47 protein-coding genes (1 of these 47 running past the window's edge) are annotated in these 57,671 nt (G+C 49.3%); 14 read left to right on the top strand and 33 right to left on the bottom strand.

Annotated features, from left to right (window positions below; translation table 11 throughout):
• The 20 genes from B147_RS30590 to B147_RS0120420 all read right to left on the bottom strand — a co-directional run.
• Nucleotides 1-1,659: the start of a contractile injection system tape measure protein gene (locus B147_RS30590; protein ID WP_020589084.1), read on the bottom strand. 2,259 nt of this gene lie to the left of the window's left edge; 1,659 of the gene's 3,918 nt are visible here — the first part of the coding sequence; the start codon lies at nucleotides 1,657-1,659; the stop codon falls past the left edge of the window.
• Nucleotides 1,656-3,617 carry a hypothetical protein gene (locus tag B147_RS0120515; protein WP_020589083.1) on the bottom strand — a complete coding sequence of 654 codons (1,962 nt, stop codon included), beginning with the start codon at nucleotides 3,615-3,617 and terminating at the stop codon, nucleotides 1,656-1,658. Before B147_RS0120515 ends, B147_RS30590 begins: the two co-directional genes overlap by 4 nt.
• Nucleotides 3,618-3,658: 41 nt before the next feature.
• A complete protein-coding gene (locus tag B147_RS0120510) occupies nucleotides 3,659-4,486 on the bottom strand; it encodes a hypothetical protein (protein ID WP_020589082.1) in 828 nt (275 codons plus the stop codon).
• Between the two features lie 44 nt (nucleotides 4,487-4,530).
• Nucleotides 4,531-8,244, bottom strand: a complete 3,714-nt coding sequence (locus B147_RS0120505; RefSeq protein ID WP_020589081.1) for a baseplate J/gp47 family protein — start codon at nucleotides 8,242-8,244, stop codon at nucleotides 4,531-4,533.
• Nucleotides 8,237-8,647 (bottom strand): GPW/gp25 family protein, encoded by a 411-nt coding sequence (locus B147_RS0120500; protein WP_020589080.1) that lies wholly within the window; start codon nucleotides 8,645-8,647, stop codon nucleotides 8,237-8,239. The genes B147_RS0120505 and B147_RS0120500 overlap by 8 nt, the downstream gene beginning before the upstream one ends.
• A 376-nt stretch (nucleotides 8,648-9,023) precedes the next feature.
• Nucleotides 9,024-10,292: a hypothetical protein gene (locus B147_RS0120495; protein WP_020589079.1), complete on the bottom strand. Its 1,269-nt coding sequence runs from the start codon at nucleotides 10,290-10,292 to the stop codon at nucleotides 9,024-9,026.
• A 430-nt stretch (nucleotides 10,293-10,722) separates the two neighbouring features.
• The gene (locus tag B147_RS29795) at nucleotides 10,723-11,694 is read right to left on the bottom strand and encodes a ligand-gated ion channel (protein ID WP_020589078.1); all 972 of its coding nucleotides are present in this window, start codon (nucleotides 11,692-11,694) and stop codon (nucleotides 10,723-10,725) included.
• A 456-nt stretch (nucleotides 11,695-12,150) separates the two neighbouring features.
• Complete coding sequence (locus B147_RS0120485) at nucleotides 12,151-13,317, bottom strand: hypothetical protein (protein WP_020589077.1); 1,167 nt, start codon at nucleotides 13,315-13,317, stop codon at nucleotides 12,151-12,153.
• A gap of 52 nt (nucleotides 13,318-13,369) precedes the next feature.
• Nucleotides 13,370-13,672 (bottom strand): PAAR domain-containing protein, encoded by a 303-nt coding sequence (locus B147_RS0120480; protein ID WP_020589076.1) that lies wholly within the window; start codon nucleotides 13,670-13,672, stop codon nucleotides 13,370-13,372.
• 16 nt (nucleotides 13,673-13,688) lie between these two features.
• On the bottom strand, nucleotides 13,689-15,482 hold the full coding sequence (vgrG, locus tag B147_RS0120475; protein ID WP_020589075.1) for a type VI secretion system tip protein VgrG: 1,794 nt from the start codon (nucleotides 15,480-15,482) through the stop codon (nucleotides 13,689-13,691).
• Nucleotides 15,479-16,207, bottom strand: coding sequence for a CIS tube protein (locus tag B147_RS29065; protein WP_020589074.1), 729 nt, complete (start codon nucleotides 16,205-16,207; stop codon nucleotides 15,479-15,481). Before B147_RS29065 ends, vgrG begins: the two co-directional genes overlap by 4 nt.
• Before the next feature lie 29 nt (nucleotides 16,208-16,236).
• Nucleotides 16,237-16,407 carry a DUF5908 family protein gene (locus B147_RS31880; protein ID WP_020589073.1) on the bottom strand — a complete coding sequence of 57 codons (171 nt, stop codon included), beginning with the start codon at nucleotides 16,405-16,407 and terminating at the stop codon, nucleotides 16,237-16,239.
• Nucleotides 16,408-16,605: 198 nt separating this feature from the next.
• Complete coding sequence (locus tag B147_RS0120460) at nucleotides 16,606-17,070, bottom strand: phage tail protein (protein WP_020589072.1); 465 nt, start codon at nucleotides 17,068-17,070, stop codon at nucleotides 16,606-16,608.
• Complete coding sequence (locus B147_RS0120455; protein ID WP_020589071.1) at nucleotides 17,063-17,515, bottom strand: phage tail protein; 453 nt, start codon at nucleotides 17,513-17,515, stop codon at nucleotides 17,063-17,065. Before B147_RS0120455 ends, B147_RS0120460 begins: the two co-directional genes overlap by 8 nt.
• A 77-nt stretch (nucleotides 17,516-17,592) precedes the next feature.
• Nucleotides 17,593-19,281: a phage tail sheath family protein gene (locus tag B147_RS0120450; protein WP_020589070.1), complete on the bottom strand. Its 1,689-nt coding sequence runs from the start codon at nucleotides 19,279-19,281 to the stop codon at nucleotides 17,593-17,595.
• A gap of 19 nt (nucleotides 19,282-19,300) precedes the next feature.
• Nucleotides 19,301-20,029: a hypothetical protein gene (locus B147_RS0120445; protein WP_157237973.1), complete on the bottom strand. Its 729-nt coding sequence runs from the start codon at nucleotides 20,027-20,029 to the stop codon at nucleotides 19,301-19,303.
• Nucleotides 20,030-20,268: 239 nt separating this feature from the next.
• Nucleotides 20,269-20,850 carry a Pvc16 family protein gene (locus B147_RS29060; protein WP_020589068.1) on the bottom strand — a complete coding sequence of 194 codons (582 nt, stop codon included), beginning with the start codon at nucleotides 20,848-20,850 and terminating at the stop codon, nucleotides 20,269-20,271.
• Nucleotides 20,851-21,108: 258 nt separating this feature from the next.
• Nucleotides 21,109-22,164, bottom strand: a complete 1,056-nt coding sequence (locus B147_RS0120430; RefSeq protein ID WP_020589066.1) for a response regulator — start codon at nucleotides 22,162-22,164, stop codon at nucleotides 21,109-21,111.
• A gap of 203 nt (nucleotides 22,165-22,367) precedes the next feature.
• Nucleotides 22,368-22,745, bottom strand: a complete 378-nt coding sequence (locus B147_RS0120425; protein WP_020589065.1) for a LytR/AlgR family response regulator transcription factor — start codon at nucleotides 22,743-22,745, stop codon at nucleotides 22,368-22,370.
• 146 nt (nucleotides 22,746-22,891) lie between these two features.
• Nucleotides 22,892-23,620: a LytR/AlgR family response regulator transcription factor gene (locus tag B147_RS0120420; RefSeq protein WP_020589064.1), complete on the bottom strand. Its 729-nt coding sequence runs from the start codon at nucleotides 23,618-23,620 to the stop codon at nucleotides 22,892-22,894.
• A 446-nt stretch (nucleotides 23,621-24,066) separates the two neighbouring features.
• Here B147_RS0120420 and B147_RS0120415 point away from each other — a divergent pair, with 446 nt between their 5' ends.
• Nucleotides 24,067-25,266 carry a Bcr/CflA family efflux MFS transporter gene (locus B147_RS0120415; protein ID WP_020589063.1) on the top strand — a complete coding sequence of 400 codons (1,200 nt, stop codon included), beginning with the start codon at nucleotides 24,067-24,069 and terminating at the stop codon, nucleotides 25,264-25,266.
• Between the two features lie 23 nt (nucleotides 25,267-25,289).
• On the opposite strand, the gene B147_RS0120410 is transcribed toward B147_RS0120415, so the two are convergent.
• Nucleotides 25,290-25,760: an HAD family hydrolase gene (locus B147_RS0120410; RefSeq protein WP_020589062.1), complete on the bottom strand. Its 471-nt coding sequence runs from the start codon at nucleotides 25,758-25,760 to the stop codon at nucleotides 25,290-25,292.
• Nucleotides 25,761-25,894: 134 nt separating this feature from the next.
• A complete protein-coding gene (locus B147_RS0120405; protein WP_245569071.1) occupies nucleotides 25,895-26,575 on the bottom strand; it encodes a nitroreductase in 681 nt (226 codons plus the stop codon).
• Between the two features lie 177 nt (nucleotides 26,576-26,752).
• On the opposite strand from B147_RS0120405, the gene B147_RS0120400 reads away from it, so the two are divergent.
• The 4 genes from B147_RS0120400 (at nucleotide 26,753) to B147_RS0120385 (ending at nucleotide 31,182) form a co-directional block, all read left to right on the top strand.
• Nucleotides 26,753-27,187 carry a YbgC/FadM family acyl-CoA thioesterase gene (locus B147_RS0120400; RefSeq protein WP_020589060.1) on the top strand — a complete coding sequence of 145 codons (435 nt, stop codon included), beginning with the start codon at nucleotides 26,753-26,755 and terminating at the stop codon, nucleotides 27,185-27,187.
• Nucleotides 27,188-27,425: 238 nt separating this feature from the next.
• On the top strand, nucleotides 27,426-28,787 hold the full coding sequence (locus B147_RS0120395; RefSeq protein ID WP_020589059.1) for a vWA domain-containing protein: 1,362 nt from the start codon (nucleotides 27,426-27,428) through the stop codon (nucleotides 28,785-28,787).
• Nucleotides 28,788-28,793: 6 nt separating this feature from the next.
• Nucleotides 28,794-30,479, top strand: a complete 1,686-nt coding sequence (locus B147_RS0120390) for a sensor histidine kinase (RefSeq protein ID WP_020589058.1) — start codon at nucleotides 28,794-28,796, stop codon at nucleotides 30,477-30,479.
• A complete protein-coding gene (locus B147_RS0120385; protein WP_020589057.1) occupies nucleotides 30,472-31,182 on the top strand; it encodes a response regulator transcription factor in 711 nt (236 codons plus the stop codon). Before B147_RS0120390 ends, B147_RS0120385 begins: the two co-directional genes overlap by 8 nt.
• Here B147_RS0120385 and B147_RS0120380 read toward each other — a convergent pair whose 3' ends face one another.
• A complete protein-coding gene (locus B147_RS0120380) occupies nucleotides 31,183-31,533 on the bottom strand; it encodes a hypothetical protein (protein ID WP_020589056.1) in 351 nt (116 codons plus the stop codon). It abuts the gene before it with no gap.
• Between the two features lie 332 nt (nucleotides 31,534-31,865).
• Between B147_RS0120380 and hysB the strand changes: the two genes are divergently transcribed.
• From hysB to B147_RS0120360, 4 genes are all read left to right on the top strand, one after another.
• Entirely contained in the window at nucleotides 31,866-32,822 is a 957-nt protein-coding gene (gene hysB / locus B147_RS0120375; RefSeq protein WP_020589055.1) for a NiFeSe hydrogenase small subunit, read from the top strand.
• 81 nt (nucleotides 32,823-32,903) lie between these two features.
• A complete protein-coding gene (gene hysA / locus B147_RS0120370; RefSeq protein ID WP_020589054.1) occupies nucleotides 32,904-34,346 on the top strand; it encodes a NiFeSe hydrogenase large subunit HysA in 1,443 nt (480 codons plus the stop codon).
• A 193-nt stretch (nucleotides 34,347-34,539) separates the two neighbouring features.
• Nucleotides 34,540-35,022 (top strand): NiFeSe hydrogenase maturation protease, encoded by a 483-nt coding sequence (hysD, locus tag B147_RS0120365; protein ID WP_020589053.1) that lies wholly within the window; start codon nucleotides 34,540-34,542, stop codon nucleotides 35,020-35,022.
• A 133-nt stretch (nucleotides 35,023-35,155) separates the two neighbouring features.
• The gene (locus tag B147_RS0120360) at nucleotides 35,156-37,144 is read left to right on the top strand and encodes an HDOD domain-containing protein (protein ID WP_020589052.1); all 1,989 of its coding nucleotides are present in this window, start codon (nucleotides 35,156-35,158) and stop codon (nucleotides 37,142-37,144) included.
• A 6-nt stretch (nucleotides 37,145-37,150) separates the two neighbouring features.
• Here B147_RS0120360 and B147_RS0120355 read toward each other — a convergent pair whose 3' ends face one another.
• Nucleotides 37,151-38,926, bottom strand: coding sequence for a patatin-like phospholipase family protein (locus B147_RS0120355; RefSeq protein ID WP_020589051.1), 1,776 nt, complete (start codon nucleotides 38,924-38,926; stop codon nucleotides 37,151-37,153).
• A gap of 424 nt (nucleotides 38,927-39,350) precedes the next feature.
• Between B147_RS0120355 and B147_RS0120350 the strand changes: the two genes are divergently transcribed.
• Genes B147_RS0120350 through B147_RS0120340 form a run of 3 tightly spaced genes read left to right on the top strand, consistent with a single transcriptional unit; the run spans nucleotide 39,351 to nucleotide 45,506 of the window.
• Nucleotides 39,351-40,406, top strand: a complete 1,056-nt coding sequence (locus B147_RS0120350) for a lysylphosphatidylglycerol synthase transmembrane domain-containing protein (RefSeq protein WP_020589050.1) — start codon at nucleotides 39,351-39,353, stop codon at nucleotides 40,404-40,406.
• On the top strand, nucleotides 40,384-44,268 hold the full coding sequence (locus B147_RS0120345; RefSeq protein ID WP_020589049.1) for a non-ribosomal peptide synthetase: 3,885 nt from the start codon (nucleotides 40,384-40,386) through the stop codon (nucleotides 44,266-44,268). The genes B147_RS0120350 and B147_RS0120345 overlap by 23 nt, the downstream gene beginning before the upstream one ends.
• Nucleotides 44,265-45,506 carry a glycosyltransferase gene (locus B147_RS0120340; protein ID WP_020589048.1) on the top strand — a complete coding sequence of 414 codons (1,242 nt, stop codon included), beginning with the start codon at nucleotides 44,265-44,267 and terminating at the stop codon, nucleotides 45,504-45,506. Before B147_RS0120345 ends, B147_RS0120340 begins: the two co-directional genes overlap by 4 nt.
• Here the strand turns inward: B147_RS0120340 and bioB are convergent.
• From bioB to bioD, 4 genes are read right to left on the bottom strand one after another with little or no spacing between them, the layout of a single operon-like run.
• The gene (bioB, locus tag B147_RS0120335) at nucleotides 45,495-46,478 is read right to left on the bottom strand and encodes a biotin synthase BioB (protein WP_020589047.1); all 984 of its coding nucleotides are present in this window, start codon (nucleotides 46,476-46,478) and stop codon (nucleotides 45,495-45,497) included. The genes B147_RS0120340 and bioB overlap by 12 nt on opposite strands.
• A 7-nt stretch (nucleotides 46,479-46,485) precedes the next feature.
• A complete protein-coding gene (locus B147_RS0120330) occupies nucleotides 46,486-47,829 on the bottom strand; it encodes a sodium:solute symporter family protein (protein ID WP_020589046.1) in 1,344 nt (447 codons plus the stop codon).
• Nucleotides 47,830-47,835: 6 nt separating this feature from the next.
• Nucleotides 47,836-49,128: an adenosylmethionine--8-amino-7-oxononanoate transaminase gene (gene bioA, locus B147_RS0120325; RefSeq protein ID WP_020589045.1), complete on the bottom strand. Its 1,293-nt coding sequence runs from the start codon at nucleotides 49,126-49,128 to the stop codon at nucleotides 47,836-47,838.
• Nucleotides 49,125-49,862 carry a dethiobiotin synthase gene (gene bioD / locus B147_RS0120320; protein ID WP_020589044.1) on the bottom strand — a complete coding sequence of 246 codons (738 nt, stop codon included), beginning with the start codon at nucleotides 49,860-49,862 and terminating at the stop codon, nucleotides 49,125-49,127. The genes bioA and bioD overlap by 4 nt, the downstream gene beginning before the upstream one ends.
• A gap of 406 nt (nucleotides 49,863-50,268) precedes the next feature.
• Here bioD and B147_RS0120315 point away from each other — a divergent pair, with 406 nt between their 5' ends.
• Both B147_RS0120315 and B147_RS29055 read left to right on the top strand, forming a co-directional pair.
• The gene (locus B147_RS0120315) at nucleotides 50,269-51,660 is read left to right on the top strand and encodes a phospholipase D-like domain-containing protein (RefSeq protein ID WP_026259753.1); all 1,392 of its coding nucleotides are present in this window, start codon (nucleotides 50,269-50,271) and stop codon (nucleotides 51,658-51,660) included.
• Nucleotides 51,661-51,703: 43 nt separating this feature from the next.
• Nucleotides 51,704-52,594, top strand: a complete 891-nt coding sequence (locus B147_RS29055) for a zinc dependent phospholipase C family protein (RefSeq protein WP_020589042.1) — start codon at nucleotides 51,704-51,706, stop codon at nucleotides 52,592-52,594.
• 169 nt (nucleotides 52,595-52,763) lie between these two features.
• Here the strand turns inward: B147_RS29055 and lipA are convergent, their stop codons facing one another.
• The 5 genes from lipA to B147_RS29045 form a co-directional block, all read right to left on the bottom strand.
• Complete coding sequence (gene lipA, locus B147_RS0120305) at nucleotides 52,764-53,684, bottom strand: lipoyl synthase (protein WP_020589041.1); 921 nt, start codon at nucleotides 53,682-53,684, stop codon at nucleotides 52,764-52,766.
• Nucleotides 53,681-54,382 (bottom strand): lipoyl(octanoyl) transferase LipB, encoded by a 702-nt coding sequence (gene lipB / locus B147_RS0120300; protein WP_020589040.1) that lies wholly within the window; start codon nucleotides 54,380-54,382, stop codon nucleotides 53,681-53,683. The genes lipA and lipB overlap by 4 nt, the downstream gene beginning before the upstream one ends.
• Nucleotides 54,383-54,704: 322 nt before the next feature.
• Entirely contained in the window at nucleotides 54,705-55,157 is a 453-nt protein-coding gene (locus tag B147_RS30585) for a hypothetical protein (RefSeq protein ID WP_157237972.1), read from the bottom strand.
• Between the two features lie 109 nt (nucleotides 55,158-55,266).
• Nucleotides 55,267-56,028, bottom strand: a complete 762-nt coding sequence (locus tag B147_RS0120285) for a DUF4198 domain-containing protein (RefSeq protein WP_083927951.1) — start codon at nucleotides 56,026-56,028, stop codon at nucleotides 55,267-55,269.
• Nucleotides 56,029-56,057: 29 nt separating this feature from the next.
• Nucleotides 56,058-57,404 (bottom strand): TonB-dependent receptor, encoded by a 1,347-nt coding sequence (locus tag B147_RS29045; protein ID WP_281167906.1) that lies wholly within the window; start codon nucleotides 57,402-57,404, stop codon nucleotides 56,058-56,060.
• Nucleotides 57,405-57,671 lie beyond the last annotated feature (267 nt).

The raw sequence follows: 57,671 nt of genomic DNA, 5'->3' as shown, positions 1-57,671 counted from the left end.
CGGGTAGGGTTTCAAGGCCATTTCCAGTTTGACCTGAATATCATCTGCCAAGGAGTCAAAGCCGCGCAGGATGTCCTCCCGCCCGATCCGGGGGAAACCCAGATCGGCCACACGGCCTGATTTTCTCCCGGATTTTTGGAGAGCAGCTTGAATTGTCTCGGACCAAAAGGAATGACGGCCAGCACCTGATTGGAACAACTCCGGTCTCTCTGTGGCATCATCTTTCTGAACCGTGGTGCTGGGAACGGCCTCGTCCAGAAGGTATGAATCCAGATTTTCTCCCCGGGAATCAACATGACTCGGTCTGACAATATTTTCCATTGACGAACCGACTACTCCAGTATCTACCCTATCCTTGGTGATTTCATTTCTTGAGATGGTGTTCCCAACCTTGGCCCAGGCTCTATCATCCGACTCGTCTGCACCATTTGCCACTTCTTTCCTTGAGGATTCCTTAACGGGTTTGCCTTTGGCAGGCGAGACCATTTGGCCTTCAGATATATGCTTACCCGGGCCGCCATTGCTCAAAGAACGATTCGTAATGACTTGATGGAGTTCCCGTTCCCTCCCGATTTTCTCCCGCTGAACAGACATAGGAACCGGGGAGGGTCTCAGAGCCGTTTCCAACTTGTCTTGGGTGTCGTCTACCAGGGATCCAAAGCCGCGCAGGATGTCCTCTCGCCTGATACGGGGGAAATCCGGATCCGCCACACGGTCTGATTTTCTCCCGGATTTTTGGAAAGCATTTTGAATCTTCTCGGCCCAAAAGGAAGGGGAAATGGGCGAAGTATCCGGATGGAGAGGGTCCACCCCTGCCAAAGCCACGGCACTGGATCCAGGCAAGTGCCGGAGAATCCTGAAAATTTTTTGCCGGGCTTCCGGAGAGGCATGTTGCGGTAATACCAGCTTCAGGAGTTTCGGAAATATACCAGCCCCCCCCAGGGTAATGAGCAACATATGTTCCCAGACGTGATTCTTTATGTTCTGAACAATGTCGAGCCTCTTGCTGGAATCTTTTCCGGCCTGTCCACCGGTCCCGACCGCATAGAACGCATCCAACCGCCGGATGACCTCCCGGGTCAACCTTCCCCTGCCCGGAACGGCCCTTTCCAGGATTTTTTCAATGATGGCTTCAGGGAACTGACGGGTCAGACGCTTCACCATATTTTTCATATCCGGAGCATCTTTAAGGCAGTTGATGAAAGAAACCGCCCCGGTCTCCAGTCGCGTCTCAAGGGAAGCGACCATATCCCCTACATTAGAAAATGATCCGTGCCAGGGAAGTCTCCCGTTTTCAAGAAAATAAAGAATCGTCTCTTCTTCGGCCAACCCGGAAGCCAGCTGCCGCGAAGATCCCGCAGACAAGACAGGTTCCGGAAGCACCGGATGATTATCAAGAAAATCTTCAAGCTTCTGACGTAATCGCTCCTCAATACCGTCCGGGAATTCATCCCCGGGAATCACGCATAGGTCAAGCTCAACCCTGCCAAACCTGCGGATAAGACCTGGCCTTGAATGGGCGTTAAACACCTCTTCCATAATCCGTGGCAAGCGGTCCCCTGCAAAAACGGTAAGCGCTTTCTGGCGCTCCATTGCCACGGTTTCCGAATCAAAACGGGTATGAACGCCAAGGGTTCTGATTTTATGATTACCGTTCAACGGGCCGAACTTTCCACAGACACCAAAAATTTTATCAGATCGGCACTAAGGGAGTCCCTGTCCCTGGCGTCTTTGTCTATGATGGCTTTGGCCCATGCGTTATGACGTTGTTCAAATTCCACCATAAGGTCTGCCCCCAACCTGTAAAATCCACATAGGATATGGGCCGGGCAGTTCAGGTCAAAAGCCTGCTTGAGCTGCGCCATTCCCTGGGCATCGTCAACGTCCGCGTTGCTGAACACAACGCTGACACGATTGGAAAAAAAATCAGGGGGCAGATCCTGGGGCAAATCGGCCTTCGCCTTACGATCCCGTGGGAGCAGCAGAATATGCTCCACCAGATACAGCTTCACCCCGGGAGCCAGGTTAGCCAGAATCCGGGCCTTATGTTCCAGGCCGCTGATATTGTTTCCGCCCAAAGGGGCCAGGATATCGGCTGCCCCGCCGCGGTCCCGGCTGATCTTTGGGATCTGCTTTAAAAACCCGGCCTTGTTTTTGATCCGCTGCTGTTCATCCGTCACATTGGGCTGGGTCAGGGATTCCCCGTACAGGGCCAGGAGAATGTCAAACACCCTGTTTTTCATATCATCAAAATCCACCTGGGATCTCACTGCCGCCCCAAAGGCCTCATCAATGCCCGGGTCATCGGAATAGAGCCTGTGGCCGTTGGGAATGACATCCTCCCGCAAAGGCTTGTACCAGGCACCCGGATCCATACCGGTATCAAGACTAAGAAGATCGGGAAGGTGGTGAAGGGTGTTTAAAAAATCAGCCATCACCTGTTCAAACAGAAGAAGATAGGCCTTTAAATTGCGGGCATCACTTTTCCGTTCAGCACTCTCCGAGGACGGGACCCCAAATGAATTGATCCCATATACATTAGGAAAATGGTTCTGGATTGAATAATACCGTATGATATCCCGGTATCTGCCCTGGGGGGGCGGCAGGTTTGATGCAATGCGTTTGCACCGTGTTCTAACCTGTGTATGGGTGCCGAACAGCCGTTCCAGTTCGTAGGTAAACTCAAAGAATGAGACGGAAAATTCCGTCTTATCCCTGCGCAGGGTCACCTGAATGTCCCGGGAGCTTTCCGGCAGGCCCAGGACATGGCGGTAGTCAAAACGGGAAAAGCTGGACCTATCCGGTGCTGAAAATGTAAGGTCTCTTATCTGCTTTACCCCGTCAACGGATAAGAGTACTGCGCCGAGTTCCTCTTTCATTACGGTTCTGTCCCTGTCTTTGAAGTCCCTTTCATCTAAAAAACCGTGGGTAAGCAACGGCCCTTCAAGCATTTGCGCCAGGGGAACGCCCGCTTGTTCAAGTACCTTGAATGTTTTGAACTCAGGCCAGGGGGAAATCTGCCTGCAGGCTTCAAAATAAATCCGGGCCAGGACAGCTTCAGGGGAGACGTCTGCACGGATATCCACCGTTGCCGACATGGTGACTTTTTGGGTGTCCACTACCGATATGGCGCTTAAATTTTCGCAAAGATTGCGGTGCTCATGATACACCCGGGTGACCGTCTCAACCACTTTCTTATTAAAGTTCTGATCCCCATTGGCAAAGACACCGGGTTTGATTCGGATGCGGTATTGTTCCGTACCGTCCGTTTCAGGCTCAATCCAGACGGCATCAATGCCTGGGTCTGCATCAAGGATCAGTTTCCGGTAGTCATTGATGGTTACAGGCCGGCAGGGATAAATCTGCTCGGGCAGACAGAGCCCGAGGTTCTCAAAGTCAATAGAGCCGTTTTCCCGGGTCAGGATGTCAGCCACATCATGATCGACCCTGTACGCAAGATCGGTCAGGGCATAGCAAAGCTGCTCCAGAATGGTCACCCCCGGATCGTGGAGATTAAAATCAGTCCAGATCTTCCCGGAAAGCTTTTGGATCTCTTCAATGCCCATCTCCCGCAACCGGTCAAAGGAGAGAGGAATATCTTGTGTATTGTCAATCATGTTTTTTTAGCTTTCAGCGGTCAGCTTTCAGGTATTAGCTATTAGCTGACTGCTACTCCATCGTCCCACAGCCGGGTAATGTGATAGCGGATTTTCGTGTCATCGCCGTAACAGCAGTTGGTTTTAATTTGAAGGGAATAGAGATGGGGTTGGTCAGGATCCGGTGTGACCCAGCGCAGTCTGAGCTTGTCGCATTTCTGGTTGTAATAGGCATGCGTCGTGCGAATTTTTTTCTTGGACCGAAAAAAATCGATAAAGAGATTGGAGCGTTTAAAATATCGATTGAATATGCTTTCCGGATTTTCCGCATTCATGGCAATGGCATGGACGAGGGCATATTTATCTTTCCCGGAATTTTTGGCACCGGCCATCACCTCGAAGCACTGGCAGCCGCTGATCTCTTTGATCAAATCGTGCCATTTCCCGTCTGCTTTCGGCGGCGCAATACCCTTGGTCTGGAAATTTCCCCTGCGCCCGGTGGATGTGGACCAGCCGGTCACATTAAAGTCGTTGGTCTTTTGGGTCTCACCTTCCAGGCCGGCAGAGAGCACCAGTGCATCCCCATTGATCCGGATTTCACCGTTTGGGGAGAGCTGGACCACAGGGGGAGCGCCCGTGATCCCAATACCGATGGTATTGGCCTCATCCAGGCTCACCGACCAGCTTTGGGCGGCCGCATCTTTTTTATCCAGGGTCAGCAGTTTGCCTGACCCCAGCTGGGAGAGGATCAGGCCCCTTTGGGGCGTTTTGCGAATTCCCTCATCGATCATATTGAGACTGGAATCGATTAAATCCTCAAACGCTGCCTGGGAGGGTTTTCTGCCGATCTTAAAATAATTTTTCAGGGTGCTTCTGGTCTGTTCGGACATGGTGGTTTCCCAATGGATTTCTTGCGGCCCGCGGCCGGTCCGCCCTAACGGTCAATGATAAATGTGGTGCCGATTTCAAGAGTGTTGATACCTACCGGTTCGCCCTTTTCCGGAACGGCAACATCCACCGTCTCTATGGTGTGGCGGGTGTCCGGCACGGCAAGGCTCCAGGGATAAAAGGGCTGGATCAGTTCAGGCGCCTCTATGGTGTGGAGCGGATCACTGGTGTCGAAAAGTCCGTACCAGCCACGGGTCTTATCCGTCATTTTCAGCATGGAAAATCGCGTCAAACCCTTCACATAGGGCTGGCCGCTGATATGGGCCATGACATCTTCGGACCGGATTTGCCAGCCGAACCTTCCCCCGTACCCTTCCGGATGCCACGGAGAGAGGTACTCCCACAAAGTCCGGTTCAACCGGCGGATATCCCGGCCCGGATTCTCCCGGTCGGCGAATGCCACCCGGCACCGGACCCGGATACGCTCATATACCGGATTTTCAACACTGATTTTGGCAAAGGGGGAGGCATGACGGGACAAAAATTTCCGGATTCTTTCGAGGATCACCCGGCTCAACCGGGGAAGTTTGCCTTCCGGCATGGCCTCATTTGTGTGACCTGCAACCGGAACAACCAACACATTCCCCGGCTTTTGGGCCAGGGTAAGGTTCCGGTTAAAATCATGGGTAAACAGTTCTTTGTCAAGGGAGGATAGGTTGGTAAAACACTTGACCTTGAAAACTTCCGGGAATTCAGCCAGCACCAGCCGCTCGTAATCCCAGGGGGTGACGGCCCGCATCTTATGCCGCAACCGCTCCCGGATCCGATTTTTTGTCATGGGATCTGTTTCCCTTTGCCTGCCCCCGAAAAAGGCTGTGACCTGGGAAATCCGGGAGATTCCCGGCAGGGCTGTCTTTGCCCGTTCTATGATGGTCCCGTTTTTTTCTCCGTCCGCCTCTTTGGCCGCGTCGCCCAGGTCAGACCGGGTCACATAGGCCCCGTGGGTATGAACACCGGCCAGGCTGCACAAGGTGTCCAGGTTACCATGGGCCGAAACGCGCAACCAGTACAAGTCTGGATCCATGACGTTGTTTCCCTTGGTAACATCGCCGGGGATATCCAGGGTGACAATCCCGGGGGTCAAAAAGCCCTGGGTGGTATCGGAGAGGATACGCCGGGAAGACAAGGCCTTCCAGTCATTTCCTTGTAAATAATGCCAAAAGATATGGGACTGCCTCTCGGTGATCCTGGTCCGGCCCTCCTGGTTCAGGTCGAAAAAGAGGGTGAGTACCCCTGGAGCCCTGGTGCTGCGCAGGCCGATAAAAAGGCTCCCGTATGAGGGATCGTAAAATTCTTTGGCATCATCAGGGGGCGGCATAAAAAACCAGGGCAAAAAACAGACCGGCCCCCGGTCGGTGTGCGTGGCCAAAGAATCAATGCCAAAGGGCTGGATGTGGAAAAGGCGGTTACCTACCCGTCCGTCGCTCTTAGGGTTTAGGTCCTGGGGCGTGAAATGGGACACCGCCCTATAATCCATCCGGATCCTGCGGATCATGGGGGTCCAGGGCTGGTTTGGCACTGCCACGGTTAGGCCGGCCTTTTTCTTCAGGGCGTTCCGGGTCAGGATATCGGCCAAAAGCCCCGGGTATTCCCTGTGGCCGAAGCCCCAGTCAGGGGCTGCCAGGGTCAGCCGGACAAAGCCGTACCGGGTACCGGTGTCCAAGGCAAAGGCCTCTTTGGAAACCGGATTTGCTTTCTGCCTGAAAAGGCGAAATTGATCCCCATCCAGGCTGAAACGTGTAAACGGGCACAAGGTGCTGTCCATCACTGCGTCATTTCCATCGGTATCAGTAAAAAGGCTGGCCCGGACCTGCTGATCCGGGTCTTCAGGATGGAACGTTCCGTCCGTCAGGGTGGAAATCTTGGCTTCAAACCGGGTATCCGCAGGTTTATCATACCCCTGGTAGTAAGATGCCGGACACCGTGTCTGCCCGGGCAGTTCCCACTCTACGCAGATGTCGAGGCGGGTGATATTTTTATTGGCGGTTTCGTGGCTGCCCACGGTGAAGGATGCACCGGGTTCTGGAACGGAGCCGAACGGGGCAAAAGCGGTGTCAGGGGAAAGCCGCCCCCCATTGTTATAGAGAACAAGGTCTCTGTAACCTTTGACCTCTGCCGTGATCCGCACCCGGTTGAGCCTCAGGGTGGAAAAAAAAGAAAAGAGGAAGGCATGGGCATCCGGGTTCAGCATGAGCCTGAGAACCGGCTCGCCTGGGGCGTAATCTCCGCCGTGGATCTCTGCGCTCCAGGGGACGACAGGGGCCATATCCGGGCCCAGATGAAAGACCAGAGAGAGCCGGGCTGGTGCCGTTTCAGGGGCGACAAGGGCATGAATGGGCCGGTAATCCCCGATGGGAATCCATCCGTTAGGCCCTGTAAGGGACAGGGTAAACGCCTTATCAAAGACCTTGAAAAAGAGATCTCTTAGGTCCAGGTCATCTTCGTCAAGGCCTGGGGTTTTGATGGCCAGCCGTTTTTCCAACATACGGGTCACCCCAAGGTCTGTTTGGTAATCAATGTCCACCTGGACCCGGCGCTCCCCCTGACTCATCCGCAGCACCGGGCTGGACAGGGCCAGTCCCATCCGGGCCGGCGCCCAGGCACCGGCCGCACCGTTTTTCAAGGGCACCCGGGTGCCGAACAGGGGAATCCCGTCCGTCTGCCCGCCGGTATCCGGTTCCAGGTCAAGGGTGTTCAGATAGACCCCGGTGACGAATCCCATCTCCTTTTCCGGCGATATATAGGGATTCATGTCAAAGTAGAGGGAGGACAGGGCTGCGACCTTCGCATCAGTGATACCAAGATCATGGTCTGCCCGGTACACCTGCTCCTGGATGGTGCTCCCGTCGCCCCGGATAAACGGACATCCCTTTTCAACCCAGGCATCCTGCCCCTGGCCGGAGGCCTGAAATAAAAGAATGGCCCGGTCCGGGCGGCCCGGATCCGGCACTGCTCTGAGCACGTTGTAGAGGTAAAAATCCAGGTAACGTTCCATGAACCGGTCGGCCCTGTGGCGAACCTGATCCATGAGGTTAAGAAAAGTAATGAACAGCCCGGCCGAAGGATCGTGGTGCCCCCCTTCCATGGAGGGAGCGAACAGCGTTTCGGCCGTTGTCCTGATTTGGGTCAGCCCGTTGACCAGACCGTAAAAGGCATGGTCAAGGCTTTTTTGCACCGTAACATTCACCTGCGCCTTGATCTGCCAGGCCGGATCAAGGATATCCGGATCAAACCCCTCCCCCGCCGGCTGTGGCAACAGGGCCAGGGCCAGGGAGGCCCGGTCCCGGATGACCGTCCGGATCCGGGCAGTCATCCGTTGAGCAGAATGCGTATCCATGGCTGAAAACAGGATCAGCCAGTCATTCATGATTCTTACCAGGTCCCGGCAAAGCTGGTACCGGGTATCTTCTTCCTTCAGGAAACGGTCCTTGATCCCGTTAATGTCCAGGCCGGCAATCCGTCCCAGGACCAGGGTCTCATCTTCCGAAAAAAAAGGTTCCCAGCTGCCGGCCATCCGGTTGTCCCGGTCATACCAGGCCAGCATATTTGCCTGCACCGCCCCAAGCGTTATCCGCTCCCTGATGCCGGAGCGAAATAGGCTGACACTGCCCTTTCCCAAAAGAGGGGACTGCCGGGTCGTACGGTCCGTACCGCCCTTAGTAAAGAGCCTGCGCCGAATATCCTTGGGTTCCCTATCCATCTGTTGCCTCTAAAAAATAAAAGGGGAAGACCATATTGTGGCGGCTGTTGGTTGTTTTAACCCTGTATTCAAGGAGAATATCCAGCCACCCATCGTATTGCCGGCGGGTATCCACATCCACCCGCTCCATCACCACCCTTGGCTCAAAAAAGAGCACAGCCCGCTGAATGAGATCCTGAATCGTCGTAATGGTTGCCGTATCCATGGTATCAAAAACCATGGACCGTATCCTGCATCCGAATTCAGGATGCATCACACGCTCACCAGGGGCAGTGAGCAACAAAAGTTTAAGGCTCTGCTTGATATCCTCGTCCTCGGCCACCATGGCAACGGCCGACCCGCCCCGGTTGAACCGCGGGGGAAAACCCCAGCCCCGGCCTAGAAAATTGCGGTCTTCAGGCACTGTTAGAGATCTCCTTTTATTGATGTTTAGCTATCAGCGGTCAGTAGACAGCTAACGCTTTTGGTTTAATGGTCTTGGGAGGGTTTCTTTGGGGTTTCGTAACAGCTCTTTTCGATGTTGATATCCCTGAAACGATAAGAAAGAAGATTAGTGCAGCCACTATCGTTGCCGGGATAAATCAGACCCGCCACAGGATAGGTGAGCCTTGAAAATCATCAGACCTTGCCTTTTCCCTGATTCGATTTGACGATTTTAAATGATTTTTAGATTTTGTTATGGGCTTTTTCGTATAGCCCAGTCCGATTTATACTGTAATAATATAACTGCTTATTCCTTTTATGAATCAGGAGAACTCTCATTTTTTATATAGACAATACTATTGCATACCAAGATTTATCTTCTGTCTCACTTTAACTTCTTTCAGCAGCAACTCATTAATACTATTAGTTATATCTTTCATTTTTATTTTTTGAGCCTGCTGAAAATTCAGAACTTCTCCAGATTGAGCCCCCTGTAGTTTCACTTTATATCCTTTGTTTCTTATCGTCGTTCTTGACGCATTGATACCGTTTATATTTGGAACTGTCAACGAACCCTTGTATATGTAATTGTATACCTCATGACTTTCATCTAAGGTAGGTTTATCATTGACTTGCTTAACTGCCCAGTCGTCAACTCTCTCTCTTACGAATACAACTGGCAAGGCTTTATGAGCAACTTGGGTATCAATATAATCTTTTCGGTCACCAGGCTTTAGAATTTCCAGTAACGCTTGTTTCTGATTGTCATTTGATGGCTTATACCATTTACTACGATCGTGTTTCGGCCCAACTCCTTCGTCCCTATTTGCAGCACCGATTTCTAACAACTTAGCTTTGATTTGGTCAGTATCATCTCCGGCATCTTCCAATTCTTCAGATAGCCTCTTTAAACGAGCTACATGATCAGCGTTCCGAAAATATTTGGCATCCTCATCAAACGCGTCTAAATCAGCTCCACCTGGCTCAGCCCTACTTTGAGCACCATAAAAAAGATTTCCACCAGACCATTCAAAGTAGGAATTTTGTAGGGCGTTCCAAAAATCCTTTTCCCCAACATCTGGATCCTGACCGCCCTTTACTTTATTATACGAGGCAATCCAATTAGTGAGGGTGGTGTTATTAAAACCTATCCCAGCAAATGTAATTGTAACTTCATCACCATTTAAACTTGTGATAGATTGCTCAGTCCAAGGCATCTCACTAAAATGTTCGTTGTTTCGATCAAGCACTCTATTTTCTATAGCTACTTTATTGTTGTTTGTTGTGAACACGAGTCTATCGTTTAGATTATAGATCTGTCTTATAGTTAGTTTATTGTCAGTAGGCATAAAACCTCTTTTGACCTCTGCTTTATCATCATCGCCTAATTTTCCAAGCCCTCCAATCAATTTTGAATGAGAAATTATATGGTGTACTTGTGGACTATCAACAACACCTCTTTCATATGGATCTTTAGCACGAAGTTGAATAGTATTTTGAGCCACAGCTCGTTGTCTATTATCCACGAACCCTACACTTTGCTTCACTCTATTTTTATTCTGCACAACAGAATTAGCAACTGCCTTGCTCCTGTTTTCCTTTGGTTTTTCTACTTGTTCGAACATATCTCAAACCTTTTTAATTTTGTCTTTAGCCATTGTTATAGCCTGTCTTTAATTGCCTATAACAATCAGGCTATAATGCATCTAAGCATTGTGAGCTTGCAATCTATGGACTTTAGAAAAAAAGTGTCTTTATCCGACCGAATATAGGGGATAAAAACCCTCTTTTTAAACATCAAGATTATCCAGAGGAGAAGTAATGTTATTAAATCCCTTCGTGATGATGTAGGTATAAATCTGGGTGGTTCAGAGTGAGCAGCTGTTAGCGCTTAGCTGTCAGCCTTCAGGTTTCAGCTTTAAACTAATGGCTGAAAGCTGAAACCTGAGCGCTGACTGCTAATACATGACCAGCAGGGTAATAGCAATCAAACAGCTGAGTACGAACGGCCAATAGGCAACTTTGGGTATGATGTTATCGTTATACGAAATGACATTACGCCAAGATGACATTACGCCAAATGGTTGAGCGAATCGAGAATAGATAAGTATTGGCCGTCGCGGCGGCAAGCAGTGCGTACATCAGGATATAAAAATATTCGATATAGACAATACTTGCACACGCAAATTGTTCTCTGAGCTGGATATGCGCCAACAGGACAACAAAGAACAGGGCAGAGCTGGCACCAATGAACCCTGAGGTATTGAAACCAAATCGGTTCGACAGCTCATCGTTTTCACTGACGGTTAACAACGCAGCAACCAGAAACAGAGGCAACAAATAGACGATAAATGCGTTTTCAAATTTTCGTTTAACTACGAAATTGTAGTGAAGTTCCGGGAAGCCCTTTTGACCAATGTAGTCCGTAATCCCAAAATTTGTATCATAACTGGATAGCCTGTAATCGAAATAGGTGTCCTTACGTTCCCAGGTACCGAGCACAATATTTTCCTCTATGCCGAAGACATCGGATAAACCGGTTGCCTCATACGCATCAAAATCAGGAACCAGAACGATATTCTGCGAAAAATCCTTTGGCCACATGCGGATCCATACGGTTTTATGGTCAAAAGGATATTTTGAATAATCGAAGGGTTGGCGCAGGTTCGCCTCAAAATACCAACCAATAACCTCCTCATTGCCACTACGGATTCGGTAAGCTTCACGCGGCTCTATATCACTGCCCGAATTGACCTGATCAGGTAAGATGAATCCAACCTCTGAGGGGCCGGGTTTGATGGCATCATGCAGACCAACTCTGTAACGCTGCCAGATGTAGCCCGACAGATTGACTTCAGTGGAATTGAAAAACTTCAGGGACTGAATAAATATTCCGGTTTTTATCCTAATGGTCGGTCCGGCATGAGAAACAGAACTACCCGATCGATTTTCCCAGTGCTCTTTAAGATAGTCATTGGTGGCCTGCTCATTGACCAGTTGAGTGGGTTCTATATCATGTCGATTCATCTGAACCCACAAACCAATCAACACAACGGTCAATAATACAGATACTGCATGCGGATATCCACCACAGAGTTGCTTGTTTCATTGGAAAAATTTCCTATATGACTCTAATTTTGATGAACCTGTAAAAAGTCCGGCGTTTTTTGAGCCGTAACACACTGGAATCATTGATAGCAAATTTGCCATTTGGGATTTTTTACGAGTCCACCAATTTTGGAAGTGTTCATAATTCTGTGTCATTGTTTAAACGTTCGTAATTTCCCCGCAGCCTAGCGGAAGTGGAAGCCACCCCCTGAGAATGAGAACCCAAAAAACTGCTCGTCGGAAGGAGGTTGGCCTTTAGAACTCCGCCAATTTCGCCAACGCAAGACAGGAAGTCTGGCGGAATTCTTTTAGGGTTTGTTATGGGCTTGAGGGTGCAAGTTCAAATTTATTGACTATTTGCAAAAGATGAATCCGTCACTTATTTAATATGACATTTACTCCACATTCAATTAACCTGCCCCTCAGCTCTGGCGTCATACTTAACACATGTATTATTAGAGTCTTTAATTTTGGCATACCTCCGTTTTCAACAGCGGAGACTATTATTCCCGTTTGATTCGTTATTAAATTACCAAGGTCAAGGGTTACAATTTTATCCAATGCAAAATGGGTGGCTAATTTTGTTTCATCCACTGGTAATTGAATCGGAACGTGACTGGTACTAGAAAGCTGATCCAAAATTTTTGTTTCATTCCACTTTTTAGCCGCTCGGTGAAAAGTCTTCGATGCACTTCCAAAATCAACTCTTTCAATATCTGCGGGTGTCAATTCTGGAGTGCCGGTATTCATCTCCCATCCCCACCTTATTGAACCAAGATATTGTCCTGTATCATTATGGAGTGCCGCTACTTCAAATTTCATTCCTCCTGTTAATGTATGTTCAACTCTACGAATTCTCGTATTAAGACCTGGTTCGTCATTTAATTGGGCTTTGGTCCATTTTCCACTCACTTTTTTCCCCGATTTTACACTATAGGGATGAGACGTTTTTCCTTGTATGTTTAGCTCTTCATTTTCATCCATCCTTGTTTCCGAATAACGCGGATCTAAGTTATTTACTCCACCTTGATCGTTTAGAACCTCCTGATCTATACCTGTTCCAATATCTTGACTTACTGCATATTCATCATCTTCAGTGAGAACTCGATTACCTAATTCCGATGTCGTGGGAGTTGGAGTTATATCTTCATTCGTAGTGGAGTGTGTCAATTTTGTGGTATCATTAACTGTTTGTACTAAACTGACTGTATCATCATCATCACCCAATTCATCATTTCCTTGAAAAAAAAGTGCAATTTCCGCCCCTTTTTTGAATCCATTAATTGCTTCATATGTATAAGTATCAAATTTTCCACCTGATACTTCAATTTCTTTTCTTTGAATTAAAGTAGATAGACTCCGTAAACTATTTTCTTGTTGTTTGGTTGACTCGAAGCCTTTCTGCAATTTTCTTTGCTTAATATATTCAGGTCGACTATCTACAAACCCAAAACCTTGCTTAACATTACTTTTCTCCCGGTCAACAGAATTAGCAACCACCCTACTTTTATTTCCTTTCGATTTATTCCCTTGTGCATACATATCTCAAACCTTTAATTTTTCAGGGGTTGTTATAGGCTACCTTTAACGCCTCTCAGCCCCCAATCATCACAGTAGGGCACCCCACAGTAATGCTGCCGCCATGGGCCGTAGTATCCCCCATTCTGGCAGCGGGCCTGCCCCCGATCATCACGGTGGCGGAACCCTTGACAATGGCGTCGGGCGGACCTGTGCAGGTGCAGGTATCCCCAACCACAGCGGCGGGCATACTGCCGATGAGAACGGTAGGCACACCCGGGCCGATGACAGGGCCGCCCACATGGGGGATGGGCGAGGGAAAGGCCGGGGTCTGCATGGGGCAGGTGTGCATATCGGTTAATCTGGCTGCGGGAGGCATTTTTAGCTGTCAGCTTTCAATTAATCATCACCATCGCACCCTTAACCGTAGTCTGTCCGGAAGCAGACAATTCCGCGGTGGCATTGCCCTTGACCGTTGCCCCGACCTGGGCCTCGGCTGTGACATTGAGCCCCTTGATCGTGGCGTCGGTTGAGGCGGAAATATCCACGGCCTGCGTGGCCTCCAGCGTGATGCCGGATTTGGCGGAGATGGAAATGTTCTTGCCTGAGATAGAGATGTCCTTATCGCTGTCCAGGCTGATGCCCGAAGAGGAGAGTTTAATAGTATTGCCGTTCTGGTCTTTGATCGTGACGGCTTCATCTGAATCGGACAGACTGAGCTGGTTGTCCCCAGGGGTTTTTAAAAGAATCGCCTTGTTTTCATCGTCAAATTCAAGTTCCATGCCTTCCCTGGTAAGGATTTTTTTGATGTTGTTCTCCTTGTCTATGGGAACAGGAGGCTCCCGCTTTCCGGAGTAAAGGCTGCCCAGTATGACGGGATTGCCGGGATCATTGTCCAGGAAAGAAAGGATGACCTCGTCCCCGATTTCCGGAATAAAAAACGCACCGAATCCCTGGGAGGCATGAAAGTTTGCCGGCCGGGCCCAGACATGGGTGGACTGCTCCCCCAGGGTGGGGATCTCCACCTGAATCCGGTTTTCCTGGTCCGGGTCTTCGTCCAGCTGGGTCACAACACCAATGTGAAGGCCTCTGATCGGGGGGGCCAAGCCGCCGGCCGGGGGGGAGGAGAGGTTAGGGATCTGGGCAAAGGACTTGTCCGGCCTGCCGAACTGAACATCTGTGATCCAGGTGCCGTTTGAAATCGTGTGGGTCACCCCGGTAACATAGACATTACCGTTGAACCGGTCCCCCACCTTTTCAAGTTTAATGCAGGCGCCCGGTACGGCCCTGCTGTCTCCGGCAAAGGTCATGCTGCCCTGGATCCGGCCCATCTGGGCCCTTACCAGCCTGGCATTAGCCCAGGACTTTAAATCCGCCTGACTCATGGGCGTGGGAAGCCAGAGTTCCAGGGTTTCGGTGTCAAGGACTTTGGAAAGCGTTTGGGAATCCAGGTTTCCCTGGTCGCTGATATTCAAATCGTCGCTCTGGGCCTTGATCATCTTCTGCTCGGAAGGATCCCAGGCGTGGGTGATCACGCTCTTGAGCTGGGCTGTGGCATCCAGCTTGGCGGAGAAACTGTAGAGATTGTAGCCATACGTCACTGTCATGGCCGGTGAGTCTTGCGTTTCCACGGGTGCCAGTTGAACCTTACCGTCCGTAACCATGACCTGAAGCCCGTTGGCTTCGGCCCGGATAAGCAGGTAATCCCAGTCTGTGGCATCATACTGGATGGGGTTGCAGGCATCCCCGGTACTTGACACATCAGACGCCAGTCCATTGTCCTGTATCAGTTTTGAAAGTATGATGTCGTCCGTATCCCCTTGGTGATGAACCCGTTTGCGGCACTTGGTCATTTTTACGGCCTTGTCTTTGCACTCCACCACCAGGTTGACGCTGTTTGACCGGCTGATGGTCAGGCTTTGGCGGATGACCACGCCCTTGAAAATGACGGTTTCATCCGCCTCGTACCCGGCCAGAATTTCAATTTCTGTCCCCGGAATAAAATCATTCGAATTTGCTGCTTTGAACTCCCCTGTGGGCATATCCCCGTCAATCAGGGTAAGGCTGGCCGTGGGGATCTTGCCGATCTGTCTTGCGACCGACACCGAGACGACACTGTACTCGTCCTTGATCTGCTTGCCTTCGGATTTGACAGTGACCCTGAGTATGCCGGATCGTGGAGGGGTCATGGGTCTCTCCTTTGGGGTATATCCAACGCCTGGATGGGGGGGAAGCTAAGCCGGGTGCCCGAAGGTATATTCCGGAAATCGGTCAGGTTGTTCTCCCTGGCAATATAGGGGTACAGGGAGCTGTCCCTGTAAATTTCATGGCAGAGCAGGGGCAAAGTATCCCCTGCGTTTACCACCCTTGTGTGGCTCAGGTCCGGAGAAGACCGTCCAGCCTTTTTAGATTCTTCCTCAGGGCTGACATATTCGGAAAAGGCAAGGCTGACCTTGGCCCTCAGGGGCGTGCCGTCCGGCTTGAACAGCGTGTAATTCACACTCATGCTTGTCAGACGCCCAAAAAAGGACATGGGGCCCCAGCTTAGCTTGACCGGTTTAGGCTGGTGCATGCTTCCGTCATAGGTGTAGGCGATGTCCTTTAAATCTTTGATCTGATCTTTCACCTTTCTTGGACTTCGGATCATATTGACGGCGTCGGCTACGCCTGTACCGTCGATCACGAAATCAAAGGAAATTTTTTCTTCGTTGTGATTGCTGAATTTAAGCTCCGGCGCAAGCTTACCCTCGGCCGTGTCCCTGTTGTAATTGATACCGTATTCCTGTTTATAGGATTCAGGGTTAATCACGGTTTCAAATTTGGAGCCGTCCGCCGTGGGCGAACCATTGCTATCCAGGGAACAGGCCTGGATGGTCAGTTTTGTTCCCGAGCTTTTTCCTGAGGCCAATGCCATATCAGGGTTCCTTAATTATGTTGAACGATTTACCGGCCTTCAAGTTCTTCCAGCACATCCTTTACAATCGCCCGGCAGTCCGCCAGGAAATCAGACCGTATCCGGTCGGCCACCTCATCTGCCATGGAACCGGACAGGTTATCGCTCTGGCCTTCCGTCACCACGGTTTTAATGATCAGTTCTTTGATCTCAATAGTCATTTCTACCTCCATAAATTATCGCCCTAGGGCAAACTGATACCTGACAGCTATTTAGTGTCTGAACGAAAACCTGGAAATTTTGTCGAGTACAAGGCGGGCGCAAATTTTAACCGGAGGAATACATGAAGTATTTCGAGGATTAAAATTTACGACCAACGAAGTAATCGGCAAAATTTACGGTTTTCGGTCGGGCACTATTTAAGGATCTTCCCGGGTACTGTGGGTATAGGCCAGTTCCAGGGTTTCTATGGCAACCTCGTTTTTGGTGGACTGAAAGGCGCCGATTTCCCAGGAAACGGGATAGGCATTATGGACATGCCAGTGCATCAAGACCTGCCCTCCATGGTTCAGCAGCATCACATGGACATCCATGGGTTTAATGGGGTTGGAAAAATCCGATTCAAGGGTCTTTTTGCACCATTTGACAAGGGGAGAATCCTGGGTTTGCACCGCAGCTTTAAGAACAAGATTGTCCGATTTTATTTGCTTGGGCAACTTGTAAACAAACCGGTTCTCCCCCCCTTCCGGGACCTCTTCCACATCCATACGGGTTTTGATCCCCGAAATTTCCTGAAAGGGAACCTCCCAGATACTGGAGCCATCCATAAATTCCACCATAAAGTAAAAAGCAACGGGCAGGTCGTATCCAAAGGTCTTATTCAAGCGTCAGCCCTTCATGGGCGATCTCAATGGTTTCAATGGCCACTTCATTGCCGTCGGACTTGAAGTCCGTGCCCGTAATTTTGGTGGGCCAGGCATTGGCCAGCTTCCAGGTCATGGCCGGGCTGCCTTCCTCGTCCAGGAGGCTGATGGTCACGGGAATGCGCTTGATGGTATTCATCTTGATTTCCTTGAGCCAGTCCCAGAAGGCGTTGTCTCCTTTATACACCCCTTTTTTCATGGTGACATTCCCGTATTTCTTAATGCCGGGCATTTTGATGGTGGTAAATTCCTTTGAGTTCCCGGCCCGGTATTCGATGACCTGGGCTTCGCTGTCCAGGCCGGATACTTCCTGAAAGGCCAGTTCCTTATCATCCCATTTGACCTGGAAATAAAATTTAGGCATGGGCCATACTGCACTGCTTTGGGCGGATCCGTCATCTGCCATGATATATTCTCCATATTTTTTTGGTTTTAGCGGTCAGCAATCAGCTGATTGCTGATACCTGACAGCTGATAGCTAATCTACGATTTCTGCATCTGCTGCTGGAAGGTAATTTCAATGAACTCTGCCGGCCGTGAGACTGCCACCAGGACCGTGATCCTCAAGATCCCTTCCAGAATGTCTTCAGAGGTCATGGTTTCGCCTAAGCCGACATGGACGCTGAAGGCATCTTCGGGGACGGCGCCGGCCAGGCCCCCGCGCTTCCAAATGCCGTTGAGGAAATTTTTAATCATGGACTTCATGGTGACCCAGGTGTTGGCATCATTGGGCTCGAACACATAGGCCTTGGCCGCATTCTTAATGGATTCCTCCAGCATGATCATGGTACGCCGGACATTAACGTAGCGCCAGTCCAGGCTGTTGCCGTCCAGGGTTCTGGCGCCCCAGACCAGGACGCCCTCACCGATAAAGGTCCTAATGGCGTTGATGGACTTGCCGTGGATGGTCACGTTAAGGTCTTCCTGGTCGTCGTGGGAAATATTCACGGCCGGGGAAACCACGGAGTTGAGGCTGACATTAGCAGGGGCTTTCCACACCCCGCGGGAATTGTCCACCATGGTGTAGATGCCGGCCATGGCTGCGGCCGGGGGCAGCAGGTTGAACTTGCTGGTCATTTCCTTTACCAGCAGTGCCCAATTTTTACTCTTTTTGGCCAGAGCCTTATCCAGAACGCCGGCCATTTCAGGATTGCCGGCATTGTTCATCAGGTCGTCAATAAAATCAGACTGCTGTTTTATCATGGCTTCCAGGGCCGTAATCTGTTCTTGGGTATCCGGATCAAGATCTTCCTGGGCAGGGGCACTCTTCTTCTTTGCCGGGGCATCCTTTTTCTTGTCAGAGGTATCCTCCCCTTCGGCAGCGGCATCTTCCTTTTCGGGAGGTTCAGCTTTGCCGCCCTTGGGTTTCAGCCTCTCCAGCTCGGCTTCAACCGGGGCGATAAATTCATTTGTCAGTATCTGCTTGAGCTGTTTCAGCCCGTTCTCCTCCAAATGGAAATAGCTCAGGTCCTTTTCCTGGAGCACCGTGGTGTTCAGCCATGGGTAGTAGGCCGCAGCAAAGTCGAGATTGTTGATGCCAAGTGCGCCCCTGAACGCCTCAATAGGGTCTCCATCCGGGTCATGGCGGTCTTTGTCCCCATTGTAGACATCCAGAATGGAGACCCGGTTTTTCATTTTATCCCCGCAGTGCATGAGGGATGCCTGCTGGACAGCGATGCAGTCCTTTGCCTCTTTCAGCTTGACTGCCTCGGGGATTACCACCATGGTGGGTTCGGTCTCTTTGATCAGGGTTTTGATTCCGGCCTTCATCTGATCCGCATCAAAGTCTTGTCCATCGTAATTCCCGATGGATACGATGTAGCAGGGGCCGCCCCCGTTTTCGAAAAACATCCGGATGCAATAAAAGAAAATATATTCCGGCCCGGTCCGGGTCAGGTTGTATTTGCCGGTGCCGGAAAAGCTGAGATCCGGGTCTGATCCGTTGGTGACCGGTGCAATGGTAAAGGCCGGTGTGGGATCAGCCCCGAAATATTCCTGGTACTCCACCATGGAAGATATCCGCCAGGGTTTATTTTTAAGGCTTTTGCCCTTGTTATCCGCTTTTTCCGTATGCCCGATAAAGGCAGGCACTGCTGTGGCGACCTCCACAACTGAGTTTGGAAAAGCGCTTTTTTCCACGATGTACACACCCGGGGTTTTCATGGTTCCCATTGGTTTTCCTCTCTTATCTTTAAATGTTAACAAAAATTTCCGAGATATATCCGGCGGCGCCGGGGCCTTTGGATTTAAACAGAATATCCGGGGATGCAGGGGGCAGACGCTTCAAGATAAGGGCACCGGACATCTCGTCCTTTAAGGCAAAATTGGTAGGGCAACTCTGTGTCAGGGGAATGGATTGATCTGAAATAAATGCCTGGACCGGACTGCTGATGGGCAGATCCGGCGGCTCTGTCTTTTCGAACTGGATTTTGCCGTCCCGGTCAACGACCTGCACTGGATCAGGCTTACCCGAAATGAGATATTTCCAGCGGGTTTTCCGGGTGGAAAAAGTGGCATGAAAGGTCTGTCCCAGGACCTGGCCTTCTTTTGAAAAAAAAATGCCGTCGTCCGGCTCCGGGAACAAGCCGATGACAAACAGGGGGCGTTTTTGTTTTATGCTGCCGGTCATGGCGGCGGCAAGCGCCGGGTCTGCCGATGCTTGATGGTCCCCCATGGAAACCCGGGGCTTTTGAGTAAGACAGCACGGGTCCGGATTACCGGACCGGGTGCTCAGGAATAACGCTGTTTCCGGCGGACCCTCTGCATTTTCCGTATAGTTAAAAAAAACGGGGTCTGATGTTTGCCCTGTGAAATAAAAGCAGAGCGGATCAAAGGGGTCACCCATGTACATCTTCATTGCATCAAGACGGCTTTTCTCATAAAGAACAACGATCCTGCCGGCCTCTGGTTTCAGGATCATCCCGGTTTTGCCCGCAAGCTTTCGGGTCTCATTTGCCGGACTCAATCTTAAAGGACGGCATAACCGATTTTCAAAATAGGTGTGCCGCAGTTCCACGGTGAAAAATATGTTGAATTGAGAAATGGCGTTTTCCCTAAAATATGGGGGTTTATCAGAACGTCTGTGTAAGCTACTCAGATCTTTCAAACTTTGTTGTGGGCTATACCTGGCAGTTGATATGTCAGGTCAGCCCATGGCTGTTATATAATCTTAGACTGGACCTTCTCGCCCTCAATGACCAGTGTTCTCTGCACAACGGCCTCCGTATCAATGGCAACCACCTGAATTTTGTAGAGGACGGAAGGAAGATACTTGTTGCTGATGACACTCCACAGACTGGAAAGATCCCTGATGCTCATATTTTCGATGGAAAAAATCAGCTTGCCGATTTTAGGATCCATATCCGGGATGTTGTGCCGGGTGAACACCGGATGCTTCTGGAAAAATCCAATGGCCTGGGAGAGAATTTTCAAGCCCTCATTATAATTGCCGGCACTGAAATTCGCAGCGACCATGATGTAGAGATTCAGGCGGATGCCGGGACGGGCTTTGGCCGATGCCCCGCCCTCCCCTTTTGTATTAACCACCGGGGAGGTGTTCGCACAAGTATCCCGTTCAATACCCACCAGGGAAATAACCAGTTTATTATCCGTTGCAGAAACCATGGTTCCATCCGGTTCCACCAGGCTCGACAGCACCACCATATGTTCGCTGAACTCAAAACGAATCTTCAAATACCTGTTCAGGGAAGTCGTTACCAGTTCAAGGACATTATTGATCATCGGGCCGCCCCACGATTGGACTGAAAATCCGGACGCTCTTCAAGGAGATAGGATTTACCCTTGCCTGCATTTTCCTTTGAATTCTTTTTTTGCATTGCTCCGCCCTGTCGGTTATATCCGATTCCTTGCTTGATTCACGCAAAACAGCCATGGGGTATTGCTCTTTTTTTTCAACCATACTGAATAATTTCTATAAAGGCAGGAGTGACAAGTGGCAGGATATTAGTGATGAACGGCAGACAATGGGTTTTATGGTAATCATGCAGGCAGAATGATCTCTATCCGGACCTCCCCGTTGTCTTCATGCTTTTCAAAGGTGTGGGTGTCCGGATAAAAGGCCTTCAGGCGAGCGGTCACGTTCTGAATACCGATACCGGTTCCGGCAGTACTATCCGATGGGGCCATCCATTTCCCGGTATTGGCAATGATAATGCGGACGTGGGTTTTCCGGTACAAGGTGGCACTGATCCGGATACCCAGATGAGCGGGGCTGGTTTTATTTCCGTATTTTACGGCATTTTCAACCAGAGGCTGCAGGACAAGGGAGGGAATCTTTATGTTTTCTACGTACGGGTCCACTGCGATATCAACAGAAAGATAGTTACCGTGGCGTATCTTCTCAATTTCCAAATAATGCTCTATCATTGACATTTCCCCGGCAATGGTTTGCATCTCTATCGCCCCCCGGGAGAGGGAAAGACGATAGAACTCAGCCAGATGAGTGATCATATCGTAAGCCGCATCCTGGTTGGAAAACACGGCTCCCCGGATGGAAGCCAAGGCATTGAATAAAAAATGGGGATTGATCTGGTATCTTAGTTTTTCCCTTTTGCTTTCCATGGCGGCCCTGCAGGCTTGTGCTTCCTTTTGTTTCTGCTTCTTCAACTCCATCTCCAGTCTCAAATTTTTCTGGAGGGTCAGATGGGCCTTTTGCAGCGCCAGCTGGCATTGCACTCGTGCAATAAGTTCTTCCGAGGAAAAGGGTTTGGTAATATAATCGTTTGCACCAACATTATATGCCTTGATCAAAGCGTCGGGATTGCGACTGCCGGTGAACATGATAATGGGCAGTTCATGGGCTGAAAATGTTTCTCTTAGGGTCTCACAGACCGTGTAACCTGAGAGCCCGGGCATCATGATATCCACAAGGACCAACTTGGGAATGTTGCCGGCATTTATGAATGAAAGTGCGGCATCTCCATTCAAGAAGGTTTGGCAGCTGATTCCTGCACCCATGAACATTCTGTCGACAGCCTCGAGTACTTTAGGATGATCATCTGCCACAACCACCTGGGGTGTGTCATCGGATGCCATTTTGTATTCCTTTATTGATCGATACGGCAGTTTAAAAAACACACGCCGTTCGGATTGACTTCCGGAGCTACTATTTGTTTTGAGGATTGTTCACGTTACCGTGTTTTGATATTGAAATCAAGAAAAGAAGGCACCGCCTTTGCCTTACGGAGCTGTCCGGTATTTAATTTGGATATTATTCTTTGCATTACATGGTAAAACGACTATGGCATCCGGTTGAGGATATCGGTCAGATGCTGCCGGGACACCGGCTTTAAAAGAAAGTCCAGGGCATGGGTCATCCCGGCCTCTTTTAGGTATTTTTCATGTGCCGAGATAATGACAAAATCTATTTTTTTCTTCTCAATCAGGGGGACCAGATTAAAACCGCAACCGCCCCGGATTCGGATGTCAAGAAAAACCAGATCGACATTAATCTCTTTTAAGATCTGCGTCGCCTCGTCGTAGGTTTCAGCTTCCCAGAGTATGTCAATGCGGTCAAAAAATGACAACAGGTGGCGAAGGTCTGCCCGGACAAAGGGTTCATCTTCAATCAGTCCGACCCTGATTTTTTTATTGGTGGTGTTTTCGGTCCTGCCCATTGCCATATTTTCCCGGGAATAATTCGGCTATTTTCTAAAAGCAACGCCATGTCACCCTTTTTGGTATACCGGGGACTTTAAATCATTTTTAACACACGAAAAAATACTTTGTGATAAATGGTGCCAAAGTGTGATGAATGGTTTTTTCATGTTAACGCTTTGATGTTTATGAGAGCTGTTTTCAGATGGCTGGCCATCCGCCGGCTGACCCTGAAGGGGTGAGGGTGTTGCCCCAGGAAGACCTCGGGGATTCCGTTTGTTTGGCCAGTCACTCCGGTTACACGCGCCAGGTTAATAATGGTTGATTTGTGGGTCCGGCAAAAAAACTCAGCAGATAAGGCAGCCTCCCAAAACTTCAGTGTACTCCTGAGAATCAGCTTTTCACCCTGGTGTAAATACAGTTCTACATAATTGCCCCCGATGGAGTTAATGGCCAATATATCGTCCGGGGCGACATACCGGCTCCCGCTATCGCATTTTATCAAAACCCGTTTCTTTTCGGCCTGCCCTGCCGGATTTTCAGCCTCCGGAAGGATACGTGCCAGGGTTTTAGCAAGGCGATCTTTTGCCACGGGTTTAAGGAGATAATCCAACGCATTGAGTTCAAATGCCTTTAACGCATGATGATCATGCCCCGTGACAAAGACAATCTTTGATTGCGGATCGATAAAGGGAATCAAGTCAAACCCAGATCCCCCGGGAAGACCGACATCCAGAAAAACAAGATCAAAAAATTTCTGCTGCAGCAGTTCTTTTGCTTCGTAAAGGGTACCAGTCTCTCCTGCGATACGCACCCGTCCATGGCGCTCAAGCAGGGCGGAAAGATCCTGTCGTACAAATGGTTCGTCTTCAATTATGAGCGCATTTAAGACCATAGTATCAAGCCCGTTGTTTTTTAAGTCCCTGTATGTTTATATCACTACGGCGAAAATCAATGTTTCACATTGATAACAATTTAGACAATGAGTCAATTTTATAAAAGAGACTCAAAGGTTTCATACGAAAATGGCAAAGTTTGGAGTTATCATAGATTAAATTATCTTAAAAAGTCAATCAGGATACAGGAAAAACGAACACTGCCTTCTTCAGCAGAGTCTTTTAAAAGGTAAAATAATTGAACGCCTTGCCGGTTGTAGCTGGAGCAATCATCAAACGTTTGCTAATGTATAACCTTTTATATGAAAGTACCAATAAGTTGCTAAGTTACTTTCATATTTTGTTGTGGGTTGAGCCTGGGTGTTTATAGACCAGGTCGGCCCATGGCCGTTATTTAGATCAGGCAAAAATTTATCGACAACAAATTTGGAAAGCTGCTCAACTCATGATGCATAAAAAACAAAGATTTTTCGGCGACCGTTCAATCATCGCCATGTTGGCGCTGCTCAGCGCCTTTCCACCCTTGTCAACGGATCTGTACTTGCCGGCCCTTCCCCATGTGATGGAAGAGTTCAACGCCGGTCAAACCCTTGTAAACCTGAGTTTGAGTCTGTTTTTAATCTCTTTTTCCCTGGGCATTCTGATCTGGGGGCCGATCAGTGAAAAATATGGCAGAAAACCCATTCTGCTGACAGGACTTGTTCTGTACACGTTAAGCAGTGCCGTATGCGCCATGTCCACCAATGTAACGACACTCATTGTGGCCAGGATATTCCAGGGTTTTGGCGGTGGCGCAGGCAGTGCTGTCGCAACAGCGATGGTCAAAGATATGTATACGGGCAGGAAACGGGAATCGGTACTGGCCGTTGTTATGGCCATGGTTATTGTGGCACCGGTAGTGGCACCGGTGGCAGGGGCACAGATCTTAAAATTCGTGTCATGGCATGCCATATACTGGATACTGGCCGGGGTCGGCCTGTTTTCATTCTGCCTGTCCCTGATTTTGGATGAACCCCTTGAGACCCGTTACCCGGGATCTGTTTTCCACGCCCTGGGGCGTCTGGGCGTGGTCATGAAAAATCCGGGATTTTCCATTTTGCTCATGCTGTTTTCCATGGTATCCCTGCCGATTATGACCTTCATCGGTGCCTCTGCATTTATATATATCCAGGGATTCGGCATGGATGAACAGACCTACAGCTATTTTTTTGGTCTTAATGCATTGGGCGCCCTGGCAGGCCCCTTGACGTATATCCAGATATCACGGTGGTTTTCACCGGGCAATATCATCAGCGGCAGTTTTGCCTGTATGGCCTTAAGCGGAAGCTTCATTTTTATGCAAGGCAGCGCCTCCCCGTTTCTGTTCGCTCCGGGCATGCTTGCAACGACCCTGGCATGCAGCTTGATGCGCCCCCCTTCTGCCAACCTGCTCTTATCCCAGCAGGATGAAGACACGGGATCGGCTGCAGCCCTAATCAATTTCATGGCCATGTTCATGGGCAGCTTAGGTATGTTCCTCATCTCCCTTAAGGCTGTTGAAGATCTGATTCCAAGTCTTGGACTGATACAGATTACAATCGGCGTAGTCTGCAGCGGATTGTGGCTGATAATTCGAAAGCGTTCTTTTATCCGCCAGGCCGGCTGATCCTTGCAAACGTTAATTAAAAATCAATTTCTCAGGGTGGCAATCAATCGTTTAGGATTTTCAAAAAAAGCAAATACATCCAGAATATGCCGGATCATCACATCGGCTGACATCAGTGCCGGTAACGCCATCCCCTCCTCCCCAAGCACGGCGACACCCAACACGGCTTGTTTAAGCATCAAGGCGTCGTTAACCCCGTTGCCCACAGCCAGGGTGGTGTCCGGGCCGATGTGATTGAGCACGTCCAATTTTTTTTGATCCTGGTTCTGGTTTGAAATCAGTACGACTTGGGCCTTCACGCCCTCAAGCTGTGCCTGGACCGACCCAAAGGTGTCAGCCGTCACCACATGAAAATCAAGGCGGTGGGCAAGCCGGTTCATGGCCGCCCCCACGCCGTCAAGAAGGCGGCCATCCGCTGCAATGGTGCCGTTGTAGTCAAACATCACATTTTGAATATTAACCGGACCGGTGCCGGGAATTTCAACGCGGATCATGCCGCCTCCTAACGACGTCTTATAACCAGCCGCGGGCTGACCTGGTTTTTCACCGTGGTTCAGCCCACAACAGAAGTTGAAAAATCTGTGTTAGTGACACAGACCGTCTTATAAAAAAATATTTTTCCTGAACCTTATATCCCGCACCAGGTAACAACATCTTCCACTTTCTCTCTATGACTGATGACCTTATTTGCAGGGAAATCATCGTCCGGGTATCCAATGGCAATGGCAGCAAGCAGGCGTTTATCATCGGGAATTTGAACAATGTCTCTAAGTACGTCGGAATAGGTGATGCCCTGGTTTTCGATACAGGTGCCAAGCCCGAAATCAACTGCAGCCAGGCAGATATTTTGAATAACTAATCCGGCATCCAGGTAGGCACCTTCAACGGGAAGTGATTTATCGCCGACAAGGATGATCGCCGCAGGCGCATCAAAATACCGGAATCCGCGTTTCACCCACTCAAGCCGCTTATCTTTATCTTCCCTGCCGATTTCCATGAGTTTAAACAGCCGTATGCCAATGTCCACCTGGCGGTCACGGTAAACCGTTCCTTTTTCCGGTTCAATCAGGATATGCGCCATTTCCCCGGGAGGGGCTTCAGGACTGATGAGCCGGTTCACATTTGCCTTCTTAAGCTGTTCCAAAGGTTCATCGGCAACCACATAAAAGTGCCACGGTTGTGCATTTTTCGTAGACGGCGCCCTGACGGAAATTTCCAGAATTTCATTTAAAACCTCTTTGGGGACCGGCTTGTCTAAAAACCCGCGAATACTTTTCCTTTCCTTAATGGCAGCTTGTAATTCCATCATATCTTCCTTGGCTAACTATTAATTGCATCTATTAAACCCGCTAAATTGATGCCAGGCAGTGTACTGTCAACCGTAATAAATATTCAATACTTTTTATTTTCACCTACTCCGGGGTTAAGCTTGCCCCAAAACAACCCTTTATCCCGGAGGAAATCCAATGTATAAACTTTTACTATTATGAATAATACAAAACAAATCATCAATATGCATGCAGCGGGTGAGGACCCGGCCGTTCATCACCTTAAGGCCAGGGTATATTATGAAGATACGGACCACTCAGGGGTTGTTTATCACGCCAATTATCTGAAATATTTTGAACGGGCCCGGGAAGATATATTCGGTGTTGAGACCCTGGTGCAGCTGTGGCACGATAAAAGCATCGGCTTTGCCGTGTACAAAGCGGAGATCGGATACCACGACGGAGCTCAGTTCGGAGATCTTCTGGACATTCGTACCACCTGGGAAAAACAGGGGCCATACCGGGTGGTGTTTTTTCACAGCGCCTGGCGCCCGGAGCAGAACAAGCCGGCAGTCACCTGCACCCTGGAACTGGTGTGCCTGGGGCCGGGCAAAAAGCTTTTGCCCATTCCGGAATTTGATTTTTTGGATTAAACTCCCTGATTTGTGCTTGAACGGAAACCCGTGTTTGGACGAAAACTTGCCCAGATGCAAGGCGCCGGTGGGTGACTTTTCGTTCAAACACCAATTTTACAACTTTTTTACAACCATTTTACCCCGGTTTGACACATGACTTTTTTCAATGGGTTATCCTTTGCGTGTAAGTAAAAGCTTTTCAGACATACTTGCACCTTAGAGAGAAAACCCAATACTTCATAAAAAGGAGAAAGGCATGAGCACCAGGATTACCAAAACAACAAAAGTTGCCGCGCATTTTATTTTTTCCATTTTAATGGTCACCCAGGCCTTAGGCGTATCCCCGGCCACGGCAGCCCGGGACCGTGTCACCTGCCGGGTGGAAACGGACAGATCCATACTGCCGGCAGATGATCCCCAAAACGTCATTTTAAAAATCACCCTGGATGCCCCGACGGTACCTGAAAACACCGCCCGCCCCCGGGTGAATATTGCCCTGGTAATGGACCGTTCCGGCTCCATGGGCGGCACAAAAATTCAAATGGCCAAGGCTGCAGCCGTGGAGGCGCTGTCCCGGCTTGGCAAGGATGACGTATTTTCTCTTGTCACCTACGACACGGAGGTCACCACCCTGGTTCTGGCCCAAAAAGTTAGGGAAACCGGTTCTATCATCCACGCCATCAAAGGCATTGAAGCCGGCGGCAACACCGCCCTTTTCGGCGGGGTAAGCCAGGGCGCCGCGGAAATCAGAAAAAACGTTGAAGACGATTATGTTCATCGGGTGGTGCTTCTGTCCGACGGTCTGGCCAATGTCGGCCCGAGCAACCCTTCCGATTTAGGGCGTCTTGGGGCAGGACTGTTCAAGGAAAACATCTCGGTGACCACCGTGGGCGTGGGCACGGACTACAATGAAGACCTCATGGCACAACTGGCCCAGAAAAGCGACGGCAATACCTATTTTGCCGAATCCGGAAGGGATCTGCCCCGGATCTTTGCAGCGGAACTGGGAAACGTGCTCAATGTAGTGGCCAAACAGGTGGTTGTAACCATCACCTTGCCTGCGGGCATCGAACCTGTGGAGATCATCGGCAGGGAAGGCCGGATCCGGGGAAACCGCATTGAACTGTCCATGAATCAATTGTACGGGGGGCAGGAAAAATTCGCCCTGGTGGAAGTGCACATGAAAGGCCAAAAAGACGGAAGTTCTGTTCAAATTGCCAAAGCCGATGTCTCCTATCAGGATCCTTTCTCCATGAAAAATTTAAAAGCCCAGGCAAAGGCCACAGCCAGCTTCAGCCGGAACAAGGCCAAGGTAGCGGCATCCACCAACCCCCAGGTGGTCAAGGATTACCAGCTCAACCTCAATGCCCTGGCCCAGGAAAAAGCCATTGAACTGTCTGACCAGGGTAAAACCAAAGAGGCGGCCCGGGAATTAAGACAATCTGCAGCGGCATTGAAAGGCTATGCCGGCAAATACAATGATAAAGAGGCACTTGAAGAGGCCCGGGAAGCCGAAGCCCAGGCAGATGTGCTGGAAACCCAAGGTATGAGCAAAAAAAGCAGAAAAGCGCTTCGGACCAAATCGTACCAGATGAAGAATCAACAAATTCAAAAATAGGCCATTATGACCAGCCGGCGCTCAATCATTATATTCTGGACCCTGCTTTTAGTACCAGCCATGGTGCTGGCAGGGTTTGCTTTTCGCCAGCTCTCTTTTGAACAGGAACGGATACGAAGGGCTGGAATTACGGCACTTGAAGACCAGGCCCGGCTGGTGGTCCAAAATCTTGACCAGACCATGGCCACCCTCCAGGCCAACCTGACCCGGTCCCTGCTGGATATAAATGCACAGGACGTAAGCGCCCAGACCCTTGGAGAAGGCCTGTTAGCCTGGGAAAAAATCAATCCCCTGATACGCAATGTATTCATTTTCCATCCCCGCCAAGGCCTGCTGTACCCCCGGCGTTCCCGGGCAGCCACAGGAGAGGAAAGGCAGTTTATCAACCGGTTTAACCCGCTTATGACCGGTGACATCTCCTTTGAATTTAACCGCCCGGCTGACAGGGAGGATAAAACGACTTTCGCAAAAACAGTCCGGCCCGGCAGCCTCTATGCTCTGTCCAGACAGTCTGTCCCCGCAATATTAGAAGAAGACACAACCGCCGCCCCCCAGACCGTTGCAACCTTGGGCAAATCCGGCTGGATCCCCTGGTTCAGCGATAACCAGCTTTATGTACTGGGATGGGTACAACCTGAACCGAAAGGTATGATCTACGGCATTGAACTGGAGATGATGGTCCTTTTATCCCGGCTGATGACGGATATTCCCGAAAACAGCCGGCAGGGCACGGCACTTGTGGTCATGGACGGCAATGGCAGCACCATTCACCACACAGGTCCCCTTCAATTTAACCATGATCCTGAAACAAAGGATGCAGTGGCCAGAATGGATATATCCGGACGTCTGCCCCACTGGTCTGTGTGCGTGTTCACCGATGACTCAGCCTTGTCGGAATCAGACAACTTCCTGGTCATTGCCCTGGTCCTTGTGGGCATACTGGTTACAGCCATTGTATCCGCAGGTGTCCTGATCACCCGGCTGACCCTGGCACAAAGCAGGGATGCCCGTCAGAAAACCTCCTTTGTAGCGGCGGTTTCACATGAACTGAAGACCCCGTTAACCAGCATCCGGATGTATGCCGAACTGCTGTTGTCAAGGCGGGTATCAAATCCTGAAAAACAGCAGGCCTATCTTGAAGTGATGGTGGCAGAAAGCGAGCGGCTTACCCGCCTGATCAACAATATCCTGGATTTTGGAAAGCTTGAGCAGGGCAGGAAAAAATACCGGATCAGTGAATTTGATATGGGACAATTTTTGGACGAGTGCATCCGCACCAACCGGATCAGGTTGAAAAAGGCGGGATTTGAACTTATCACACAAATTCCGGATCAGGCGTTTCCCGTCAAAACGGATCGGGATGCCATGGCCCAGGTATTTCTTAACCTGATGGATAATGCCATCAAATATGCTGGATCGGGAAAGTTCCTAAAAATCATTTTAGACAGGACATCCCATGATGTGCAGATAAAAATCCAGGATGACGGCCCGGGCATTGACCCTGGCCTTAGGGAAAAAATCTTTGATAAATTTTTCAGGGCCGACAATTCACTCACCACATCCAAGCCGGGATCAGGCCTGGGACTGAGTATCAGCCGGCACATGCTTCGGGATTTAGGCGGCGATATCGTCATGGACACCACACTTGCCCGGGGCACAGGCTTTATAATAAGGACACCCATCCATGAATAATACAACCATACTTGTGGCAGAGGACGACATCCACATCCGGATCGGTTTAACAGACACCCTGGAAAGTGAAGGGTATCAGGTCATTGAGGCGGGCGATGGTAATGAGGCCCTGAACGCCTTTGAACGCCACCCCCCGGATCTTGTACTTTTGGATGTGATGATGCCGGGCAAAAGTGGTTATGATGTGTGCCGGGCCATCCGGACAAAGGATGCCATGGTTCCGGTGATTATACTCACGGCCAAAGGAGAAGAGATCGACAAGGTGGTGGGCCTGAGACTTGGGGCGGACGACTACATCACCAAACCATTTGGAATTCATGAACTTCTGGCAAGAATTGATGCGGTGCTGCGCCGGGCCAAAAGATTCAAGAGCCCCGCTGCAAAAGATAAAAGCAAAGCCCCTTTTGCCTTTGCCGGCTTCATGGTTGACCCCAAACGATTTAAAATCACAGGTGCCAATAAAAGCTTTGATCTATCAAGAAGGGAAATTGAGCTGCTCAAATTCTTTGCCGCACATCCCGGAGAAGTGCTGGACCGGGACACTATTTTAGCTCGTGTCTGGGGTGTGGATTATGGAGGAACGACCCGGACCCTTGACCAGCATATCGCAATGTTAAGAAAAAAAATTGAAAAAAAACCTGCAACCCCAATAATCATTACAACCGTTCACGGTGTGGGATACAGGTTTGAATCAGACGAATAGCTACGCTGATTCCTTTTCCAAAATACTCAACCCAACAACTTTGTGCCCGGGATGCCGCCCTTGCTCAGGATCTGAAATATGGCGGATTTCCACCCGGTACATCTCTAAAGAAAGGCCGTTTCCCCCTCTGCGAAGGGTAACAGAAAATATCTGGCCCTCCCGGATATGATCCAATACCTTGGAGTCCTGTCTTGCCAGGATGCCTAGGCCTGTGTAGCTCCAGTCCCTTAGGGGAAACTGGTACGCAAGCATGGAGCCTGGGAAGGTAAATTCAACACTGGCACCGTCGGCAGCTGCTGTTCTCATTTGTGTGCGAAGCTCTTCGTTTTCTGAATGATTTTCTTTTTCCATAATCGGCCCGATAGTTAAATTAAATAAGAATTAACATATATATTAAGCCATATTACCTAATCAAATCAAGAAATTATTACTCCGTACGGCAAATGTATAATTAACATATTTAATTTTTTATGAAAACTTGTAAAATATTGTAAAATATTCAATTTTTCTATGAATTTTTGCTTATACATTCAATTTTTCCATAGAAATATTGACATAAACACAACTCGATCTATATATTGCATCAATAAAAATCCGTAAAGGAAACATCGTAAAGAATACGTAAAAGCCTGCGGAATTTATTTATGTACCAGTAGTATTTTAACAGCATCAAGGAGGTGCCCGTGAAAGACGAGCATATGTTGCCTGAAACGCAACAAAAAAAATCAGGAGTTACCCGGCGGTACTTCTTGAAAACCGTTGCCGGTGCCGCAGCCGGCATTGGTGTGTCCCAGGTGGTGAATCCTGCGCTGGTTAAAGCCCTTGAAAAAGGCCTTAAACGGCATCCGGTTGTCTGGATTCAGGGACAGGGATGCACAGGCTGCTCGGTCAGTCTGCTCAACAGCGTTGATCCCAGCATTGCAGATGTGCTTTTAAAAGTTATCAGCCTGCAATACCATCCCACAGTGATGGCCGGCGAAGGCGAAACCGCCCTGGAAAACCTGTTTGCTGTTGCCAAGGAATATAAGGGAAGATTTTCCCTTGTTGTGGAGGGCGCCATTCCTACGGCAGCAGAAGGCAAGTACTGTGTAGTGGGCGAATACGAGCATAAAGAGTACACCATGGTTGACCTGGTCAAAGAAGTGGCTCCCATGGCCGGCTCCTGTCTTGCTGTGGGCACCTGTGCCGCGTTCGGCGGTATTCCGGCAGCCGAAGGCAATGTCACCGGAGCCACAAGCTGCAGGGACTTTTTTGCAGATAACGGCATTGGGACCCCGATTGTCAATATTTCGGGCTGTCCGCCCCATCCGGACTGGATTGTCCTGTCTGTCGTACATCTGCTGGAAAAAGGCATTCCGGAATTGGATGACGAAGGACGCCCCATGCTCTTCTTTGGAGAAAATATCCATGAGAACTGTCCCAGACTGGACATGTATGACGAAGACATACTGGCCCAAACCCTGTCAGCCCCCAAAGGCTGCCGTATGGATCTGGGCTGCAAGGGTCCTTCCACTTACGCGGACTGCTTTAAGAGAAAATGGAACAGCGGCCTGAACTGGTGTGTGGATAACGCCGTCTGTATCGGTTGTGTTGAACCCGGTTTCCCGGATGCATCATCACCTTTTTATGAACCCGAATAACCAAGGAACGCGGGAAATATGCAGCATTTATTTTTTCCCCAGGGCCTAACCGAAACAGATTCACACTAAGGAGAAATATTTATGTCAGGCAGCAAACCAGCTACCGCACCGATCGGCAGCACTAAAAAAATTAAAATAAGCATTGATCCGGTCACAAGAATCGAAGGGCATCTAAAAGCCGAGGTGGAAGTTAGAAACGGCGTTGTTGTGGATGCCCGCATGTCAGGTGGTATGTACCGCGGATTTGAGCAAATCCTTGTGGGCCGCGACCCCAGGGATGCCGTCCAGATCACCCAGAGAATCTGCGGAGTATGTCCCACCGCCCATGCCACAGCAGCATCCCTTGCCCTGGATGATGCATTCGGCGTAACGCTTACGGACAACGGACGCATCGCCAGAAATCTGATCCTGGGCGCCAATTTTATCCAGTCCCATATCCTGCATTTCTACCACCTGGCAGCACTGGACTATGTGAACGGCCCGGACACGGCGCCTTTCATTCCCAGATATAAAAACAATGACATACGGGTCCCCAAGGAGATCAATGATGTTGGCGTTGCCCAGTACCTTGAAGCCCTTGAAATGCGTAAAATCTGCCATGAAATGGTGGCGCTGCTGGGCGGCAAAATGCCACATGTCCAAGGCATTGTGGTGGGCGGAACAACGGAAATCCCCACCAGGGAAGCCCTGAATGCCTACGCAGAACGGTTCAAAAAAGTCAAAAAATTCGTCATGGAAAAATATATTCCGTTAATTTACACCCTGGCAGGGCCTTACGGTGATCTGCTTAAAACGGGTGCGGGGCATAAAAATCTGGTCTCCTGGGGTGTATTCCCCATGGACAACAAAGGCAATACCTTGTTGAAACCAGGCGTTTACACAGACGGCAAAGACTACAAAGTGGACCCGGCCCTGATCAAGGAATATGTAAAATACTCCTGGTTTGAGGACGACACCACCGGTCTGAATCCCACCAAAGGCAAGACCCGGCCTGAACCGGGCAAAGCCGGTGCCTACTCATTTATCAAAGCCCCCAGATACAATGACAAACCCCATGAAGGTGGTCCTTTGGCCAGAATGTGGGCCACCAATCCGGAGCTGTCCAAAACCGGCCAAAACGCACTGGGCGTAAAAAAACTGCGTGATATCGGTGATGCCTGTTTCTCAATTTTGGGCCGCCATGTGGCAAGGGCTGAAGAGACTGCCCTGGTTGCCGGGGCAGTTGAACAATGGCTTGCCCAAGCCACCCCGGGCAAAGAGACCTTTGTTCCGGCGGATATTCCCGAGAATGCTGAAGGGATTGGCTTGACAGAAGCCCCCAGGGGCGCGCTCCTACATTATGTGGACATCAAGGATTTCGTGATATCCAATTACCAGATCACCTCTGCCACCATCTGGAACGCCAACCCCATGGATGACATGGGCCAAAGAGGCCCCATGGAAGAGGCCCTGATCGGCGTTCCCGTACCTGATGTGGACAATCCGGTGAATGTCGGGCGCCTGATACGCGCCTACGACCCCTGACTGGGCTGCGCCGTCCACGTGCTGGACGCAGATACCGGCAAGGAAATCAAAGTGGAACTTCCCCTGTAATGGGAAACATCCCTTTCTGATTAAACAACAAAAACAATAGGGAGGCGGTTTACGGCCCTCCTTATTGTTTTGTAAAATTCCTAATTACACATATTCTAAAAACAGACCAATCGGGAATCAAACCATGAAAAGATTACTGGTGCTCGGTGTGGGAAATATCCTGATGCAGGACGAAGGCATCGGCGTCCACGCCATCAATGAATTCTGGAAGGAAAAAGAAGACTGGAAAGACGCGGATGTGGATTTCATCGACGGCGGCACTTTTACCCAGGACATCTTTTACCTGTTTGAAGCGTATGAAAATATTCTGGTGCTGGATATTGTCCGGGCCAATCAGACGCCCGGCACCATTTTTTGCCTTGAAGAAAACCAGCTGAGAAAAAATAAGAAGCAGATGCTCTCTTTGCACGACATTGATCTTTTAGACTCTTTAGGTATGGCTGAAATGCGTGGACACAGGCCCTATCTCAGGGTGGTGGGCATTGAACCGGCCACCATTGACTGGGGAACGGAACTCACACCGCCTTTGGCAGCCGCCTTTCCCGATTATTTGAAAATTGTTCGAAAACACATTAACGAAATCCTCGGGTCATCCGACACGGCCTGATACCGCGATTCTTGTGGGCAATCAATCTTAAAGTTAACCTGTACAGTGCAGATGGAAAATGATAATAAATATGGGGATGGAGATTCGACAGGAAGTCGAATCCAAATTCCTTGATTTTCTATGGTGTCTAACAATGGATAACATGCTGAGTCTCCCCAGTGATTCTGATATCAGAAAAGTTCTGAAAAAAGATGGCAAGGAACTGCCGGGGTTTGCCCAAGTCATGGCTAAAATGCTAACGATATGCAATGACCCTAACGCGTCCATTGGGGATGTAGCCAAGCTGGTTGAAACAGACCCGGGGATCACCGCAAAGGTACTGGGCATTGTAAACTCTTCTTTTTTCAGTCTAAGATCCAGAGTCTCTGCCATTTCAGAGGCTGTGCTGTTCCTGGGAATTGATGAGATTAAAAAAATCTGCCTTGGCGTGACTTTTTTTGAAAAAATGGTCAAGTCCGGCCCCAAAAAACAATTTGACCGGGCTTTTTTCTGGCGTCACTGTCTGTGCGTGGCAAGTCTCAGTCAGGCCATTGCAGATCAGATAGGATATCCCAGCCCGGAGGATGCTTATACGGCAGGCCTGCTCCATGATTTTGGAAGAATTATTCTGGACCGGTCCGGCCGGGTGAATTATGCTGATTTTTGTAAAAATGCTTTCAACTTCACCACCCCCTTGGTTGAAGTGGAAAGGGACATCATAGGGATCGGGCACGATGATCTGGGGGCGTATTACGGACATCGCTGGGGCTTTCCCGAAAAGCTTTGCCTGGCCATACAATACCATCACCGTCGTTTTGGCCATCTGGATATTTGCAAGGAAGATATGCAGTTTATTTGCATTGTTTGCCTGGCTGATTATCTGGCCTGGACCCAGGGCATGGGCCCTGTGGATCTGATTCTTTCGCCAATGCTTCAGCCCGAGGTTGAAAAAAATATTCAGCTTGACCGCATAGCCTTTGAAGCTGTGATCCAAAAGATGGATGAAGAAATTGAAAATACGGCCAAATTTTATAATTTCGAATTTCCTTCTACAGATCAATACCGGGCCACCCTGCTCAAGGCAAATTTAAAATTAAGTGCCATCAACTCAGGATGTTTTTCCCCCAAAGAAAAAGAAGTCCATGAGCAAAAGCTTTCTGTAACTGCAAGCATCACCGCGCCTCACTGCAGCCTGGAGCCCCAAAAAATCTTATCAGCGACCTTGAAAGCCATTTGCCAGGATTTTGGTTTTGACCGGGTTTACATATTAAGGGCAATCCCACCTCTGCGCCGCCTCCAGGTCGTGAAGTGCCTGAAGCATGACAGTTTTTCAGACCAGTTGGCAGCTCATTATATCTCCATGGATAAGGCGGATAACGGTTTCCACAAGTGCCTGAGAAATAAAGAGCCGGTTGTCATAAACGGCACCCTGCCGGGCGAAAAAGAGGTGCTGGAAAGATTTGCAATCTCCCAGATGCTTGTTGTTCCTTTTTGCAGCCATGATAAGGTGATCGGACTTCTGGGAATGGATCATGCCGAATCCGGCAAAAAAATTGAGCCGGGCCTGTTTTCATCCATTGCAATCGTGGCCAATGAGCTTGGGCTTGCGCTTGAAAATGCCTCAGCCTATAAAAAGGCGAAATCTGCATCTCTTCATGACGGGATGACCGGGCTGCTGAACAGGATGGCCATTGATGACCTGTTAAAAAAATCCTTCTTAAAAGCCGGCAACGAGAATATGGCCCTTTGTGTTGCGATGATTGATGTGGATCATTTTAAAAAATTTAACGACATGTTCGGTCACCAGGAAGGCGACACCGTCCTTAAACTGATCGCAAAAACCTTAAAAAAAATGTCGCGTCCCACGGACCATGTCGGCCGTTACGGTGGGGAGGAGTTTATCGTTGTCTTGAACGATACAAGCCCGGCCAAAGCGGTTGTGTATGCCGAACGTATTCGAAAGGAAATCGAACATCTGGGGCATCTGCTTTCAGATCGTTTCCAAGGACTTGGCCTGACTGTGAGTATCGGCATCAGCAAATTTGAAAATGATATAAAAAATCATGACGTTCTGGTGTCAAAGGCGGATAAGGCCCTGTACAAAGCAAAGGACGCCGGCCGCAACCGGGTGGTCTCAGGATAAGGCCGGTTAGCTGTAATTCAATTGTAATTCCTGGATTTTCCCAAGGGTATGCTCATATCCGATTTCAATGATTTCCTCAGCTCTTGAATAGGCTGTCATGGGGAAATGTGAAACCGGCAGTTCAAGGTAATGATCCGCCAGGGACATGATTCGCCTACGTTGTACCAGCCCCCCCATCTGATTGGCATAGGACAGAATGCGTTTAAGACCGGGGATCGGGGATGCCTTTTTGTCGAACCGGGACCTGATCACATGCCAATTTTTAAGCGATTTAATCTTTGGATCAACAGTAAGGTCCTCTTTGACATCAACATCCAAGGCAATAATCGTTCCATTTCCACGACGACGTTCCAGGGCCGTACCCAGCCTTCCGCGCATGGCCTGAACCGGCACATTTTCTAAAATGGCGCCATCAACCATCATCTCACCGTTTCTGATAACAGGGGGGAATAATCCCGCCGGAGAATTGCTGGCCAAAACAGCCTGCCAAAGTGGGCCGGAATCCATAACAGCAGTGTCGGCGCGACTCAGATTGCAGGCCGCTGAAAAATAGATTGTCCACAAACATTGAACCTGTGTATCGCCAAAAACCGCCCTGAGGACCTTTTCAAAATTCTTGCTGGAAAAAATTGAGACCACAGGCAAATCCGGCCGAATTAGTCCCTTTGCCGAATTCCGGATAGTCGTGTGAATCTTCTCTATGGGGATACCAAACACATAGGATGCCCCAATCAAGGCTCCCATGCTGTTGCCGCCAAGCAGATCAACCGGAATGCCTTTCTCCTCAAAAGCCTTTAATGCCCCCAGATGGGCAAATCCCCTTGCCCCCCCGCCACCCAGTACAACCCCTACGGCTTTACCCACCAGAAAACGGGCAATCCGGCAGTAATCGGGTAAATCATCCAGGCTTGCAGGGTATACACGTTCTACATCCCTTGGGCCCTGCCACGCCAATTTATCCTCGCAACAACTTGTTCTTTCAGGATGAAGAACGATGAGGTGTTTTCTCATCAGTTTAACGCCGGGTTCTGCTGCAAGTTCCGCCTCCACCCGGGACAATTTTTTTGCAGCCCCGGATTGTGCAACAAACAAAATCTGATCCGCGTACTCAACAACTGCGGACGCCAATCCCGGATCAGAAGCCTTGGCCTGATAGATTAAAAACTCATTTTCCGCTTCCATGAGGTCAATATTACAATTTTGTTCTACACTACCGCCTTCCAATGCAACATGCAAGGCCTTCCCCTGAACGGAAAATGCCCTGGTCAGGTTATACGCCACCATGCCGGCATCAACCTCATTTGAAAGCGGAATAACAATAAAAGCCTGGGCCCGTTTCCGGCGTTTTATCCGCCGGGAATGGCGTAAATGATTATAGATGGCCTGGGAGAAAACGCGATTAATGTCCACAGGGAAATTCTGCAGCAACTGCTCAAAATCTTCTTGTGAAAGTATCCCTATCACCGAGCTCCTTAATGCGATAATATCGGCGGTTCTGGGCTGATCCAATATTACGCCCAGTTCGCCTACGATTTCACCGGGCAGAATCTCATTATACAACATGAGGTTGCCGTCCTTGCCCTGCCGGGTGACTCTCAACCGGCCGGAAACCAAGACAAACATTGACCTTTCATGTTCACCTTCAACGATAACATGGGTGCCGGCAGCCACATCCTTAATCTGAAGACGGCCAACCAGTTCATTTAAAATCGTATCCGAAAGCTGCTGGAATTCCACGCCGGCTTTAAGCAAGCCTACAACTTGATCTTTATAGTTCTCCATATCCACCTCTAAATTTTATAAGAAAGTCTTCAGTAAATAGCTGGATTCTTTCTATCTTTGTTGTGGGCCGAAGCCTGGGCGCAGATAGACCAAGGACGGCCTGTGGCCGTTTATACAAACAGATGCTTCATCGGCCAAAACACTTTTTTGCGAAATAACCGACGATCAGTTGACGGCTTACTCCTTGTTATCGTAGAATTCGCTTTAAGATTTTCTGTGCTATACTAATTGCCGCTTTCGGTTGGAAAGCTTAATACTGTTTTTAACCCCGTTTTTTTACAAGAAAATCCTCAGAAAAAAGAGGATTTTCGATCTTTGTTGTGGGCAATTTCGGAACACCCGAAACGCCGCGAATTGTACCATATATTCAAACAAAGATGAACCAGGCCGTTTTTTAATCCCTGACATCGGGATGTGACAAATAATGCAGGCAAATTTATTTAATAAAAAAGGCAAATTCAAAAAAATAAGCATTGCCTGGATCTGGCCTTTCATATTATCAGGATTCGTTATCTATGCTTTTTTGCGACACGATTTTTCAGAAATGCCAAAAGCATTTCACCGTATTGACTGGCCCCTGATCAGCTTATCTTTCGTATTTAACATCTTCATTTTGTACTTTCGTGTTTATAAATGGGCCATTCTTTTCAAGCCGATGAACCGTAGGTTTTCATATTTCAACATGTGCCTTTCCTTATTTGTCGGCGGACTTTTCAACATGGTTATTCCGGCAAGGGCAGGCGGCCTTGTACAGGCCTTTCTTCTCGGAAAAAAGGAAAATGAAAGTTTCAGTACGGCGCTTGGGACCGTTACTCTGGTCAGGATATTTGACAGCATCATGCTTATTTTCCTTGGACTTTTGATTCTGCTCATACGAAACATCCCCCGGACAGGGGCTGAATACTTTCAATCCATTTCCCAAACGGCCGGAACGGCCGGTGTCTTTTTAACACTTCTTGTGATTATCCTGTTTGGGTTCACGAAAAGCCCAAAAGCCATGGACAGGCTTGTACTCTTTTTGCTTCTACCTATACCCGGCCGGTTCAAGCCCGGGACCCAAAAGGCTGCCATCCAATTTCGCCAAGGATTGATATGCCTTAATTTTACCGGGTATGTCTGTTTGGGGCTTTTGTTGAGTCTTGTTTTCTGGCTGCTTTGCGGGGTAAACGTATGTATATTGCTCAAAGCGCTGGGACTGGAGTTTACAGGCATTTTACCTTCTTTGCTGATTCTTCTGGCACAGGCCTTTTCCATGGGCATTCCGGCGCCGGCCAATGTCGGGCCTTATCATGCGGCCACGGTAACGGTTCTCTCTTTTTACGGTGTTCCTGTCCAATCCGCACTCTATGCCGCCATTGTCATGCATGGGGCAATGTTTATATCAAATACACTTCCCGGACTGTTCTATCTATGGCTGGATAAAACGCCGATACTTACGTTGTTAAAAGGAATAAAAAATGCCGGTCAAAACGTGCGCTAACGTCTACCCTCTCTCCCTGATTCAAGAAGATATCTGGCTTTCCCAGATGATCCATAATGAAATTCCTCTGTATAATATTGGCGGAAATTTCAAAATCAACGGATATATTGACGTTGACATTTACATTGAAACCCAACACCGGGTGATCCGGCAAAACGACGCTTTCAGAATGGTCTTTCACAAGGGAGAGGGCCTGCCCAGCCTCAGTTTTTCCGATACGGCCAGAGAAATGGTCTTAAAGGATTTTTCACACCATGCAGATCCGGATAAAGCGGCCATGCAGTGGTGGCAAAAAGAGTTCTGCAAACCCTTTGAAATCTATGATGCCCAGCTATCCAGGTATTTTCTTTTAAAGACATCTGAAGAAAGTTTTTATTATGCGATGTGCGCCCATCACCTGACAATGGACGGATACTGTTTTGCCCTTCTCAAACAGCGGTTGCTTGAAAACTATAACGCCCTCATAAATGGTTCGGAAGAGCCCGGCAGCCAACCATCATATGTTGATTTTATTACAAATGATTTAGCGTACAGGTCATCCGATGCGTTCAGCCAGGCAAAAGCGTACTGGTCTGAAAAATTTGAAACGATCCCAAGGCCGATGATTTCCCGCCGATACGCAGCAGGGTACGGGACAACAGCCACACCCAGTGCCTTTTCCCATATCTGGTTCCCCCCTGATTTCTATGATCAGCTGATCAAATATTCAAAACAACACCAGGGAAATGTTTTTTTTCTCATGGCTGCGGTATTGTATACCTATTTTCTGCGAACGACTGATATCAAGCAGTTTGTTTTTTCCATACCACTACTCAACCGCCCGACACCTGAATTCATGGAGACCATGGGCCCCTTTGTCAATGTGGTTCCGGTCTGCCTTGATTTTGGGTTGGACATTGATATTCAAGCCTTTTTTGAACTGCTGAAGACGCAATTAAAAGAATCTTTTCCACACCAAAGATTTCCTTTAGGTGAAATCAACCGGGCCATAAACCTCAAAAGGAGCGGAAGAGATCAGCTTTTTGATGTAAGTCTGTCCTACGAGAAATTTAACTACAGTGTGATGGATTATAACGGCACCGGGTTTGAGGTCAACACCATGCACAACGGCTGGGACCAGACCCCTTTGAGCCTGGCCATAAAAGAGTACCAGAAAGAACTCGGCGTAAAACTTGAGTTTTACTATAATCTGGCCGCATATAAACCCCATGAGATTGAATTTTTAATGGAACGGGTGCGATACATGCTCCAACAACTCTTAAACAAGCCTGACATCCCTTTACGCCAACTCAGTATCCTGCCCGCCACGGAATCAAAAAAACTTCTGGTGGAATTCAACCGCCAGCCCCAAAGCCTTCCCGGCTCGTGTACAACCATCTGCCAGAAGTTGGCGGAAGCGGTCAGGACCTATCCGAACCATGCCGCCGTTCAACTGGGCTGTCAGCAAATCTCCTATCACAGCATTAATGACAGGTCTGACCGCCTTGCATCCTATTTGAGGCCTTTGCTTCAAGGCCCTGAGACCATTGTAGGTGTCTTCGTCGACAAATCCATTGAAATGGTGGTAGGCATCCTTTCCATATTAAAGGCGGGCGGGGCTTATGTACCCTTAGATCCGGATTATCCCCAAGAAAGAATAAAATTCATGATTGAGGACTCGGGTACCTCTATTATCTTAACCCTGAATAAATTTGCATCAAGGCTGGCCGGGAACAAAACGGCCAGCATTATTGCCCTGGACAATTTTCCCTATGATGATCAGGCAGTTGAAAAATCAAAAGTAACCGTAAACGCCAGCAGTCTGGCCTATGTCATCTACACCTCAGGCACAACCGGACAGCCCAAAGGGGTCATGTGCACCCACGGCGGGCTTGTCAACCTTGTGGCCGCCCAAAATAAAATATTTGACATCACCCATGACAGCAGGGTTCTGCAGTTCGCCTCCCTGAATTTTGATGCCTCTGTTTCAGAAATTTTTACCGCTCTTTCGGCCGGGGCAACCCTGGTTCTGGCCGAAAAAGACAAATTAATGCCGGGCCCCCCACTGCTGTCCACCCTTAAAAACCGGAAAATCACCCATGTGACGCTGCCCCCGTCTGCGCTTGCCGTCATGGATCCGGTGCCTCTGCCCGACCTAACCACCCTGATCACCGCAGGAGAGCCCTGCCCTTCAAGGCTATTGAAAAAATGGGGAAACGGACGCCGATTTATTAACGCCTACGGCCCGACCGAAACCACCGTCTGTGCGTCCGCCTGGGTCTGCAAAGATGAAGACACAGACCAACTGCCCATAGGCCAACCCATTGACAATACAAGCCTCTATGTCCTGGACAAAAACCTTGCGCCGGTCCCCCTTGGCGTGCCCGGACAGTTGTACATTGGGGGCGCCGGCGTGGCAAAGGGCTACCTGAACCGGCCCGAGCTTACCCGGGAAAGATTCATTGAAAATCCATTCAAAGAACGCACCGGACACAAACGGCTTTACCGAACCGGGGACATGGTAAGATTTTTAACCGATTCAACCCTCATGTTCATGGGCCGGTTTGACCACCAGGTCAAAATAAGAGGATTCCGAATTGAGCCGGAAGAGGTTGAAAAGGTGATAGCACGCCACCCCGAAGTATCCCAAATTGCTGTTATCCCCAAAACCGGGCCGTCATCGGACAGGTATCTTGTCGCATTTTTCTCAAGCCCCAAGGCCTCAACAGCCCAATCCCTTGCGGTTAAAATCAGACAGTTTGCCGGACAAAGCCTGCCCGACTACATGATCCCGTCCCAATTCATCCCTATGGACGAAATGCCCTATACGCCAAGCGGTAAAGTAGACCGCCGCCTGCTGGAAGGTATGGATACCCAGGTCGGACAGTCCCCAAATGCCGGGGATCTTCCCGGCAATGACACAGAAAAAAAGCTGATGGCCCTTTTTTCCAAGGCCATGGACGGCAATTCCATATCTTTAGGCGCCCATGACGATTTTTTTGAATCCGGTATGGATTCCCTTGCTGCCGTAAGATTTATCAATCTCCTGGAAAGGACGTTTAACCACCGGCTGTTATTTTCCGAAATTATGGACAACAGAACGGTCCACACCCTGGCAAAACTGTTATCAGGCCGAACGGGCCCGGCACACCGCCAACTGATTGTTCCCATTGCAAAGGGCGGCACAAAACCGCCGTTTTTCTGTATTACCGCAGGCTATGGAGATGTGGTCAAGCTGCGCCAGTTGTCCTGCCACCTTGGAGCGGACCAACCCTTTTTCATGATCCAGCCCAATGATAACGGAACGGCAATGGGGGTAGAACCTTTGGCAAAACAGTATGCAATCCAAATTTTCAATCAGTTCCCCAACGGCCCGTACAGGCTTGGCGGGTACAGTGCCGGTGGTCTGATGGCCTATGAAACAGCCCGTCTCCTCAAAGAACAAGGCAAAGAAGTAGATTTTCTGGTGATGATCGGAGCGCCTTACAGCTATCGTCGATTGGCCCGTCTTATGACCAAGAAAGTCAGATTCCTGGTGTTACACCTGCTGCCCGACTCTGAAAAAAAAGCCGCCTCAAATATTTTAGAAATCCTGCGTGCTGTTTTCCTTGACAGGGGCCTCCAATATCATTTGGAAGCGCTGGTGGGGTACCGCCCCCGGGGCTACAAGGGCAGAATTGATTATTTCCAGGGCAAGTGGGCCATATCCAAATTCTTAGGCACCCACAGGACATGGCGCAGACATGCAAAGGGCCCGTTTGAGGTGCACATGCTTCCGGGCAACCATGACAGTTTCATGAAAGCCCCCCATGTGGCCACACTGGCCGACAGACTCAAGCAATGCCTTGCCGGCCTTGACCCCAAAAAAGGCGGATACAAATGAATATTACAATTGTGGCGTTGGGCTCCAGTGGAGACGCCTATCCTGCCCTTGCCCTGGGACTTGGATTAAAAAAGGCCGGATGCAGGGTATGCCTTGCAGCCAACCCTGTTTTTGAAGCTGACGTCCTAAAACGGGGCATAGATTTTTTCCCCATTCGAACCATGTTAAGGCAGTCTCTGGCCGGCACCCCCAACAGCATTTATCCATCCAAATCTATGGATCCTTTGCGCTTTTTCAGATTAAAAAAAAAACATATCGCACCGATCCTGGAAAGCATTGTCACAGATATCCGCCATGCCTGCCAGGATGCGGATTTAATTCTTTACAACATGTTGGGTCTGCCGGCCCATCATTTTGCAAAGCAAACAGGTATTAAAGCCTTTCCAATCTGCCTTCAGCCCCTGGGACGGACCAACGTATTCCCAAGCCCTGTCATCCCCTCAAACATCCATGTTCCCAAAATGCTCAATGCCGCAAGCTACAGGGTTGTTGAAAAATGCATGGCGCTTTTTTTAAACAACAGCGATCAGTTGAGAGGAAAAGCGTCTTTCCAGGAATTTTTCCAGGAGGTATATTCTGAAAATATCCCCGTTTTCCATGGTTTTAGCTCTTGTGTCCTTCCAAAGCCTTCCGACTGGTCAGACACCATGCACATCACCGGGTACTGGTTTCTGGATCCCCCCCGGGACTGGGTTCCCCCCAAAGACCTGCAAACGTTTCTCAGCCAGGGTCCGGCACCGGTATGTGTCGGGTTTGGCTCCATGAATGACCCGGATGTTAAGATCATTATCAAAAAAGTCGTACAGGGTCTCCTCCAGGCAGGCCACCGGGTGGTCCTTTTAACGGGCTGGAGCAAAGAAACCTATAGTGAACCGGCCTGCCGCGATCTTTACGTGGCAAAAAGCATCCCACATCCCTGGCTTTTTCCAAGGGTCTCCGCCGTGGTCCACCACGGCGGTGCCGGAACCACAGGTGCGGCACTCAGAGCAGGTATCCCATCAATTATCATTCCGTTCTTTTTTGACCAGAGATTCTGGGCCGACAGGCTGGAAAGACTTGAAGCAGGACCGCCGCGCCTGTCCAAAAAGGCGTTAACCCCTCAAACCATGGCATACTGGATCGACAAGGTGCTGCATGACAAAATCATACATGAAAGACTGAATCAGCTCAGCTTTGCGCTGAACACGGAAAACGGCGTTGAAAATGCGGTAAATATTTTATTAAAATCAAGGCCTTGATTTAAATCCCAGCTGATGGATCATTTCAAGATCTTCTTGAAGCTGATTGCCTTTTGTGGTCAAATAATTGCCTGTCATAATGCCGTTCGCCCCGGCCTGGAAGACAAGGGGGTGAAGCATTTTCAAATTTTGTATTCTTCCGCCGCAAATAATGATGTCCGTCTTGGGCAGCACATATCGCATAATGGATATTATTTTCAGACATGTTAACGGTGTCAGATTATTTTTCCCCTCAAAAAAAGTGCCTGGTATGGGGGTTAAAAAATTGATCGGAACAGCATCCACCTGAAGTTCCCTTAACTCAAACGCCAGCTCAAGGACCTGCGCCATGCTTTCCCCCACACCGAAAATGCCGCCCGAACAAACAGACAATCCGGCTTTCTTTGCTTTCTTAATCGTATTGATCCGGTCATCGTAGGTATGGGAGGTGCAGACAGCATCAAAATGACTTCGGCAGGTTTCTAAGTTATGATGATAACGGCCTATTCCATGGTCTTTCAAATAATCCATATCCGTATCATCCAAGATGCCCAAAGAAACGCAATAGGACAATTCCTTTGACGGCAGGTCAGCTAAGGCATCAGCCACCTGTCGAACCTCATTTTCAGCAAGCCCTTTGCCGGTGGTCACAATGGAATAGCGATGAACATCTGTATCCATAAGTTCGTATGCCCCTTTCTGAAGTTCAGCGTTGGGCATCAGGGGATAAATCTCAATATCCGAAGTATGAAATTTTGATTGGGAGCAGAATTTACAGTCTTCACTGCACATACCTGATTTTCCGTTACAAATTGCACATAGGTGAATTTCACGTTTAAAAAAGACGTCCCGGATAAGATCCGCACCAGCCATCAACGCGAACACATCCTTATCCCCGGTCAATGCCAGGTGGCGATAAACATTATTTCCGGGGCGTTGCCCCTCAATAATGGTTTTTGCGATATCAATATATGACTCAATAGAGTATTGCATCTTTTTCCTATGATATTGAGGATTCATTTTGGCAGGCTGTTACAGACTGTTGGGGAACATAGAGTCCGGCAATGGAAAGTGCTGTGGAAACTGCCATTCCGGCAACTGCCAGCATGTCCATTCCCATGAGGTTGGCACCAAGCCCCAAAATTCCGCCGACGATGATGGCCGAACGACGCCAATAAAGATGAATAGTCCGCTTTTTCCACATGATCAGGGCAACGGCCACCGGCGGAACAACACCGGCAGTAAACACGGCATATGCCTGAATGAGCAGGGAAATGATATCTGGATTCTTCATGGCAAGAAGCGCGGAAAAAAGGCCGATAATACCGATCACAAGCCTTGTGGTCCGGACCCGTTCCTGCTTCAGGATATCGTACTCAACGATGCTTGCGACGGCAAAAAGGCAGGTGTCGGCCGAGGATATGATTGCGGAGACAAGGCCGATCAGCAACGCGATGCCGCCTGCGGCAGGCAATTTCTCTGTGATAATATAGCCAAGGATGTCTTTATCGTAGGAAGGGTCAATATTAAAAGAAGCCCAGATGCCGATCAGCGTAATGACAACGCTTACAGCAACAAGTCCCAGGGCCGACAGAAACGATGCCTTCCGGGCGGTTCGGGCATCCCGAGCCGTAAGAATGCGCGAAAAAAGCAAGGGACAGACAAAATAACTGCCGCCGACAACGAACAGGTAGTACACCAGATTTTCAGGGGTGAACCCTGCATTGGTCAAATCGAACCGGATATCTGCCAGGGGCACCGGGTGGCTGGAATAGAGATAGCCCAGGGTAAAAAGAAGTGCGCCCCCTAAAAGGGCAAATTGCACCCTGTCGGTTTTCATCACCGACGACTGCCCGCCCATGGCCGAATACGCCACAATCACCAGGGCCGTTACCATGATGGAAACCCTGGGATCAATGTCCCCGAAGGCCGACAAAAGTTTTGCCCCGGCAACAAATTGTGCGGCAATAATACCGGTCCAGGCGATCACCACAATGATGGATGTCAAAAACCGGGCATCCCTGCCCATCAATTTTTCGGTCAGGTCCGGCAGGGTATAGGCCCCCACCGACCTGACCTTCCGGGATAAAAAAATGGACTGGAGCAAAAGGCCCACAGCTCCTGCCCCCAGCCACCAAAAAGCGGGGAATCCAATACGCCGGGCCGTAGAGACAACGCCCAGGGTCGCAGATGCCCCGATACAGGTAGCCAGGATGGAGTATGCAATGGCCCCGGTCCCCTGGGTCCTGCCGGAGATAATGAAATCATCAAAATTTTTTATTTTCTTAAATTCAAAAATACCAAAGCCCAAGAGCACCACAACGTACAAAATCAGGAAAACCATCCCTTCTTACCTCCTTTTCAAATATGCCTTAACAACCTCACACATGGTCTTTGCAATTTTCACCACATCCTCTTTTTTGCAGACATAGGGGGGCATGGTATAGACCAGCCTGCCAAAAGGACGTATCCAGACACCGGCCCGAACAAACATCTCCTGGATAACCGGCATATCCACCGCCTCTTCCAGTTCGATCACCCCGATTGCCCCCAGAACCCTCACATCCTTGACCCCCGTTAAAATCCGGGCCGGCGAAAGATGCTCGTCCAGCAGGCGCTGGATGGCCGCAACCTGTGTCTGCCATTCCCCGGTCATCAACAGGTCGAGGCCGGCATTGGCAACCGCGCAGGCCAAAGGATTTCCCATATAGGTCGGTCCATGCATGAAAACCCCACCGTCCGACGATATACCCCGGGCCACCTTCGGGGTTGCAAGGGTTGCCGCAAAACTGATGTACCCGCCGGTCAATGCCTTTCCAATGCACATGATATCAGGGCAAATACCGGCCCACCGGGCGGCAAACAGTTTTCCGGTACGGCCGAACCCCGTGGCGATTTCATCAAATATAAGCAGAATATCATACCGCCGGCACAGGGAACCAAGCTGTTTGAGGTAATTGGGATGATAAAAGCGCATCCCCCCTGCCCCCTGGACAACCGGCTCAAGTATGACGGCGGCAATCTCCCCATGACGCTCGGCCATGAGCGATTCTATCTCGGCCGTGTCTGCTTCGTCCCAGGCATGGAAAAAAGAGCATTGGGGGGCTTGGGCGAAAATCGCTTCGGGAAGTATGCCCTTGAACAGGCCGTGCATGCCCTGAACCGGATCGCACACGCCCATGGCGGCAAATGTATCACCGTGATAACCCTTCTTTACCGTGAGCAATTTCTTTTTCCCGGGTTTGCCCAGGGCGTACTGATACTGGATGGCCATTTTGATGGCCACCTCAACCGCAACGGATCCGGAATCTGAAAAAAAGATATGTCCAAGTCCCTGGGGGACAACGGATATCAGCTTTTCTGCCAGGGTGCAGGCCGGCTCATGGGTCAGACCGCCGAACATGACATGGCTCATATTTTGCGTTTGTTCATGGATGGCCTGATTCAGCACGGGGTGGTTATACCCATGAATGGCCGCCCACCATGAAGACATGCCGTCGGTTAAAACCCTGCCGTCGGCAAGGTGAATATGAACCCCTTCAGCCTTTTTTACCATATAAACGCCCATGGGATCGGTCATGGAGGTATAGGGATGCCAGATATGTTTTTTGTCAACGGCCAGATATGCTTCAGTTTTGTTCATTTTTTCCCGCCAGTTAAAAGTGCGTCAGCAATACCGTGCATGTAAACATCCAGGGCGGCCCAAAATGGTTCAGTGCCGGACTGAACCCCGTGGATAAAGGGGATGCTGCCCAAAATGGGAATGTCGCCGAGTTGACGGATAATCCGGGGATTATCCTCAAGAATAAATGTATCGCAATCTTGTGGGGAAGTTGTCTCAGTCATAATCGCCCCCCTGATTTGAATGTTATGTGATCTGAGTACCTGGATGGTATTGATGGCGTGGTTAACGCACCCTAAAACGTTTCGAATGACCAGAATAAGGGGCAACCCCATTTCTTTTATGAGGGCAAGGCTTGTAAGCCTGTCCGACAGGGGAACATTGATTCCCCCCACCCCTTCGGCAATGACCAGATCATGTGTGACGCAGAGTCGTTTCAGTGCCGCCAGGATCGGTCCGATTTCACACGCGGTCCCGTCCATCCGGGCGGCCAGATGGGGAGAACAGGGCGCGGAGAATGACAAGGGCACCATATCTTCTATTTCATCCCCATCCCGGATAAAGGATGAGGCGCTGCAATAGACTTCAAAATCCGGGGAAATCGGGTATCCGTCTTCGGTATATCCGCCCCCGGTCTGAATCACTTTCATTGGCACGGCATCTATGCCCTGCATTCGCATTTGACGCACCAAAGCGGCAGTAACAATAGTTTTACCCGCATCCGTATCTGTTCCCGCAACAAAAAATCCGTTCATCTGTCCGCCTATGTAACCTCCGCCCTAAAGTCGTTAACCAAGGCAACAAATAATAGTTAACCATACGCTCGTCAAGAAAATTCTCGAAAATTACGTAAGGGAATAAAAATGGCAAGTCCCAGTCAAAGCAATAAACGGCGTCCGGGAGAACGGATTTATCAAAATAGCTATTCATCAATTAGGATACATAAGGCGTATTTTTGTATCTGAAATTGAATTTCTTATGCTTAAATTGTTGGCACGACAAATTCAACCGCTCCTAAATCATATATACAAGGCTTAAAAGCTAACATGAGCCAATATTAAAATTAAAACAAATGAGGTGAATGATTTGGATTAATTTGTTATTTTTGAATCTGCGGTGAGCCTATTTTCTCATATTTTGCCTATTCGGAAAAAATTTGACATGCTCTTAAAATGGAATTTTTTAATTGGTCATTTAGCTGTTGTTATTGGTTTTGTTCTTGCGGTAACGTTAGTGATGTCTATATTGCGCAGGCAACGGAGCCCTTCAGCAGCGTTTGCCTGGCTGATGGTCATATTGTTTGCACCTTACCTTGGAGTGCCATTGTATCTTATTTTCGGCGGCCGAAAACTTAAACGGGATGCACACAAAAAAAAAGCCATACATTTGGAGGGACAGGAAACCGTTTCTGCACAGGACGCAGACCCTATTGACGCTTTGTTGCGTGGATACGGCATACCAGGGGCAACCAGTGGCAACAAAGTCCGGTTATGTCCTACCGGAATTGACGTATACAATGCACTAGTTCAACTTATTGAAGACGCTGAACATCAGATACTGATCACTACGTTTATTCTCTCCCGTGACCAGGTGGGAAGGGATATTGTAGAAAGGCTTTCCCAAAAAAGTGCCCAAGGCGTGACCATCCGCCTTCTGCTTGACGACATCGGTTCCATGTTCACCACCCGAAATTTTTTGAGCAGCTTATTGAATAACGGGGGAAAAGTAGCCTATTTCATGCCCTTGTTCCGGGCCCCCTTCCACGGCAAAGCAAACCTACGCAACCACCGCAAAATAGCCATTGCCGATCAGAAAGTGGTTCTGGCCGGTGGTACCAATATTGCCGACGAATACATTGGCCCTTACCCTAGTGAAGATCGCTGGACTGATCTTTCGTTTGTCCTGACTGGGCCCGCGGTGCGCCACTATCTTGAGGTTTTTCAATCTGACTGGCTGTTTGCCTATGGGGAAAAAATAAATATCATACCGCCCAGCCTTAATGACTCAGACGTAACAGGGCAAGGCGTCGTGCAGGTGATCCCATCCGGACCGGACGTTCCGGGAGATCCAATTTACGATGCTCTGCTGACTGCAGTTTTTGCCGCGAAAAAAAGATTCTGGGTTGTCACGCCCTATTATATCCCCGACCAAACACTATCTCAGGCTTTGCGCCTTGCTGCTCTGAGGGGCGTTGATGTGCGCGTGGTGGTTCCGTTAAGATCCAACCATCTACTGGCAGATCTTGCCCGCGGAACTCATCTGCGTGAGTTGGAAAAATATGGAGGTAAAATCATTAAATATCCGCACATGGTTCATGCCAAGGTAATCCTCATAGATGAGAGTCAGGCTGTTGTAGGATCGGCCAATATGGATATGCGCAGCCTTTTTTTGAACTATGAAATCGTAATGCTGGCTTACTCGGAACCAGATGTAATCGCGGTTCACAAATGGGTGCAGGGCCTTATTAAACAAGGTAGTGAAGGCATGCAGCCGGTGGGTATTGCCAGGGACACGGTTGAGGGTATTGCCCGCTTGGTTGCCCCGTTACTTTAAATAAAAAATTTTCTGCCACTGGTAAAATAGGCATATATAAACCATGAAAAAAATTGTATTGATATTAATTTTCACCTTCATAGCTGTTTTTGGATTTACCTCTGTTTGTCTGGCATGGGGGCCGGGTATACATATGGCTATAGGGAATGCCATCTTGAACAATATTGAGTTACTCCCACTTGCTGTAGCCCGACTCCTGATTATGGAATCAACCGCCTTTTTATACGGATGTCTGAGTGCAGACATATTCATCGGTAAGGGGAGTAGGCCAAAACCCTTGCACAGCCATAACTGGAAAACCGGGCTGAATCTTTTAGACGCCGCCGATAATCCGTATCTCCAAGCGTACTCATTAGGTTATCTTTCTCATCTGGCCGCTGATATTGCTGCTCATAATTATTATGTTCCCAACTTGATGAACAAAACGTTCAAAGGGGGACGTTTAAGCCACGTTTATATCGAAATGCTGGCCGACAGCCAGGTCAATCATTCTGCGCACCAGGCAAGCACTCTTTTCTACCACGCCAACCGGGAGGCCGATATATCCCTGCGCAGACAAATGGAAGCAAAGACGTTCAGCTTTCTTATCAAAAAAAAACTATTTCACCAAACCATTAAATTTCTGGGATATCAGGCTGTCAGTCAATCCCTGGAATTTTCAAAAAAGATCGTTCCTGCTTACCATAAGGATTACTTGACCTCACAAATAGAGTATTCTTGCGGCCTTGTTGTTGATCTGCTTCAAAATCCCAACCAGGCATTAGCCCTTTATTTTGACCCCATCGGAAGCGAAAGTATAGCGCTGTCCACTCGGGAAAACGGATGGAAAAAAATATTAAAAAAGAAACAAATTCACCCACCCTGGTTCAGGGTGGATAGGAAGATTAAAAATATCCCCCTGCCTTTAGGAGCACAACACTTTTTAAAGCAGTAGAAATGGCCGCAAAAATATCTTATAACAGCCATGGGCTGACCTGGTTTTTCACCATGGTTCAGCCCACAACGAACATTGAAACATCTCTGTGGGTTACAGAGAGTTTCTTTTTAAAAAAATCTTCACGCTCAACTATCCGCTGTTTGGAGCTTCCCCTCCCCGGGATTCTCTATCCTCTTGTCTCGGGTGTTTCGAACAGCTCCCTGGCCCTGTAAGAACTTCTGACAAAGGGACCGGCAGCCACCTGTTCGAATCCGATGTCCCGGGCCATGCGGTCAAGGTGTTCAAATTCTTCCGGAGTGTAGAATTTTTCCACGGGAAGATGGTCCCTTGTGGGCTGGAGGTACTGGCCCACGGTGAGGATATTGCAACCGTGATCGTACAGGTCCTGGAAAGTGGTCCCAAGCTCCTCGATTGTCTCACCCAGGCCCACCATAATACCGGACTTGGTCGGCAGGCCGGGAAAAAGCTTTGTAACATTTCGAATCAGGTCAAGGGATCGCTGGTACCGGGCCTGGGGACGGACCCTGGTATAAAGGCCTTTAACAGTCTCAATGTTGTGGTTGATCACGTCCGGTTCAGCTTTAGCTACGGTTTCAAGGGCTTCGATATCTCCCTGAAAATCCGGGATTAAAACTTCCACTCGAATGCCGGGACCGGCCTTTTTAATGGCCCGGATCACGCGTGCAAAGTGGGACGCCCCGCCGTCGGGAAGATCGTCCCTTGTAACGGATGTGACAACCACGTAGCTCAGTTTCAGTTTGAGTACGGTGTCAGCCACCCTTTGGGGTTCATCCTGGTCAACCTGGGTCGGCGGATTTGAGGTCACATTGCAGAACCTGCAGTTCCGGGTGCAGTTGGATCCCAGAATCATGAACGTTGCAGTGTTTTTTGAAAAACATTCAAACATGTTGGGACAGGCCGCCTCCTGGCAGACGGTATGAAGCCCGGCTTCGGATAAAAGCCGGGTAACCCGCTGGCAATCCCCGCCTTTGGGCATGCGTTTTTTCAGCCACCTGGGCTTGCCCTTCCAGATGACACCGGAATCGGAAGAAGTTTTTTTTGTATGGCTGTTGCAATGTGTATTCATGGGTTTGGCCCTTGTGTATTAAAATTAAAGATTTCGCAGAAAAATTTGAAAAACAGATCTTTGACCCGTTCCATGGATGATTTCGAGTCAAAAGGAGGCGTTTTATTTTCCTGTTCAAGGGAAGTCATGGATAAATTCTGGAGGCCGCAGGGATTAATCCAGGTAAAAGGGGTCAAATCCGGACAGACATTGAGCGCCAGGCCATGGATGGAGACCCCTTTTTTAATCGAGATACCCACACTGCCGATTTTCTTCTTCCCAACCCAGAGACCGTGGTTTTTCGGGTCCCTTCGGGCATCTACATCAAAAGACAGGGCCGTTCGCATCATAATTTCCTCAAGACCGTGGACAAAGTCAGCCACCCCGATCCTGGATCTTCCCAGGTTTATGATGGGATAGAGCACCGCCTGGCCCGGTCCATGAAAGGTAATATTTCCCCCCCTGGCGGTTTGAACAATTCCAATTCCTTTTTCCGCCAGAAACTGTTCCGACACCACAAGATTTTCCCGGCCCCCTCTTTTGCCTAAGGTGTAAACCGCGGGGTGTTGGACAAAAAGAACCCGGTCGCCACGACCTGGATTTTTGATCATCTCTTCCCGGGCAGCGGTCTGAATATCAAGGACCTGCACATAGTCCCGGATGCCAAGATCCTCAAATACGGCACATCGGTCATCTATTGAAAGGGCGTGTCCGGTCATGGTCTAATCCTTCCTTATAACGGCCACGGGCCGTCCTTGGTCTATCTACACCCAGGCTTCGGCCCACAACAAAGATAGAAAGAACCCAGTTAGTTGCTGGAGACTTTCTTATAAACAGCCATAGGCTGACCTGACATATCAACTGCCAGGCATAGCCCACAACAAAGCTTGAAAAATCTGTGCAGGTTACACAGGCTTCCTTATAAAATATGCGTTCCGGGTACCATTAATTGCCCGGCAAATCAAGAAATACCTGGCCGCCCTGCATGCCCGGACATGGGAAAACACGCAGGGAAGAATCAATCATCGGCCCATATCCGAATCAACGGGAGCGTGCCTTCCAGCCGTATGCGATGCCGAATAAGCCAAATATAATGCTCATCCCCATAATGATACCCTGGGGCCGGGAGGCTTTTCGGGAGACGGATTCCGCCGGCGTTGCCGCCTTAATGCCACCGTTGCCATCAGTTATCTCCCGTTCCAGAGCCAGTCTATGGCCCATCCCGTCCGAAACAATGATCTGCCACAGGCCGTTCCGGTCAGGCCGAAACATGAACATCCCGTTCCGGTCAGTCCGGCCTTTTTGAAAAGGCGTGTCACTGTCCGGGCCGATAATCTCAACCTCAGCATAACTCATGGGTTCCCCGTCGTCGTATCCGGCACTGATCAGGATACCTTCGGCTTTTTCAGTAAGCCCTTCTGTCCCATGCCCCCATGCCGGGGCAATAGCCGCCAATATGGCCCCAATAATTAACAATGCCTGAATTTTTCTCATACCCTTCTCCGAATCCTTTTCATGTCCTTGATGGCTTAATGGAATGCCGCTAAAATAAAAGTCCCCGGCCGTTGCATCGGCCGGGGACAAAAAACGCGAACGTCCGGATCTATTTATCCACGTGAAAGGTCAGGGAAGCAGCCCATCTTTGAACATCACATACGGCACTGTCCGGAAAAGGCTCTTCTATCTTGGCAATAAGCACCCAGGTGCCGTCATGAATGAGTTTGATTTTGGCAACACCCTGCTTATCCGTACGGGTGGTATAGGCAAAAGTATCTTTCTCATCGGAAAAGGCGTCATAGGTACCGTAAACATATGTCCGGGCCGGCTGGCCTTCTTTCATGACCTTGACCGGAAGCGTGTCTCCGGTTTTAAGGATGGCCGGGTCCTTTAAAGGAATAATTTCAATCTCCTGTCCCAGAGGTTTGGCATATGCGTCTCCGCCGGCCTGGCCCACGGTGAACACCGCTTTTGCATATTTTATGGAACTGCTGCAGAGCACAGGATGATCCACCTCTTTTTTATTTTTGCCCCTTTGGTAGCCGTCCGGCGTTTTGGTGGCAAATCCGTTAACGGGAACAGCCATACAAATGTATGTGCCCTGCTCTCCAAGTTTAGCGGTCTGTGACACCCGTTGGGATGACGGCGTGATAAAAAAAACATCCGCCAGCCTGTCCGGACTCATCAGCGCTTCTTCCGGCGGGAGGAAATGATGGGTACTGAACACCTTTAAGCCAGGGGTGCTGTTTATCGGCGCCTGATAGGTATCCATAACCAGCAGGGTATCATGCGCCTGGACCGGAGAAGTGCAACAAACTGCAAATGTAAAAATGGTAATGCAAATAATCTGGTTTAAACATTTCATCATAAGTATCCTTTGTTATTAATTTGATAAAGTTAAAATGAATATTTGAGTTCTGCAAAATAAGTCCGCATGGGATAGGGATGCGAAACATAGTATTCCTCGTCCGTGATATTGTCCACGCCCAGCGTCGCGTCAAAGCCCGGGGTAAAATGGTAGCTGAACTTGACATCAAAAACCAAAAAGTCGTCCACACCGCCGTACCCGCCATTGGTATCCGAGTTATCCAGCTCAGAATACTGATCACCGCTATAATGGCCAGCAAAGGTGATCGCCCACTTGTCCGTCGGCGCATAATCCAGCACACATTTCACCCGCCACTCGGGCACCCGGGGGAAGTCTTTCCCCACACTTTCAGGTACATTGTCGTTACGCAGAATTTCGGAATCGGTCCAGGCCAAGTTTGTAAACAGTCCCAACCCGTCAATAAACAGCCTTCGCACGTTAAACGCCAACTCTATGCCTCGGGTTCTGACTTCATCCACATTTTGATAGTTGTTTACGTCTGTGTAGCTGTTGGTCTGTTTGAAAATGGCGTTATCAATTTCATCTTCAAAAAAGGTCAGCCGGGCTTCAGAACTTTTTCCCAAAAACCGCGTTATGGTAAAGTCCTTGGCAAAGCTTTCTTCGGGTTTTAAATCGGGATTGCTTTTATTGATCTCTCCTGTGGATGTGATGCCGCCGTAATACATCTCGCCAACCGTCGGGTACCGGGTGGCCAGGGCCATGGAAAATCTGAGTTGCCAGTTATTGTTCGGCGTATAGGTGGTGGAAAATTTGGGAGAAAAATCGTTTTCACTTTTGTCATCCAAATTCGTGGTAATCCGCCCGGAAGCACCGTCGGTGGATTTGCTGGCATCAAAGCCTTTCCACCATTCATACCGGCCGCCCAGATAAACGGACCAGTGATCTTCTATATACCAGGTATCTTCGATAAAAAGGGCATGGGTCCGTGTCTTTCCTTCTGAAGCTTCGTCCAGGGTGGTTCTGACATCATCATACCAGTCGGACGCGTTCCAGGTCTCACTGTCCGTGTAGTACTGGTCAAAATGATAGCCTGCCGCCAGGGTGTGCATACCCCCCCAGCCGTTGATATCTTTAGCCGCTTTAAGATCTGCAGTATACCAGCCGTTATCATTTTCCGTTACAGTGCCGGCACCGCCGTGTTTGGAATCCGGCACCACGTCCGAGGACTGGCGGGAAAGATTTTTTAATGTAGTATAAGCGCTCAGGGACGCATCAACCTTCAGCCCGTCAGGAGAATCCAGCTTATAGCTTAATCCGTTGATCAGATCTTGGTATTCGGCCTCACGGTACTTAAAGGTGTCACTTTTTAAATCATAATTTTTCCCGTCAATATCCACGGCTCCGGAATAAACAATATTTCCGTTTGCATCCCGCAGATAGCTTTCTGGAGAATCTTCAATCTTCTCCGAATCCCAGATGGCAGAGGTCAGCCTAATCGGGGCGCATTCCCATTTTCCCGGTCATGCCGCCGGCATTGGATTGTGCGTGGTTGCCATGAGTTTCAAACAATCCCAACGCCCTGCTTTAAAGTATGATCGTAGCATAATCATTTTTTCTGCATTTTCCCGATACCAAAAAGTGCATGGACCTTTCAGACGTAAATTCACCACCCTACGAATTGA

Source organism: Desulfobacter curvatus DSM 3379 (assembly GCF_000373985.1).
Lineage (GTDB): Bacteria > Desulfobacterota > Desulfobacteria > Desulfobacterales > Desulfobacteraceae > Desulfobacter > Desulfobacter curvatus.
This window is presented reverse-complemented; position numbering and strand designations above follow the sequence as displayed.

Coding starts and splice junctions, on each gene's coding strand:
- B147_RS0120515 (WP_020589083.1), bottom strand. CDS start 3,617: ATGATTGACAATACACAAGATATTCCTCTCTCCTTTGACCGGTTGCGG.
- B147_RS0120510 (WP_020589082.1), bottom strand. CDS start 4,486: ATGTCCGAACAGACCAGAAGCACCCTGAAAAATTATTTTAAGATCGGC.
- B147_RS0120505 (WP_020589081.1), bottom strand. CDS start 8,244: ATGGATAGGGAACCCAAGGATATTCGGCGCAGGCTCTTTACTAAGGGC.
- B147_RS0120495 (WP_020589079.1), bottom strand. CDS start 10,292: ATGTTCGAACAAGTAGAAAAACCAAAGGAAAACAGGAGCAAGGCAGTT.
- B147_RS29795 (WP_020589078.1), bottom strand. CDS start 11,694: ATGAATCGACATGATATAGAACCCACTCAACTGGTCAATGAGCAGGCC.
- B147_RS0120485 (WP_020589077.1), bottom strand. CDS start 13,317: ATGTATGCACAAGGGAATAAATCGAAAGGAAATAAAAGTAGGGTGGTT.
- B147_RS0120480 (WP_020589076.1), bottom strand. CDS start 13,672: ATGCCTCCCGCAGCCAGATTAACCGATATGCACACCTGCCCCATGCAG.
- vgrG (WP_020589075.1), bottom strand. CDS start 15,482: ATGACCCCTCCACGATCCGGCATACTCAGGGTCACTGTCAAATCCGAA.
- B147_RS29065 (WP_020589074.1), bottom strand. CDS start 16,207: ATGGCATTGGCCTCAGGAAAAAGCTCGGGAACAAAACTGACCATCCAG.
- B147_RS31880 (WP_020589073.1), bottom strand. CDS start 16,407: ATGACTATTGAGATCAAAGAACTGATCATTAAAACCGTGGTGACGGAA.
- B147_RS0120455 (WP_020589071.1), bottom strand. CDS start 17,515: ATGGCAGATGACGGATCCGCCCAAAGCAGTGCAGTATGGCCCATGCCT.
- B147_RS0120450 (WP_020589070.1), bottom strand. CDS start 19,281: ATGGGAACCATGAAAACCCCGGGTGTGTACATCGTGGAAAAAAGCGCT.
- B147_RS0120445 (WP_157237973.1), bottom strand. CDS start 20,029: ATGATCCTGAAACCAGAGGCCGGCAGGATCGTTGTTCTTTATGAGAAA.
- B147_RS29060 (WP_020589068.1), bottom strand. CDS start 20,850: ATGATCAATAATGTCCTTGAACTGGTAACGACTTCCCTGAACAGGTAT.
- B147_RS0120430 (WP_020589066.1), bottom strand. CDS start 22,164: ATGGCATCCGATGACACACCCCAGGTGGTTGTGGCAGATGATCATCCT.
- B147_RS0120425 (WP_020589065.1), bottom strand. CDS start 22,745: ATGGGCAGGACCGAAAACACCACCAATAAAAAAATCAGGGTCGGACTG.
- B147_RS0120420 (WP_020589064.1), bottom strand. CDS start 23,620: ATGGTCTTAAATGCGCTCATAATTGAAGACGAACCATTTGTACGACAG.
- B147_RS0120415 (WP_020589063.1), top strand. CDS start 24,067: ATGATGCATAAAAAACAAAGATTTTTCGGCGACCGTTCAATCATCGCC.
- B147_RS0120410 (WP_020589062.1), bottom strand. CDS start 25,760: ATGATCCGCGTTGAAATTCCCGGCACCGGTCCGGTTAATATTCAAAAT.
- B147_RS0120405 (WP_245569071.1), bottom strand. CDS start 26,575: ATGATGGAATTACAAGCTGCCATTAAGGAAAGGAAAAGTATTCGCGGG.
- B147_RS0120400 (WP_020589060.1), top strand. CDS start 26,753: ATGAATAATACAAAACAAATCATCAATATGCATGCAGCGGGTGAGGAC.
- B147_RS0120395 (WP_020589059.1), top strand. CDS start 27,426: ATGAGCACCAGGATTACCAAAACAACAAAAGTTGCCGCGCATTTTATT.
- B147_RS0120390 (WP_020589058.1), top strand. CDS start 28,794: ATGACCAGCCGGCGCTCAATCATTATATTCTGGACCCTGCTTTTAGTA.
- B147_RS0120385 (WP_020589057.1), top strand. CDS start 30,472: ATGAATAATACAACCATACTTGTGGCAGAGGACGACATCCACATCCGG.
- B147_RS0120380 (WP_020589056.1), bottom strand. CDS start 31,533: ATGGAAAAAGAAAATCATTCAGAAAACGAAGAGCTTCGCACACAAATG.
- hysA (WP_020589054.1), top strand. CDS start 32,904: ATGTCAGGCAGCAAACCAGCTACCGCACCGATCGGCAGCACTAAAAAA.
- hysD (WP_020589053.1), top strand. CDS start 34,540: ATGAAAAGATTACTGGTGCTCGGTGTGGGAAATATCCTGATGCAGGAC.
- B147_RS0120360 (WP_020589052.1), top strand. CDS start 35,156: ATGGATAACATGCTGAGTCTCCCCAGTGATTCTGATATCAGAAAAGTT.
- B147_RS0120355 (WP_020589051.1), bottom strand. CDS start 38,926: ATGGAGAACTATAAAGATCAAGTTGTAGGCTTGCTTAAAGCCGGCGTG.
- B147_RS0120350 (WP_020589050.1), top strand. CDS start 39,351: ATGCAGGCAAATTTATTTAATAAAAAAGGCAAATTCAAAAAAATAAGC.
- B147_RS0120345 (WP_020589049.1), top strand. CDS start 40,384: ATGCCGGTCAAAACGTGCGCTAACGTCTACCCTCTCTCCCTGATTCAA.
- B147_RS0120340 (WP_020589048.1), top strand. CDS start 44,265: ATGAATATTACAATTGTGGCGTTGGGCTCCAGTGGAGACGCCTATCCT.
- bioB (WP_020589047.1), bottom strand. CDS start 46,478: ATGCAATACTCTATTGAGTCATATATTGATATCGCAAAAACCATTATT.
- B147_RS0120330 (WP_020589046.1), bottom strand. CDS start 47,829: ATGGTTTTCCTGATTTTGTACGTTGTGGTGCTCTTGGGCTTTGGTATT.
- bioA (WP_020589045.1), bottom strand. CDS start 49,128: ATGAACAAAACTGAAGCATATCTGGCCGTTGACAAAAAACATATCTGG.
- bioD (WP_020589044.1), bottom strand. CDS start 49,862: ATGAACGGATTTTTTGTTGCGGGAACAGATACGGATGCGGGTAAAACT.
- B147_RS0120315 (WP_026259753.1), top strand. CDS start 50,269: ATGCTCTTAAAATGGAATTTTTTAATTGGTCATTTAGCTGTTGTTATT.
- B147_RS29055 (WP_020589042.1), top strand. CDS start 51,704: ATGAAAAAAATTGTATTGATATTAATTTTCACCTTCATAGCTGTTTTT.
- lipA (WP_020589041.1), bottom strand. CDS start 53,684: ATGAATACACATTGCAACAGCCATACAAAAAAAACTTCTTCCGATTCC.
- lipB (WP_020589040.1), bottom strand. CDS start 54,382: ATGACCGGACACGCCCTTTCAATAGATGACCGATGTGCCGTATTTGAG.
- B147_RS30585 (WP_157237972.1), bottom strand. CDS start 55,157: ATGAGAAAAATTCAGGCATTGTTAATTATTGGGGCCATATTGGCGGCT.
- B147_RS0120285 (WP_083927951.1), bottom strand. CDS start 56,028: ATGATGAAATGTTTAAACCAGATTATTTGCATTACCATTTTTACATTT.